The organism is Acinetobacter sp. GQ146, from assembly GCF_059758585.1.
Map to the genome: position 1 here is coordinate 115,344 of NZ_JCAXDV010000007.1, position 57,671 is coordinate 173,014.

Sequence of the window (57,671 nt, forward strand, 5' to 3'; positions counted from 1 at the left end):
CGCATAAAACGATCGAAATATAGCATTTGCTTAAACAAGAGCGCGAAATCACGCGGGAAGCGGATACCATGACGTTCACCAACGGCAACCATATCCATCATCACGTCATTTAGATCCGCAGGATTTGAACTTAAAATTTCTTGTGGATCAGCCAGTAATACACCGCTAAATAAGCGTTCCAGATCAGCTGCCAAAACCTTGGTATCAACAGCGACATCGGTCATGCCCATTTTCAGCATATTTTCAGCCATGAGGGTATAATCTGTGCGCTGCAAAGCATCCATAAATGCCATACAGGCTGTCCAAACTTCAGGATTCAATTGCCCCACAATTCCAAAGTCGATAAAACCAATGCGACCATCTTCTAGCAGCATTAAATTTCCGGCATGCAAATCGGCATGGAAACTCTTACACATCATCAAGCTACCAAACCATGTATTCATGGCCGTGATCAACACCTGTGACGGGTCTTTGGCATATTTTTTTACAACTTCAAAGTCGGTTAATGGCACACCAAACAGTCGCTGCATGGTAAGCACACGGCGCGTCGAATATTGATGATAGACTTTCGGCGCTGTTGCAGCCTTATTTTGCGTAATATTTAAATAATTTACAAAATCATCAATATTTTGCGCCTCTTCAATAAAATCAACTTCACGCACCATACGCGTTTTAATTTCATCTACAATATCAGCCAAAGAAGCAAACTTCACTTTGGGTACTGCTTTTTCCAAAATTTTGGTGGCCCAGTGCAATACATTCAAGTCGGTATAGAGAATGGTTTCTACACCAGGTTTCTGAATTTTCAGCACAACGTCTTCACCCGTGACCAGTTTCGCAGCATGGACTTGCGCAATGGATGCAGAAGCTAAAGGCTTTTCCTCAATAGACGCAAAGATTTCATCTAAATTCCGTCCTGCAAATTCAGAGGCTAAAACTTGTTGTACATAGGTAAAGGGTAATGACGGAGTCTGATCTAGACACCCCTGAAACTCTTCAACAAATTCACGCGGAAATAAGGACGGCGTGCTGGCAATAAACTGCCCCAATTTAATATAAGTTGAGCCTAAATCCTCAAAAGTTTCACGCATTAACTTGGCATTACTCGGCTTTTCAGTCGCGTATTTAAAACCTGCTTTTGCAGCAACGACTGCTGTTTCACCCATACGGGCAACTGAACGCAGTCCATCCAGCCAGATATTATTTTTCATCATATTTGAAGGTGGTCAAAAGAGCATATTCAGAGTTTAGCAAATAATTAAGGGGTTAAGGTTGATCTTGCCTGACAGTCTGGACAATTTAGGTCTTGCTCAAAGGATAAAATCCGCTGTTTCATGCTTAAACCATCCCACAACAACAGTTTTTGTAGCAGTGGGGTCCGATTCAGCCCTAAATATAGTAATGCATGATGTGCCTGCAAACTTGCCATGACATTCGGAGTCGTCGAAAGGACACCTGAATCCGCACATCGCAGACTTTCATTAACATGCTGCTCTTTCGGAAACAGACATTGATAGCAAGCAGAATCGGCTTCCACCATAAATAGCTGGCCTTGAAAACCTATGGCCGATGCACTAATTAAAGTAATATTGAACTGTTTGCACACCTGATTGACCAAATAACGCGTGCTAAAATTATCACAGCCATCCAAAACCAAGTCCTGTGCTGCAATCAGTTGTTGAGCGTTATTTTCATCCAATTTGGCTATATGGTATTCAACAGCAATATAAGGATTAATTTGACTCAGTCGTTTCGCCAAAATTTCGGCTTTATAACACCCTAAATCGGCTTGAGTAAAAGCAATTTGACGCTGTAAATTACTCACCTCAATGAGGTCTGCATCGATCAGCGTAATTTTTCCCACCCCTGCACGTGCTAACAATTCAGCCGTCGCACAACCAATTCCACCGCACCCCACAATCAAGACATTGGCTAATTTTAATTTTTCTTGTGCAGTAATATCCCAACCTTCGAGTAAAATCTGTCGGCTATATAAATGCATTTCATCGTCTGTTAATTCCAGATCACTTTCATTGACTGCGTTCACTGCTATTCCGTTGTGAGTGTAAATATGGTCAGTGAAATATTATATAGGATAATACTTTTGCACAGGCATAGCATTTAGTGCCCGAGCATAACTCGCATCGATAAAATAAATTATTAATCTATTAGAATTTGAACAATCATTAAATTTAGGAAAAGAATCGTTCATAAAAATCAGGTATGCTGAACTAAAACTAAGAGTCATAAACACCTAAACACTTCATGAAATTATATTATTCGGTACTTTTTGCGGGTTCATTAATGGCAGCGTCGTTTATCGTCTATGCTGCCCAGCAAGATTCAACCTCGTTTAATGTTAGCATTACCATTAAAGAGATGTGCAACATCACCACTGCCGATGGTACAGCTCTTGATTTTGGTACAGTGAATCGCTCAGCTAAAGCAAGTATGCAGAATACTCAGCTTGCTATTACCTGCACGCAAGGCACACCTTATAATATTGCCTTGCAAAGCCAAAGAAAAATGATGGCAGCCGACAGCAGTACGGTTAGTATTCCCTATGTTTTATATCAAGATGCTAGCCGCACAAACCCTTGGGGCAGTGACAACCAAAACAGCTACCGCGATACTGGTACAGGAAAAATCCAGAAAGTTCCTGTTTGGGGAAGCATTGATCAAAGGGATACCAATGTCCCGGCAGGAACCTATACCGACAAAGTCACGGCTGTTATTACCTATTAATAGGTTAAGGTAATGGTAATCGTATCTTGGTATTCCCCAGGTGGAACGACAACTGCGCTTTGGGGTACTTTGCCATAGATCTGAATAATTTGAGTACCATTCGTACCTGTACCCTGAGAGGCATCGGTAGTGTTCCAAGGCTGACGATAGCCTGCATCTTGATAAAGCTCATAGCCGATATAGTCAGCTCCATTGCGCATACGACGTGTAGTTCCGTCATAATTTAAACCTTGATCTAACCCAACCTTCCAGTTTGTATTAAGTGGGCAAGACAAAGTGACACGTGTACTACTGGTTACCGCTTTAGAAAAATCATTGATTTGACCAAAATTTAAATCCGATGCAGAAATCAGGTTACAGCTATTCTCATAATTACTCACCACTCGGAAACTATTCGTGGCTGGATACCTAGAATTAGCCAGCACATCTTCTGCTGTTGGTTTTTTTTCATCATCAAAAGCATAAAGTAAAACAATTTGGGTATTGCCACGATTATCAAAAAAACCTGCCGTTACATTCTGTGCAGCATAAACAAACCCATAAATAGGAAGATTGAATGTTTTATTATTATCTTTAGGTCCTATTGTTTCATAGCTACATTTTAACGATGCTATATCTGCCTTTGTATCAATTTTCTGGGTCAATGCAGGATCATAAAATAAATTATAAGATAAATAGCTGGGTGGCCAAGTTGATTCGTTAATCATCCATCGACGATTATTCACATTGCCCAAACTTCCAGCTGTAATATAAGGACATAAGGCTACATTCACCGTTTGCTTGATACCGCTTAAATGGCAAGTGACCTGCCAATTGATATAGCTTGTTTTCCCTGTAGTCGAAACAGAACCAAAATTAAGATCTGGACCAGATAACTCACAACTTCTATTCCCTAATGCTTGAGCTGACTGACTCCAGAATAACGCACCAATAATAATGATTTGCGCTATGCTGAAATACAGCGTCAATAAATACATAGATTTTCTCTTCAAACATATGACTAACGACACTGCAGACTCCCTAAATCGAGAAAACCGTATTGATGTTGAAAATCTGGCAACTTGAGCTGACAAATAGCACCATCCTGCTCTACATAAAGTTGGTTTGAAGTCGGATTCTCTAGATAAATCATCCCTTCACGTCCCACAATTGTTGTTTCAACATGCTCTAAATCTGGTGGTGAATCTTGCACCCATACCCGACTCCCCATTTTCAATGCTTTTGCCGATGAGTCCAGTGCAATCAACTGAATGGATCTGATTTTATAAACTGGAAAATTAATCACAACACCACTGGCGTTATAAGGGACGGCATCAATACGGGTGGTTTCAATCTTGTATTCTAAAGGCAAATCTAGAGTATCAATTGAAATATCATTATGCTGATAAGGATTTAAAGCATCAATCAATAATAATCCTCTGCGATTGGTTTTACCCACCACTCGATTTTCCAAGCGAACAGGAATATCTGCCACACCTTCGGTTGACACTACAGCAAATGAGTTTAAGGACTGACGCATTGGAAAAATTGATTTTTCCATCATCACTACACTGCCGCGTGCTGAGCCGACCAAGGTGGTATAGTCTTCGGCATTAATTTTTGCCGTTTGAAAACCTGCATCCCACTCACCCACTTGAGTTTCGCGCTGAATCTGACCTTGTAAGCTGTAATTCTCATCATCACTATATTCAATATTACTTTGCCAGCCCCAATCATCCTGATCTTGCAAAGCTGACTTCCGGATATTGGCGGATAACTTATTTCGCTCGGTATCTTTTTGTGCATTCAATGTTGCATTACGCTGACGATCCAGTGGAATATTCAAAGACAAAAAGAACGTGTTTTCTTGATCATTCAAGTTACGGGTGGTATTAAAAGTTAGATATTTTTTTGAAGGAAAATAATAGGACCAATTAAAGACCAAGTATTCATTTTCGGTATTTTGATATTTTTGCGCAATATAGCTACCACCGAATTGACCAAAATCGGTATTAACCCCCAAAAAAGCATGATCAGAACGTTTGATATAATCATAACCCTGTGCGCTGGCCAAATCACCAAAAGCTCCATCGGTTTGCTGGTGACGCAATGAAATATTAAAAATGGGATTATTCCACTCATACCCAATCGAAAAAGATTGCCCAGCTTGTTGTTCAAGTTCGCTGTAACTATAAGAACCATTTAATAATCCCCACGTATTCGGTAAACGATGCACCCAGCCTAAACCAGCCAAAGCCACGTCACTAGAGTATTCAGCATGGCTTTCTAAAGTTGTATTATTGCTTAAGCCAAATCTATAGGTTGCGTTAGCCACAGGTTCATTACCATAACTAAATGACTTTACAGCATAATCGAGTTTATTGACGCCTAAATTTAGCTCCCAGTCAGTCAGTCCTTGCTGCAATAATTGTGTAGTACCAAATAAAGAAAAATTCACCACACGTTGCTGACCGTTTAAATCAGTAATTACAAGCTGAGCATTGCCTGCCCCTGAAATGGATGGTGCCGCTTGTATATCAAACTGTCCAGGTAAAACTTCACTGCTACTCTGCTGAATCCCGTTAATTAATAAATCGACCGTTGATGGTACAAGGACAGAACCTTTAAACGATGCGAGTGGTGACGTGACCTGATAAGGTTGCAAATTAAAATTTTTGGCAATCTTTAACCCAGAGATCCGAGTAGAACGAGTCCAGTCCAAGGCGCGTGACTGACTATCCCCAACAATGAGACTAATGCTTCGATCTGCAAAATCTTTTTGCCAATAGCTATCTAAAATTTGACTTGAAAGGTCATCTGCAGCTTGACTCTTGGTATAGGCATGATTGGCTGAAATACTCAAAATATTTCCAGTCCCCACACCGAACAGGCGCAACTCATTCCAGCCACTTAAAGACCAGAGATCTTCAGTCGCCTGTGTATAAAGATCATAATTAAATAGCAGTCCGGGTTTGATCTGTTCTGGATTCACTTTTGCTGCGGGAATCTGAATAAAACCCGAGGTCGTCTGCGTCTGGAGAATTTCGGCAGGAACACTGAGTTCAATTTGTTGTTCCGCAGCATGATAGTGATAAGTCAAACCCTGAATATCGCTTAATGCAACAAAGCCTGAATGATCAACCGCATCCGGTACATTCACCTTGAGATTTAATTCTTGTAGCGTTTCACGCGAAATCAGCAAGGATGGCTTGGTTTGTATAAAATGACCAAATACGGAACTCACTGATTGATTCAGGACCACACTTAAGTACAGTTCTTGCTCATGAACAATAGGATTCGGTAGCCCCTCTTCATTTGCCCAAGCAACTGGCAGATATAAAGTAAAACTACAGGAGCAAAATAACACCTGAGCCAATGTGTTCCGGTAAACCAACTTCCCCATCATAATTTATTGGATAGGCAAGGTTTGTGCTAATCCATCTGTATTAATACGTGCAGAAAATTTGCCGTTGGGCTGCATTTGTGGTGTAAAAGGAACGCTCCACTTCATGGTCTGGCCATTATGGATATAACCCACCAATCCATTAATCAGTGGAATTGTTTCACCATTCGGATTGATATAAGTGAGTTCACTCAGTCGAATGTGACTCTTGTTATGATTGGTCACTATTAATTGCTGTTGTTGGTATTTGAAAACTACTTGATCTAAGGAAGTTAAACCATTTTTAGCAGCAATTGATTCTGCTGGTTGAATAAATACAGGAATTGAATATTGCAGCAACAATTGCAAACCCACTTGTTGCGTGCTCTGTGCTGAGCTTGGTAACTCATCGATCAGTAGTCGGTAGGTTTGTTCTACCCCAGTATTTTTTGGATTAATCCGTAACACACGAATAAGCTGACGATCACCTGCTTTAATTTCAGTAATCGATGGGCTTGCCACTAAATCACGTGAAGGATCGAGTTGTTCCTGAGCATTGCTTTGAACCCAGCTCAATACCCGAGTTTGCGCACGAATGGGCTGATCACTGGTATTGGTTAACCAAATTTCTTTGGCTTTTTCTTGCGGAGCAAAACTAACCGAGATAGGTGAAACCTGCAAACTCGCAGCATACACAGGCGTGGAAAGGAGTGAAACAAGAGCAGTACAAATACAGGAAATAGATGTGTTGATATATTGCTTCACTCGCTTGACCCTTGAATAAAAATTAATAAGTTACCGTCGCAATAACTGTATCAACGTAGTTACCAGCTTCCACATTGGTATCGCCAGCTAATTTCGCATAGACTGGAATGGCTTGATCTTTACCATTACCTGTTTTAGAAAGTAAATTGCTTGCATCCCACTCTGCAGTACGAGCCGCATCTTGATATAATTTATATGGAACTTTGCTTGCAGATGAAAGATTAGTATTGCTCATAGCACCCGTACCCTCAAGAGCAATTTTATATGGGGTATTTTTGGTACAAGTTACATTCAATTGACCTTTAGCAGTGCTGCCTGCTTTGGTAGAGCGATCTACAGCATTAAACTCAACATGCTGTGCAGATGAAAATTTGCAAGATTCATTCACGGTAATTTTTACTTGAAACTCGGCTGAATCTGTACCTGCCGCATGCGTCACAATAGCTGAACATGCAGAAGTTGCAAAAATTGCAGAAAGAATGATTTTTTTCATAAACAACCCCAAATAAAGTGAATTGCAACACATTTAAATTAATGGTTTTGGATTATATCGGTGAAAAAATATCTGTAAAGGCTTTTTACAAAAATTTAAATTACATAAAAAACAGAGCTTTTACTCTAAAAAAAGCCTGAATTTTGTACAAAAAAAAGCACCCTTTCGGGTGCAAGAGCAAGAGTTTATCAATTCACAAAAAGCTTAGCCTGCCTTATGGATTTGCTGTAAAGCAATTTCCTGTTGTTTAAGCAAATTACGCTGTATTTTGCCACTCGATGTTTTCGGCAAGCTCAATACAAATTCAATTTCTTTAGGATAGGCATGTTTAGATAATCGTGAACGCACATACTGTTGCAGTTGGTTCTTCAAATTCTCACTCGCAGAATATTGCGACTTTAAGACCACAAAAGCTTTAACGATTTCAGTGCGCTCTGGATCAGGCTTACCAATAACGGCAGACTCCAACACTTCTTCACACTCTAATAAGGTACTCTCCACATCAAAGGGTCCAACTCGATATCCTGACGTTGTAATGACATCGTCAGCACGACCAATAAAATCAATCCCGCCAAATTCATTTAACTGAACGGTATCACCCGTTAAATAATATTGACCCACAAATGATTTTCGGTTTTTTCCTTCATAACCTTTAAACCAGAACAAAGGCGATTGCGAGCAATCAATGGCTAAAGTTCCAGCCTCACCTTCGGCCAGCTCTTGATGCTCAGAATTAAGGACTGCGAAGCGATGCCCAGGGATTGCAAAGCCCGCAGAACCAACTTTTTTAGGGTGGGCTAATGCATGATGATTCGCAATAACCATACCTAATTCGGTCTGACCATATTGGTCATAAATATTGACATTTAAATCATGATTAAACCAATGAATCACTTCAGGAGTGAGCGGTTCACCCGCACTGCTGACCACACGGAGGTGCTGTTGAATAGATTGATCAAATTTTTCTTTAAACCCAAAAAACATACGGAATGCCGTTGGTGAACCCGTTAGATTGGAAACCTGATACTTTTTTAAAATTTCGATGGCCTGATCCACACTAAATGGTCGCTCATCCATAATAATACTGTGCCCTAAACTGAGTGGGCCTGTTATGCCGTAGTACAAACCATAAGCCCAGCCTGGATCCGCCAAGTTCCAGAAGGAATCTTCCTCACGCAAATCGACTGCATGCGTCATATAGCCTTTAAAAGCTAAAATCGCACGCAACGGTACAGGGACAGATTTTGCCAACCCCGTCGTACCTGAGGTAAACATCATCAGAAAGTCATCATCAAAATGACGCATCACTGCAGCACAGTTCGAGTGCTGTGCCGCAAGTTCTTGCCAAAAATCTGGATCTGTCTGAATCCCATCTTGACCGGCATGAACGGTTAAAATATGTGGAATTTCAACTTGATTGAGTTTGATGCGTTGCTCACTGTTGGTCACAATAAGCTGCGTTTTGGCAACATCTATTCGATGTTCAATCGCTTTAGATTCAAAAGCCGTGAACAAAGGTTGATAAACTGCACCAATACGCCAAGTCGCCAGTACCGTGATTAACAATTCTGGAGTTCTTGGTAGCAACCCGGCCACACAATCGCCAGCCTGAATGCCAATTTGAAGCAAATAATTGGCTAATTGACCTGAAGCTTCCGCCAGTTGCTCAAAACTCCAAGACTGCGATTCACCCTGTTTACCTTCCCAAAGCAGTGCTGTTTTGTGCTGACCCAAATAGCGTTCGCAACATTCAACATAGGCATTGATTGCCTGTGGATGTCCTAGCAATTGTTCTTGAATAGCCTGTTCCAGATTAAATTCTTCATGGGCTTGTACCAATGTCTTCATGACCACAACCTCGTTCCCTTTTGCAAAGCCTCTCGCTTTGTCTTTTCCTCTTTTATTGTTTTCCCCAATCCATGCTCAGATTGGGTGGTATGGTCTAAGCTAATCATGTCTTAGCCATTGCAGCAATTTCCAAATCCATCAATGTGTTTGCTGTTTTGTGCACATTGAAAACATACGCTTTCAATGTGCAATTTTCTTTAAACTTGGGTAATCTCTCGGGCAATCAAGAGTCGCTGAATGTCCGATGCACCCTCATATATCTGACTGACACGCACATCACGATAGATGCGTTCCACTGGGAAATCATTGACATAGCCATACCCCCCGTGAATCTGAATCGCATCAGAACACACTTTTTCAGCCATGGTGGATGCAAATAATTTCGCCATAGAAGCCTCCTTCAAACAAGGAAGCCCAGCATCTTTTAAACTCGCAGCATGCAAGATCAGTTGTCTTGCCGCTTCGATTTGTGTCGCCATATCGGCCAAACGAAATGCCACCGCCTGATGTTGTACCAGCTCAATCCCAAAAGTTTTACGCTGATTGGCATATTCTAAGGCTGCATCCAAGGCTGCTCGTGCCATCCCGACGGATTGAGCCGCAATACCAATACGCCCCGATTCCAAATTAGACAAGGCAATTTTATAACCCTGTCCTTCCTCACCCAGTATATTTTCAGCAGGTATACGGCAGTTCTCAAACACAATGGTGGCTGTATCCGAACAGTGTTGCCCCATCTTTTCTTCAATGCGTGAAACAATATAACCCGGTGTATCCGTAGGAACTAAGAAACAGGAAATGCCTTTTTTACCCGCTTGCTTATCGGTCACTGCGAAGACAATCGCCAATTGCGCATGTTTACCCGTGGTAATAAATTGTTTGGTGCCATTTAGCACCCACGTATCACCATCTCGTTCTGCACGGCATAGTAATGCTCCCGCATCTGAACCTGCTTGTGGTTCAGTCAGGCAAAAGCAACCTAACCATTCCCCCGAAGCGAGTTTCGGCAGATATTTTTGCTTTTGCTGCTCTGTTCCATATTTATAGGTAATGCCACAGGGTAAAGAGTTTTGTACACTCACAATGGTCGAGATGGCTCCATCACCCGCAGCAATTTCTTCCAAGGCCAAAACCAGTGATACATAATCCATGCCTGCACCACCCCATTCTTGAGGAATGGTCATTCCTAATGCGCCTAACTCACCCAGCTGCTTTAACTCTGCTGCTGGAAATTGAGCTGTTTTATCTCGTTCTGCGGCAGTCGGCTTAAGTTGAGTCTGGGCAAAATCGCGCAGCATATCCTGCACCATTTTTTGGTCATCATTTAATATCATGCTGATTCTCAATTCTTTGATTATTTAAGGTTGCACTTCCCATTTGTGCTGTTAGGTTTACGCCATGCGTCTTAAAACGATCAAACCTACTTGGCAGCCATACGGATGGCACCATCTAAACGAATGACTTCACCATTTAAATAATTATTTTCCAGAATATGTCCCACTAAACTGGCAAATTCCTCTGGTTTCGCCAAACGTGGCGGGAAAGGCACCATTTGCCCCAAAGCATCTTGTACATTTTGTGGCATACCTTTCAGCATCGGGGTTTCCATAATGCCCGGGGCAATGGTCATCACTCGAATTGCATTACGCGCCAGCTCTCGAGCCAGTGGTAACGTCATCGCGACAATTGCACCTTTAGATGCAGAATATGCGGCTTGACCAATTTGACCATCATAAGCAGCAACCGAAGCGGTATTAATAATCACACCGCGGTCTTCTTCATCATTTTGCAGTTCATATTTCGACATTAACTCTGCTGCAAAACGAATCATGTTAAAACTGCCCGTCACATTCACATCCAGCACTTTCTGAAACAGCGCTAAGTCGTGTAAACCTTCTCGACCTAAAACTTTTGCTGAAGGTGCAATCCCTGCGCAATTAACCAAGCCATTCAGTTGACCAAAATCCTGCTCCACATTCAGAAAAAACGATTTCACCGCCTGTTCATTGGTGACATCGAGAGGATAGAATTTTGAGTTATCACCCAAATGTTGTTTTAATGCATAGCCCAGTTCCTGATTCATATCGACAAAAGCAACACGTGCACCAGCATGGACTAAGAATTTCACTGTTGCTGCACCTAAACCTGATGCACCGCCTGTAACCACAAATACTTTATTTTGAATTTTCATTTCCCTGTCCTATCTTTTTGCAAGTTCATACTCGACTTTAGCTGCAGAGTAAACACTGTCAAGCTTGAGTACAATTTCCAAATATTGCATTCTTCATGATGGATTTGGACAGTTTTATGTCAGGCAATTTGGAACAGCATGTGAACGAACAACAATTAACCTATGACAAAAGCAGTATTTCAATTAGTCTGGTACATGAAGCCATTCTTGCGGCACATCATCAGGGCATGAATATTCAGGAAATTCTGCACCGAGCAGGCATTCAGCCCGAACTAATGCTGTCGAGTAAAGCCCGGGTCTCAATTTCACAATACGCGCAGCTGTGGATTGAGCTGGCCAATAGTATGAATGATGAATTCTTTGGCATGGATCAGCACGCCATGCGCCGCGGGAGTTATCAATTTATTTCTAAAGCAGTAATGCAATGTGAAACCTTAGAAAATGCACTCAAAGATATTCTAAAATTTTTAAATTTCATATTAGATGATTTTCAGAGTGAGCTTTGTCTGGAAGACAAGCTTGCTCGTATTGTCATTCACGACAAAAAACAGCCCAAGCGCATGTTCAGTTATGCCACCTATCTCATGTTGGTACACACCTTAATTTGTTGGCTAAGTGGGCAACGCATTGTTTTAAATCAAATTCAACTCAAATGTGAAAAACCTTTAGATGATGAAGATTATCGTGTCCGATTCTGCTCCAACATTCATTATCTTGCCACGCAAAATAGTGTCGAATTTGACCGTGAATATTTAGACATCAAAATTAAACAGGACAAAAAATCGTGGTATGCCTTTATCTCTCAAACACCACATAATCTACTGGTTCGCTTTAAAAATCCCAATGCACTGAGCACCCAAATTCGCAAATACCTTTTACAAGTTCCACCTGCGCAATGGATTGAACTGAATGCTTTGGCACAACAACTCAACATGTCAGAAGCCACCATTCAACGCCGCCTAAAAAGTGAAGGTTGTAGTTACCAACAATTAAAAAATGATATCCGCCGCGACACTGCAATTGAACTATTAAGCAAAACCGATAAACCCTTACATGACATTAGTGACGAGCTGAATTTTCATGACCCGAGTGCATTTCATCGTGCCTTCAAAAAGTGGACGGGACTCAGCCCTGGCACTTACCGTCATTTAAAGGACTAAACCCGTCTCATCATTTCAAGCCATGACTGCGAAGTTTTGCTCGACTCCGCAGTCATCCGCTTTCATTGCATCTTTTCGCGATTTAGTATATTTTTCAATCAATTTAAAGCATGCATTCATGCTTATTTCGGCTGTACTCCTCCTGTTTTATCACCTTTATATCAAGGTCAATGTTATGTTCAAGATGATTGATGTACTCGATCAAAATCTAGTCCAAAATTTCACAACCTCCCTAAACTCTGCAACTGAATTAGATGAATTATTCGGACAAAGTCTTTTAGACTTATCTGAGATTGAATTGCAAAATGTGATTGCACAATTTTTTGCACAAAAAGATGCACTGGCCAAGGCCAAGGCTCTCGATATCAGTGATGAAGCGATTGCTCAGTTGCAAACAGGCGAACACCTGACTCAAGCAACGTCGCTCACTCAAGCCTCTAAAATTATCGCGTTATGCTTGGCAGAAGAAATTGATGCCTTTGCTCAGGTCGAAGTTTCAGACATTTCTGTCGACTATTTTGTCTAATGTTCATCCCACCATTCAAGTTTAAAAAAAGACGACAACCCTGTCGTCTTTTTTAATAGGGATGCCAAACGCACCTCTTGCATCGCCACATTACCCTATGAAACACTGTCTCTGTTTTACAAACGGTAAATGAAAATGATTGTTCGGGATAAAAATAATAGCTTTACTCTACTTTTTGCTTGGTCGGGTACAATTTTACCTACGGTATTACCTGCACTTTTAATTGTCGTATTGATTTCGGCAGTTCTGGTTTATCTATCTTCCCAGCATTTTTTTACCGTCCCTGCTGTGCCGGCCATTGGTTTTACCATTTTTGGCGTGATTCTTTCCATTTTTTTGAGCTTCCGCAACAATGCCTGTTATGAACGTTGGTGGGAAGGTCGCAAACTCTGGGGAGCGCTCATCGCCAATTCACGTCATATTTCCAGAGATACGCATATCTTGAATGATGTGCAACGTAACACCTTAATGTATCGGGTCATACTATTTACCCACTTACTCCGTGACCGCCTAAGAGCACAACAGCAGAATTTCGATTTTTATCGGGATAAAGTCGGCTACACTCCTGAACAATTTCAACAGTTAACTCAAAAAATTAATGCTTCACAATTTGTCTTAGAAAGCATTCAAAAAGACTTGGTGCAAGCCCTTCGTCAGGGACAAATTTCAGATATTCTCTATAACGGGCTGAATCAGCACATTGTCGATTTAGGCAATATTCAAGCTGGTTGTGATCGTATTCTCAGCACGCCCTTACCCTTTTCTTATTCGGTGTTGTTGCATCGTACCGTCTATTGTTTTTGTCTAATTTTACCCTTTAGTCTCGAAGCCAGTTTGGGAATTTGGACCCCGATTTTAGTGGGACTGATTGCCTACCTATTTTTAGGTTTAGATGCGCTTAGTGCACAAATTGAAGAACCATTTGGCCTACAAGACAATGATTTACCACTCGATTCAATTGTCCGTTTAATTGAACGTGAAATGTCGGAATCCCTCGGTGTGGAACTCCCACCTGTCATCCAACTAGTGAAAAGCAACTTAACCTAATCTCAAGGCAAATTGGCAGCATTTTTAGGGTGACAAGTCCGCCTAAATAAAAAAAGCACAACCTAAAAGTTGTGCTTTTTTTATGATTCGTTCAAGGGTCAATGCAAGACCTGTTAAAACTTGCCTGATGACTCAAGCAGTTGAGCCAAGGTCACGCGATCATTGCCGCCATAGTCCTTAATGGTACGAATATGGCTAAATCCTGCATCGGTAAATATTTGCTGAACAGCACAGGCTTGCTCATAACCATGCTCAAGGGCGATCCAACCTTGAGGCAGCAACCAATCTTTACCTTCGCGAATAATCACGTCAATATCTGCTAAACCTTGCTGTGCAGCAACCAAAGCACGTTCTGGTTCTCTGGCCAATGCAGCCATATGTGTATCATCTGCCGCAATATAAGGTGGATTAGACACAATTAAATTAAAGCGTTTATCTGCACAAGAGGACAACGCCGCATACCAAGCGCCATATGCAAACTGCACATGCTCCAAGCCATGCGCTATAGCATTTTCTTGTGCCACAGCTAAAGTAGGTGGGTAAATATCCGTTGCTATGACTGACCAAAGTGGTCGTTCACTCGCCAAAGACAAGGCGATTGCACCCGTGCCTGTGCCTAAGTCAATCACTGTAGCATGTGCAGGCAGATCTAGATTCAAACAAGTTTCCACCAAAATTTCGGTGTCAGGACGGGGCACTAAGGTATCGGGTGTCACTTTCAGATCGAGTGTCCAAAATGGCTGAGAACCTAAGACATAAGCCAGCGGCTCACCATTTTCAATGCGCTTCAAACCCTCAAGATAAGCCTGCTCTTGTTCGACCAGTAACTCCTGATTCAAACGAAAGCGTAATTCTAAAGCTGACATCTTAAGCAAATGCTCAAGTAACCATGCATTCTCCTGACGTTCGTAGCTATCAACTTCACCACGAACCGCCAACGCCTCAGCAATATTCATTAACCACCATTCTGCTGTGCAAGCAACGCCAATTGATCAGCTTGATATTCACGATGCAGACTGTCGAGTAATTCCGTTAAATCCCCTTCCATTACAGCATCCAACTTATATAAAGTTAAGTTAATACGGTGATCCGTCATACGTCCTTGAGGATAGTTATAGGTACGAATCCGCTCAGAACGATCACCAGAACCAACCAAGTCACGACGCATTTCTGAAGTCGCGGCATCTGCTGCGGCACGTTTAGCATTTTCTAAACGTGAAGCCAGTAACGCCATCGCTTTAGCCTTGTTCTTATGCTGTGAACGCTCTTCCTGACATTCAACCACTGTGCCTGTTGGAATATGCGTAATACGTACAGCAGAATCGGTTTTGTTGACGTGCTGACCACCCGCACCCGATGCACGATAAGTATCAATACGCAAATCTGATGGATTAATGTCTACGGTCGTATCCACATCAATTTCTGGCAAAATTGCGACAGTACAAGCGGAGGTATGCACACGACCTTGAGATTCAGTTGCAGGTACGCGTTGAACACGATGCGCACCACTCTCGAATTTCAAGCGACCATAAACGCCTTCACCATTGACTAAACAGATTACTTCTTTAAAGCCGCCATGCTCTCCCTCATTTTCAGAGAGGATTTCAATGCGCCAGCCCTGTGACTCGGCGTATTTACTATACATCCGGAATAAATCACCCGAGAAAATTGCCGCCTCATCACCACCTGTTCCGGCACGGATTTCCAAATAAGCGGAGTTTGCATCATTTGGATCTTTCGGAATCATCAGAATATTTAAATCAGCCTCAAGCTGCTCAATAATCGATTTGTTTTCCTTAATCTCTTCTTGTGCCATTTCTTTAAAGTCTGGGTCAGACAACATCGCTTCAGCAGTTTCAATATCTTCCTCTGCCTGTTTATATTTCGCCCACACTTCTGTAATTTCAGTTAAATCATTATGTTCACGTGATAATTGACGAAAACGTTTGTTATCTGAAATAACTTCAATATCAGCCAACAAAGCTGTTAATTCTTCATGACGGTCAGAAAGTTGATCTAATCGTAAGCGCAACGATTCTTTCATTGTTTAATCAATCTCAATAGCTAAAGCAGTCCCAAATCAGGCTGCACAATTTCAAAATTGCGCATAGTTTACCGATTCCGCTATTGAAAAGACATCTTTATTATAGATGCCAAATCAGCTCACAATCATTTTCAACTGGCACACTCGAGAATCCATAAAGTGTAGAAACAATAGTGGTTACAGAATAACCACTCAGCGCAAAATAACTCATTAAATCGCCAATTTTAATCAAACTTATACAAAGCACTCACCGAACCGCACAACATTCAGTGCTGCTCTCCATATTTGCGAAGATGCCTTTTGTTACATTTGCCGCATCAAAAATATATTACGTCCGTAGTTTGGACATGGAGAACACCATGAAACTAAATGTTGTTTTATTAAGTACGGCATTGGCTGCCTCATCAATGATGACCATCAACGCACATGCAGACAGCACTACACGCGTTGCCGCGGCAAGTGCACTCGGCAGTGTTGCAGGTACAGCTGTAGGTAAAAGCATGGGTGGAAACACAGGTGCAACCATTGGTGCAGCACTCGGTGGTGCAGGTGGTGCGGCTGTTGCAAGCGATAAACGTAACCGTACAGAATCAGCAATTGGTGGTGCTTTAGGCGGTGGTACAGGCTATACCGTCGGTAAAAGCATGGGGGGTACAAGTGGTGGCTATATCGGTTCAGCTCTTGGTGCCGCAGGTGGTGCCGCATTAGGTAATAAAATTTCCAAAGATAAAGCTGAAGAAAAAGCCAAATCTTCTCGCAAATGGAAAAAACGCCACCGTCATTACCATTAATGCTGCAAAGCATCAATCAATTCAAGCACCTTAAGGTGCTTGTTTTGTGCTGATCTCACAGACGGCCGTAACCAAAATTCGGTAAGACTCTCCTACTTTTAATGATGAATAATTAATGAAGACAACATACAAAGTCATTACACAATCATCATTCATCAACACACAGTCTTGCGTTTTCAGTCACTGCAATTGTTTTAAATAAGCCTTAAGCACAAAACGAAATCAAGAATGGAGTTTGTCATGAAATTAAATCATTTTATTTATGCCACGTGTATCGCAACTACCTTAATTGGAACCGCACATGCGGACAATGGTACTCGTGTAGCAGCGACCTCAGCTTTAGGCAGTGTGGCGGGTACCGCTATTGGTAAACAACTTGGCGGCACAACGGGTGCAATGATTGGTGCTGCTGTCGGTGGTGCTGGCGGTGCAGCAGCGGCAAGTGACCGACACAATAGAACTGCAGCCGCAATCGGTGGGGGCTTAGGTGGTGCTGGCGGTTATACCGTGGGTAAAAACATGGCAGGAACCAATGGTGGTTACATCGGTGCAGCTGTCGGTGCAGCAGGTGGTTCAGCACTGGGTCGTAAAGTTTCAGAAGATCGTCGTGATGATGAGCGTTATGATAATCGCGGTTACCGTTCTGATCGTAATTACCGCTACAGTAATGCACGTTATAATGATCGCAATTACCGCCATGATAATGGCCGTCATCTGGGTCATTACAAGAAAAAACGTTGGGATGATTAATCCTGTATGAGAGCATCTTCGGATGCTTTTCTTTTCACTGATGCCAATATATCGAATATTAACGATATACAAAGCTCAACTTATATCGTATTATTTCGATATATGATTTTTGAGTTCAGTTAATGAAAACACTTCAAGAAACTAAATTTTCCATTCTGGAGCTTGCTCCAGTCCGTGATGATAAAACCATTGCCTTTTCACTCCATCACGCACTCGAATTGGCTCAGCATGCAGAAAAACTAGGTTTTGAACGGTTTTGGTTGGCTGAGCATCACAATATGGATGGCATTGCCAGTTCAGCCACCGCTGTGCTGTTAGGATACATACTGGCCAACACGCAAACACTTAAAGTCGGTTCAGGCGGCATTATGCTACCCAATCATGCCCCTTTGGTTGTGGCAGAACAATTTGGTACATTGGCAACACTCTACCCTGAGCGCATTGAACTAGGCTTAGGACGTGCGCCAGGAACAGACCAAGTCACCATGCGTGCCTTACGTCGAGGTCGCCAAGAAACTGAGGACCAATTTCCTCAAGATGTTGCTGAAATTTTGCAATACTTCAAAGCACCAGAACCACAGCAGAAAATTGTCGCCACACCAGGACAATCAACACATGTTCCAGTATGGCTTTTAGGTTCAAGTTTATTTAGCGCACAATTGGCTGCACGCTTAGGTCTTCCCTATTCTTTTGCCTCACACTTTGCACCAAGAATGCTTGGCCAAGCGATTCAACTGTATCGAGATAACTTCCAGCCATCCGAGTACTTGGAAAAACCTTATGTCTCAATGGGTGTTCCTACGGTCATCGCAGAGACTGATGAAGAAGCACAATATCTAGCAACCAGTGCTTTTCAACGAGTATTGGCATTAATGCGCGGTCAAAGTTTAAAATTAAAAGCACCCGTAACCAGTATGCAAGAGCTGTGGTCGCCTGTAGAAAAGATGTCGGTGAATAATTTCTTTGCTCTGGCTCAAATTGGATCTGCTGAAACCGTAAGACATGGTCTAGAAGATTTACTGAAAACCTATGAAGTCGATGAATTTATCTTTACCTGTGATATTTACGACACAGAAAAACGCTTAGACAATTTCAGCTATTTAATGCAAATCAAAAATAACGGATAAACCATCCTTAGTTGCAAGCGTCAAAGTACCTCACGTATTTTGGCGCAAACTTAAATTACCTCCACCCAATTGAAAAAAATAAGATGACTCTCGAGTAGCTGAATCAACTTTACGCCTTAGACAAATTCCGATTCAATTTAAGCCAACCATATACTGACAAAATCCTGACAATAAAAATGATTAAGGAACAATCATGCGATCTTCCAATAGGCTGAACATAAGCAGCTATATTTTTCAAAATCGTACTCAAGACTATGCGGCCTTTCATGGTCATATTATTTCATCCCAACAACTTGAGCTGAATATTTGCGCAATGCAAAACATTGCAATTATTGGTCTAGATCAACATATCGCTTCAAAACTGGAAAAAATAAGACAACAGGCTCATTTAGTCCAAGTTTTTCAAATTCAGCCAAGCTTTGTACTGCCACAAAATGAACAGAAATTTCATCGAAATGTGCAGCATCCTTTGCTGATTCGGAACAAACGTCAAATCAATACAAGAGTCAAAAGTATATTGGCACTGCGCTTTTTAGATACCCAAATTCAAGACACATGGCTCAAACGGCAACTGATGCCCAATCTGGCCAGTGACAAAAAACAGTTCCTGAAATCGGATGATTATTATTACGCGCTACAGCAAAGCAACTGCCAGTTAATCACTTGGCCCATTAAAAAGATCACACAAGATAGTATTGAGTGTGTAGATGGCTCGATTTATCGCGTAGATCTGATTATCCGCATGTGGACTGACGATTAATTTTTCTGTGAATATAATTCAAAAAAAACACTCAATCAGACGCATCTCATTGAGTGTTTTCTTTTTTACCTTATTACATTATCTTCTTTGAATTATCCAATACGACGCTTTAATCCAGTCATTTGTAATACCCGCGTAGAAATTTCCTCAATCGACATTTCTGAAACATTCAGATATTTAATCCCTTCAGAAATATAAATTCCTTCAATCGCACGTAATTCCATTTGGCACTGGCTAAAACTGGCATAACGACTATTGGCTTTACGCTCCGAACGAATTGCCACCAAACGTTCAGCATCAATCATTAAACCAAACAGCTTATGCTTATGCGCTTTAAGCACTGTAGGTAATCGGTTGTCATCCAAATCCTCTTCAGTGAGTGGATAGTTCGCAACCCGAATACCGAATTGTAATGACAAATAAATCGAGGTCGGTGTTTTACCTGAACGCGACACACCAATCAAAATTAAATCTGCTTTGTCATAATGACGTGTACGCGCACCATCATCATTGTCTAAGGCAAAATGTACTGCATCAATACGCGCCTTATAGGACTCAGAATCAGTAACGGCATGCGTCTGTCCGACCAATGTCGTAGGTGGTGTACCCAGCACTTCAGACAGCTTGCTAATTAAGCCTTCAAATACATCTAAGTTCACCGCATTGGCGGTATTAATAATGTCACGCACATAAGGGTCGACTAAAGTATCAAATACCAAAGGCTGTTGACCATCCCGTTCAGCACGTTGATTAATTTCAGCAACTACATTCATTGCAGCTTCTTCAGAGCTAATATAAGGAATAATGTGAATGTCAAAATCTACATTTGGAAACTGAGCCAGCAAAGAGTGTCCCAAAGTTTCTGCTGTAATCGCAGTTCCATCCGAGATAAAAAACACACTTCGCTTTATTTGTTTACCTTCTGACATTAAAATTCCCCTCGAATATTTGTCTAAGTGCTATATAATCATTATAGTAAACTGATCTTACATGACTGTCGCTTGGTAAAATTAAAATACTGAGTAGATTTGTCTTAAATTCATGCCAAGATAGTGATTAATACTGCAAAAGTGGAGTAACAACTTTGGAAGCGCGCGTAATTGGTCTAGAAAAATTAGGGAAACACGACGTTGAGCTCGTGGGTGGAAAAAACTCATCTCTAGGCGAGATGATTAGCCACCTAGCAAATGCAGGTGTATCAGTACCTGGGGGCTTTGCTACTACAGCTGCTGCATATCGTGAATTTCTCGAGCAAAGTGGCCTTAACGCTAAAATTAACGCGGAACTTGCAGCATTAAATGTTGATGATGTAATTGCACTTGCTGAAACTGGTGCAAAAATCCGTAAATGGATCGTAGATACCCCGCTCACAGCGGAATTGGAAAAAGAAGTTCGCGACGCTTTCGCTACTCTTTCAAACGGCAACCCTGATATCGCGGTTGCCGTTCGCTCATCTGCGACAGCAGAAGATTTACCAGATGCTTCTTTTGCAGGGCAACAGGAAACCTTCCTCAATATTCGCGGCATCGACAATGTATTGATCGCTATCAAGGAAGTATTTGCTTCACTTTATAATGACCGCGCAATTGCTTACCGTGTACACCAAAACTTTGCCCATGACATCGTTGCATTATCTGCGGGTATTCAACGTATGGTTCGCTCTGAAACGGGTGCGGCAGGTGTAATGTTTACGCTAGATACAGAATCAGGCTTCCGTGACGCTGTATTTATTACTGCTTCTTACGGTTTAGGTGAAATGGTCGTTCAAGGTGCAGTAAACCCTGACGAATTCTATATTTCTAAGCCATTACTTAAAGCTGGCAAACACGCGATCTTACGTCGTAACCTTGGTTCTAAACACCAAAAAATGATTTATGGTGAAGAAGGCGCTGCAGGTAAATCTGTTGTTGTTGTAGACGTTGAAAAAACTGAACGCCAACAATTTGCATTAAATGACCACGAGCTTCAAGAATTAGCTAAACAAGCGCTTATTATTGAAGAACATTACCAAGCACCAATGGATATTGAATGGGCGAAAGATGGTGACGACGGTCAAATCTACATCGTTCAAGCGCGTCCTGAAACTGTAAAAAGCCGTGAAAATGTCGGCACAATGGAACGCTACTTGCTCAAGCAAAAAGGCACTGTTGTGTGCGAAGGCCGTTCAATTGGTCAACGTATTGGCTCAGGTAAAGTTCGTATTGTTACGTCTATTAAAGAAATGGACAAAGTACAAGAAGGCGACGTACTTGTTTCAGACATGACTGACCCGGATTGGGAACCAGTTATGAAGCGTGCTGCAGCGATTGTGACTAACCGCGGTGGCCGTACTTGCCATGCTGCAATTATTGCACGTGAGCTTGGTGTTCCGGCAATTGTGGGTTGTGGCAATGCAACTGAAGTATTAACTGATGGTCAAGAAGTGACAGTTTCTTGTGCAGAAGGTGATACTGGCTTTATCTATGAAGGTGCGTTAGATTTCGAAATTCAACGCAATTCAATTAACTCTATGCCAAAACTTCCGTTCAAAATCATGATGAACGTAGGTAACCCTGACCGTGCATTTGACTTTGCTCAAATTCCAAATGAAGGTATTGGTCTTGCACGTTTAGAGTTCATCATCAACCGTATGATTGGTGTACACCCTAAAGCATTATTGAACATTGATAGTTTACCGCGTGAGACGCGTGCTGCAGTTCTTGCACGTACCTCTGGCTATGCTTCCCCTATTGAGTTCTACGTTGAGAAGTTAGTTGAGGGTATTTCAACTCTTGCTGCTGCATTTGCAGACAAACCAGTTATTGTGCGTATGTCTGACTTCAAATCAAACGAATATGCAAACTTGATTGGCGGTAAGCTTTACGAGCCAGAAGAAGAAAACCCGATGTTAGGTTTCCGCGGCGCAAGCCGTTACGTATCTGAAAACTTCCGTGACTGCTTCGAATTAGAATGCCGTGCATTGAAAAAAGTTCGTGATGAAATGGGCTTAACCAACGTCCAAATTATGATTCCGTTTGTACGTACTGTCGCTGAAGCGAAACGCGTTATTGAATTACTTGGACAAAACGGTCTTAAGCGTGGTGAAAATGGCCTGAAAGTCATCATGATGTGTGAATTACCAACTAACGCTTTGTTAGCTGAACAATTCCTTGAACATTTTGATGGTTTCTCAATCGGTTCTAATGACTTAACTCAGTTAACTTTAGGTCTAGACCGTGACTCAGGTATTGTTTCTCACCTGTTTGATGAGCGTGATGCTGCGGTTAAAGCATTACTTTCTATGGCAATTCATGCATGCCGCAAAGCGGGTAAATATGTGGGTATCTGTGGTCAAGGACCATCAGACCATCCAGACCTAGCAAAATGGCTCATGGAGCAAGGTATCGAGTCTGTTTCACTTAATCCAGATTCAGTTTTAGACACTTGGTTCTTCCTTGCAGAAGAAAAAGCTCAACAAGCTTAAGAAAACATGTTAAAAAAAGACCCATTAGTTGGGTCTTTTTTTCTCTTACCTTTTTTGAGATATTATTTTTATGCAAATTTACTTGGCACGTAATAATCAACAAGCTGGTCCATATACTTTAGAACAGTTGAATCAAATGCTTGCCAGCCAACAAGTTTTACTAACCGATTTGGCTTGGCATGAAGGTATGACCGAATGGAAAGCTTTAGGTGAATTAACCCAAGGGAAACTTGTATACATGCCGACTGGCTATGTAGCTCCTACTCATGCTCCGTTATCTAACCCTACCATTAGCCAAATTAAAGTAGAAACCAAAACAGCGAATCCAGAACTGGCTTCAGTCAATATTCGTGGCTTAGCTAAAGTTATTGACTTACTACTTTGGTTGCCTGCTGCGGCAATTCCTTCTTTTTTCCTGAATGCTGATCAAGTTAATGAACTTGCAAGCATTCAAGAAAAAATGCAAACCGCAGACTCATCCACTCAAGCCATGCAATTACAGCAACAACTTTTTGCACTGATCCCGCTAGAAGCTTGGCAGACCATGTTTGCATACATCATTATTATGCTTGCCATTCAGGCCTTCTTTTTAGCAAAATCAGGGCAGAGCATTGGCAAAAAGTTAACCCGTATTAAAATTGTCGATGCAGACAATGGCGAAAAAGTAAACTTGACTCGTATCTTCCTGCTTCGCAGCATTGTCTTCATTATATTAAATATGTTGTTCATGCCCTTTATTACAATTGCAGATTATTTATTCGCATTTGGAAAAAAACGCCAAACATTGCACGATAAACTCGCAAAAACCATTGTGGTAAAACAATAGTAGAGACCAAAAACAAGGGATGAACGCTTCATCCCTTTTTTCATACATAAGTTTGATATTTCAATAAAAAAAAAGTAAAAACTTAGAATTCCGACCTTCAAAATCAGGTTTTATAACAGTCATTTAAAGCAACTTTATATATAGCTTAGTTTAACGATATCAGGCATAATGCCCTACAACGTAGCGGTGCCAGATGCTTGAGAAGTTTTTTTGCGTAAAAAATCAAAATTCTCAAACATGCGGCACTTTAATCGCTATCCCATATTATATAGGGAATGGGACTCTTCACCGAGGTTGTAAAATGAGACAAACGATTTTAGCTGTATTGTCTTTATCAACGATTGCTGCACTCTTAACTGGGTGTGGTGGTGATATGGTACTTCTAAACTCTAAAGGTCCAGTTGCACAAGGTCAAAGTGACTTGATGATGACTGCGATCTATTTAATGTTATTGGTCGTTATTCCTTCGATCTTAATGGCATTATGGTTTGGTTGGAAATATCGCTCGTCGAATAAAGATGCAGACTATAAACCTACATGGGCACATTCAACTGCAATTGAAATTGTAGTATGGGGTGTTCCTGTTATTATTATTGGTATTCTAGCTTGGTTAACTTGGTGGGGTTCACACAAGTATGACCCGTACCGCCCAATCGAATCTGATAAAGCACCTGTAACTGTTCAAGTTATTGCTGAACAATTCAAATGGATCTTTATTTATCCAGAGCAAAACATTGCGACTGTTAACGAAATTCGCTTCCCAGAGAAAACTCCGGTGAACTTGCGTTTAACGTCTAACTTCACAATGAACTCGTTCTTCATTCCTGCACTTTCTGGCCAGATTTATACCATGGCTGGTATGCAAACTCACCTGCACTTATTAGCAGATGAAACTAGCCCAGCCGAAGGCTACCGCGGTTTCTCTTCTAACTATTCAGGTTATGGCTTCTCGCAAATGCGTTTCCGTGCGCACTCTGTGACTGAAGCTCAGTTTGCTGACTGGGTAGCAGCTGTGAAAGCAGGCAACGGTACTTCTATTAACCCTGAAGCAATTCAAAAAGGTATTTTAGACCAAGCTGAATTTGCAACCTTGCGTGATGGCAACCGTTCGCATCATCAGATCGAAGTTCTTATCGCTAAAGCGACAACTCCAGAAGAAAAGGCTGCTGCTGAAGCTATGAAGCCTTATCCAACTAAGCCACATCCAGTGACTTACTACTCTTCTGTAGAGAAAGGCTTATTTGAATCAGTGATCAACAAATACATGAGTAACTATCACGGTGCTGATCATTCAGCTACTGCGGGTGCTCACGGGGCTGCTGCTGACGCACATGCCGCAGTTGAAACTGCTTCATCGGCTGTAGGGGAATAAGACATGAGCTTCTTAGGTAAGTTAGGTCCAGACTCGATTCCACACGATCCTATCGTGTTGGTAACGGTCGCACTAATGATTTTAGGCGGTATCGTTGCTGTAGCAGGTATCACCTACTTCAAAAAATGGGGCTACCTGTGGAACGAATGGTTCACATCGGTAGACCATAAAAAAATTGGTATCATGTACATCTTGGTATCTGTAGTCATGTTACTTCGTGGCTTCGCAGATGCGATCATGATGCGTTTACAACTTTTCCTCGCTCGTGGTGGCGGTGAAGGTTATTTACACCCAGAACACTATGACCAGATCTTCACCGCACACGGTGTAATCATGATCTTCTTCGTAGCGATGGGTCTTGTTGTAGGCTTAATGAACATCTCTGTACCTTTACAGATTGGTGCTCGTGACGTTGCCTTCCCATTATTAAACTCACTCAGTTTCTGGTTATTTGCTGGTGCTGCAGGCTTAATGATGGTTTCACTTGCTTTAGGTGAATTCGCTGCTACAGGTTGGATGGCTTACCCTCCTCTTTCTGGCATTGAATACTCTCCTGGTGTTGGTGTTGACTACTATATCTGGGCACTTCAGGTTTCAGGTCTTGGTACGCTTTTAACGGGTGTTAACTTCTTTGTTACCATCATCAAAATGCGTGCGCCTGGCATGAAACTTATGGATATGCCAATTTTCACTTGGACTGCACTTTGTACAGCGGTTCTGATTATTGCTGCGTTCCCAGTGTTAACAGCTACAATTGCAATGTTGTCGCTAGATCGTTACTTCGGTTTCCACTTCTTTACCAATGAGCTTGGCGGTAGCCCAATGCTTTACGTAAACTTGATTTGGACTTGGGGTCACCCAGAAGTATATATCTTGGTATTACCAGCATTTGGTATTTACTCAGAAGTTGTATCAACTTTTGCTCGCAAAACGTTGTTCGGCTACAAATCAATGGTGTATGCAACAGTCGCAATCACAGTATTGTCATTCGTTGTATGGCTTCACCACTTCTTTACCATGGGTGCAGGTGCCAACGTTAACGCGTTCTTCGGTATCATGACTATGGTTATTGCGATCCCGACTGGTGTGAAAATCTTCTCTTGGTTATTCACCATGTACAAAGGTCGCATTACGTACACGACTCCAATGCTATGGACACTTGGCTTCCTTGTGACTTTCGGTATCGGTGGTTTGACTGGTGTATTAATGGCGGTTCCACCTGCGGACTTCCTTGTACACAACTCTTTATTCCTTATCGCTCACTTCCATAACGTAATTATTGGTGGTGTAGTATTCGCAATGTTTGCGGGTATCATTTTCTACTGGCCAAAAATGTTTGGCTGGAAGCTAAATGAAGCTTGGGGTAAAGCAGCATTCTGGTTCTGGTTCTTCGGTTTCTACTTTGCATTCATGCCGCTTTATATCCTTGGTTTCATGGGTATGACTCGTCGTTTGAATACATATGACAACCCAGAATGGGATCCGTACATCACAATCGCATTGTTTGGTGCTGTATTAATCGCAATTGGTATTGCATGTTTCTTAATGCAAATCATCGTTGGTTTCTTACAACGTCATGACAACATGGACCTTACAGGCGATCCATGGGATGGTCGTGTACTTGAATGGTCTACGTCTTCACCTGCTCCGTTCTATAACTTTGCTCACCTTCCAAAAATCAGCGGTATCGATACTTTCTGGAATGACAAAGAGAATGGTGTTGCTTATGCACGTCCAACGTCTTATGAAGATATTCATATGCCGACAAACCGTGCTGCTGGCTTTGTAATCGCAATGTTCATCACTGTTATGGGCTTCGGTTTAATCTGGCACATTTGGTGGTTAGTTGTCGTAAGCTTTGTTGCTGCAATCATCAGCTTCATCGTAAGCTCTTTCACTAAGGAAGTTGATTACTATGTTCCAGCTGCTGAAGTTGAGCGCATTGAAAACGAACGCTATGCGATTCTTGAAAAACACTTGAAGAAGGACTAGGACAATGGCTGAAGTACTTCATCACGATAACCACGGACACGATGAACATCATCATCACGATGATACAGACATCACTGTCTTTGGTTTCTGGTCATACTTGATGAGTGACTTGATCCTATTCGGTACACTCTTCATTGCTTTCGTTGTATTAAGTGGTCACGTTCCACCAGGTACGCCAAGTGCAAAAGATCTTTTCAGTGAGTCTTTAGGTTTCGTATTAACAGAAACTTTTGCTCTCTTGATTTCTTCTGTGACTTTTGGTTTTGCTGTTCTTGCATCATACAAAAAGAATGTTAGCCAAGTATTATTTTGGTTAGCTATTACTTGGGTATTTGGTGCTGCCTTCATTGGCATGGAACTGTACGAGTTTAATCACCTTGTACACGCTGGTCATGGTCCAAGCACAAGTGCGTTCTTATCTGCGTTCTTTACTTTAGTTGGTACGCACGGTATTCACGTAACTTCAGGTTTGGTATGGATGATCGTGTTAATGGTTCAAATCAAGAAAAATGGTTTGACATTACCGAATACACGTCGTCTTGCTTGCTTGAGCTTGTTCTGGCACTTCCTTGACATCGTTTGGATCTGTGTATTCAGCGTAGTTTATTTGGCGGGAGTTCTCTAATGGGTCATGATAATCATGCTTCTGATGCAGCTCACGGTACCGTGAAGCAATATACCATCGGTTTTATTGTTTCTGTGTTATTAACCATTGTTCCATTCTATATGGCAATGAACCCAGAAAACTTTGGCCGTGGTGCAACGCTTGCAGTAATTGGTATTACTGCTGTTGCTCAGGTTCTTGTACAGTTGATTTTCTTCTTGCACATGAACTCTTCTGCAGAGCAACGTTGGAACGTAATTGCATTCATTTATACAATTCTTACAATTGCCGTTCTTTTGATCGGTTCTGTATGGGTTATGAATTACCTTCACTTCAACATGATGCTCTAAACTGGTTGTCATGTTGAAAAAGTATTTATTCCTGACTAAGCCAGGAATTCTCTTTGGTAACTTCGTTACCACTTTGGGCGGCTTCTTCTTAGCCGCCCAAGGTTCTGTAGATTTCCTTTTACTTCTGATTACGCTTCTGGCTACAACTTTGGTTGTTGCATCAGGATGTGTAGTTAACAATGTCATCGATCAAGACATTGACCAGAAGATGCAACGTACGCAAAACCGTGCACTTGTTAAAAAAACCATTAGTCCAACTGTTGCACTTCTCTTTGCAACTGTCTTGGGTCTTTTAGGTTTTGGCATGCTGTGGTTCTTTGTGAATGCTTATGCTTTTGGTTTCGCTGTTCTTGGTTTTGTTGTTTATGTCGGGTTTTATAGTCTTTGGAGCAAACGTACCACCATTCACCAAACGGTGATTGGCAGTATCTCAGGTGCTAGTCCTCCTGTGATTGGGTATACCGCTGTTTCGAATGAATTTGATGTCGCTGCCTTGCTGATTTTTTTAGCATATGCACTATGGCAAATGCCTCATTCTTGGGGAATTGCAATTTATCGTTTCGATGACTATAAAAATGCAGGTATTCCTATTTTACCGGTTGCACGTTCAATTTTACGTACCAAGGTCGAAAGCCTCATTTACGTACTATTATTTGCAGCAGTATTAAATGGTTTATATTGCTTTGGTTATACAAACTTATTCTTCTTAGTCACTTTTAATGCTTTATGTGCTTATTGGGTGTATTTATCCATTATTGGTTTTAAAGCTGAAAATGACCAAGTTTGGGCAAAACGCTATTTCTTATATTCAGTGATTCTGATTACTGCTTTGAGTTTTAGTTTTAGTTTTAGCTATGTAAGCCCTGCCCCACATTTACCCCTGTTTTAAAAGATAGAGACCTCCTCTCTATCTTTTAAAGCTGGTCTACTTTCCATACAAAGTAAGTAACTTTCCGTAAGTTCATATCTATTCCCCATCTTATCAAATCCACATATTTTCTTATCTCTAAGCATAAATTCGATATTGCTTGAATTTTGTTGCTAAACCCTCTAAAATTCACACCTCGCATCTAATGCGACACAACCTTGGTTGTGACTCCTTGCTTCTAGCAATTACGTTAGGGGCTGTATAATCCGTAAGGAGCTGACAATGCGTCACTACGAAATCGTACTTCTGGTACACCCAGATCAAAGCGATCAAGTTGTGGGTATGGTAGAACGTTACCTCACTCACATCAAAGAAGCTGAAGGTCAAATCCACCGTCTTGAAGACTGGGGTCGTCGTCAATTGGCTTACCCAATCAACAAGATCCACAAAGCTCACTACATTCTTATGAATGTTGAGTGTGGTCAAACTACTCTTGATGAGTTAGAAGAATTGTTCCGTTACAACGACGCGATCCTTCGTAACTTAATCATCCGTCGTGAAAACGCAATCACTGAAGAGTCTTTATTGGCTAAGAGTGCTGAAGAAAAGCGTGCGCGTAAAGCTCAACGTGAAGAAGCACAACTTGCTGCTCAAGACTCTGCTGAAGCATAAGGAGAACATCAATGGCACGTTTTTACCGTCGTCGCAAGTTCTGCCGCTTTACAGCTGAGAACGTTACGTACATCGACTACAAAGATATCGACACTTTAAAACAGTACATCACTGAAAACGGCAAGATTGTTCCTAGCCGTATTACAGGTACTAAAGCTCGTTACCAACGTCAATTAGCGCTTGCTATTAAACAAGCTCGCTACTTGTCTTTGATCCCTTACACTGACAATCATAAGTGAGGTTGAGCTGTGGATATTATCTTATTACAACGCATTAAAAACCTTGGTAAATTAGGCGACAAAGTATCAGTTAAAGCTGGTTACGGTCGTAACTTCTTGATCCCTCAAGGTAAAGCTGTAGCTGCAACTGAAGCAAACACTGCTGCTTTTGAAGCTCGTCGTGCTGAACTTGAGAAACAAGAAGCTGAAGTATTAGGCGCTGCTACTGCTCGTGCTGACCAATTGAACGAAGTTAACATCGTGATCACTGCTAAAGCTGGTGACGAAGGTAAACTTTTCGGTTCTATCGGTACTCGTGACATCGCTGATGCTTTAACTAATGCTGGTCTTGTTGTTGACCGTGCAGAAGTTCGTTTACCGAACGGTGCACTTCGTCACACTGGCGAATTCAACATCGCAATCCAATTGCATCATGATGTTGTTGCTGAAGTTCTCGTTACTATCGTATCTGAGTAATTTCTTGCAAGAAAAAGGGCATGCTCACGCATGCTCTTTTTTTATGACTAAAAAATATAAATTGATTAAGTATCAATCATTAACGTTATAATGATTTGTCTTAGACTCATGATGCTAAAAAAATCGTTTAATTGCTTGAACACTCGCCCTGTTTTTAGGACCCTTCGGCTTTGATCGTCTCTACCTTAGAAAAAAAGCTAGTTTTTTCAACTGTTTACTCTTAGTGGCTTAGACATTTGGTGATTCATTGATTCAGCCCTACTTCTCATAGAGGCTTTACTTTATTCTTTAGGTAAAAATGTTGGCTTTATTAAAGATGCAAAGAAAAATAATCTTCGCTATGGGCTTTCTGCTTAGCGTTTAAAAAATGGTAAATTCGTAACAGACGGGTTCGTAAAGTCTTAAGCATTGTTCTAGGTTCTATTCAGCATAAGCTACACACAATCTGATGCAATAGCAGCAATACTATCGATTATGCGATTGCATCACCTCTACAATTTTCCAGAATTAAATTATCCAGAACGGCTTCATTTGGATTAAGATAGTCAACCGGTTATGTTTTATCTTTTTATTAGGTCTTGTTATGTCACAGGCGAATGCCAATTTTACAAAAAATTCTCCCAATACAGAGAGTAAAGTGAGTGACTCAGGTCAGCTAAAAGAATTTCGTACACCACCGCATAATTTAGCACTGGAACAGGCCGTGCTTGCTGCACTGATGACTGTTGCTGAATCATTTGAACAAGTCAGTGATGTACTAAATGAACAAGATTTTTATGCAACTCGGCATAAATATATTTACCGTGCCATTGAGAAACTGGCACAAGATAACTCACCCTATGATGCAGTCTTGGTGAATGACTGGTTAATTAAGCAAAATCTACTCGAAGCAATTGGTGGCGAAGAATATTTAATGCAGCTGATGGCTGATTCCCCTTCGAGTTTCTATAACCTAGAAACTTATGCCAATAAAATTAAGGAGTTTTCTACCTTACGAAATATGATTAAAGTCAGTTCGGAAATTCTCCAGAATGCCTATGACACCAAAGGGCGGAGTGTCAGTGAAATTTTGGATTTAGCCGAGACCAATATTTTCTCGATTGCCGAGCAGCACAATAACAATAAGAAAAATGCTGGCCCGAAAGCCATTAATACCGTTGTGGCAGATGTATTTGATAAATTAAACGAGCTTTCGCAACTGGATGGCAATATTACCGGTTTAACCACGGGTTTTGTCGAGTTAGATAATAAAACCTCTGGGATGCAAGCAGGCGATATGATTATTGTTGCAGCGCGTCCGTCCATGGGGAAAACCACCTTCGCAATGAACTTGGTTGAAAGTGTGCTGTTTAATTGTGATTTGCCCGCACTGGTGTTCTCTATGGAAATGCCCGCTGACTCGATTGCGATGCGTTTAATTTCTGCCTACGGCAAAGTGCATCAAGGCCATTTACGTTCAGGTAAATTGGATGGGGATGAATGGTCAAAAGTCACAGGTACGATTTTACAGCTACAAGAAAAACATCTGTATATTGATGACTCTTCTGCCCTGCCGCCAACTGAATTACGTGCTCGTGCCCGTCGTATTGCCAAACAGCATGGGGGTAAACTGGGCTGTATCATGGTCGACTACTTACAGTTAATGAAAGTCCCTGGCATGGGCGATAACCGTGTTGGTGAAATTGGTGAAATTTCCCGTAGCTTAAAAGCATTGGCCAAAGAAATGCAGTGTCCCGTCATTGCCTTATCACAGCTCAACCGTTCTCTAGAGAACCGTCCGAATAAACGTCCTGTAATGTCTGACTTGCGTGAATCGGGTGCCATCGAGCAGGATGCCGACTTAATTATGTTTATTTACCGGGATGAGGTTTATAACAAAGAGTCGAAAGAAGCTGGTACTGCCGAAATTATTATTGGTAAGCAACGTAACGGACCAATTGGTACTGTACGACTGGCTTTTGAAGGTCAATATACCCGTTTTAGTAATTTGTCTCCTGAATACTACAGTCAATACGATGACGAAGAATAAAAAACGGGCTTGATGCCCGTTTTTTATTTGTGTGCTTGGGGTTATCTGCCGTTATACAGTTGACCCTTTGGCCTGTTTAAACCTTAGGCTTAATCGAACAAATCCTAGGAATAATCTTTTTAAATAGAATAAAGCCATGAAATTAGATGAGTATTTGAATTTTATCGGTCTACAATAATTGACACATTTTGTGAATGTGCTGCTTAAGCATCTTCACATCACCTCTCTTTCATTCTATGACATGAAATAAAGCAATCGTTTTAATCTTGCCATTCTCTGTTCCCAAAGGAGTCATTCGGGTGCGCCAAGCAACAGTTTATATTGATCAATCAGCACTTCAATATAATTTAAACCGTGTCAAACAACTTGCCCCTACGGCAAAAGTCGTCAGTATGGTCAAAGCCAATGCTTATGGACACGGCATCAAAGACTGTCTCGCAGCCTTAAATGAGAGCGATGCTTTTGGTGTCGCCTGCCTACAAGAAGCACTGGAAATTCGTGCCTTAGGCTATCAGCAGCCGATTACCCTAATTGAAGGTATTTTTTCTGCGGATGAAATGCAGGCGGTCATTGAACATCAACTCGAATGTATTGTTCATCATCAACAGCAAGTCGACTGGTTACTCGAGCACAAAACTCAATACAATGCATTAGGCTTAAAAGTTTGGGTTAAACTCAACAGCGGCATGAACCGCTTAGGCTTTAAAGTCAATGAAATTATTGATGTAATTCAAAAGCTTAAATCTGAAGGTTTTACCTGCGTGCTGTCTATGCATTTTGCCAATGCCGATGCAGACCATCCGTTAAATGATCAACAAATCGCACAGTTTTTACACGTGAAAGAAAGCTGTACGCCTATTTTGGCATCGTGCTGTAATTCTGCTGCGATTTATCGTTGGCCTGAATTACATTTTGACTATGTCCGCCCTGGTATTATGTTATATGGGGCAAGCCCTTTTGCAGACCGAACTGTTCATGACTTAGCGCTGCAACCTGTCATGACCTTCAGTGCTGAAATTATTGCGCTCAATCAGATTCGACAAGGGGAGCACGTGGGCTATGGCTCAACATTTACCGCCCAGCACGACATGGAATTAGCCATTGTTTCGATTGGTTATGGGGATGGCTATCCACGTGCCTATATCCAACAAAACTACGTAGCAATTCATGATCATACCGTGCCTGTTGTGGGACGTGTCGCGATGGATATGATTGCGATTGATGTCACCCAGTTAAACTGTAGCATTGGCACTCGCGTAGAACTTTGGGGTAAACAGCGTTTGGTTGATGATGTCGCAGCAGCGAATGGAACTATCGGCTATGAATTGTTATGCCGTTTAAGTCAGCGTCCAACACGTAAATTAGTTTAAACGCCTAAATTTTAGATGACGACTTAAGTAAAATATTGAGTCGTCTTCTGAATATCAATGATTCAATCAAACTCAACGGATTGCTCTGGAATACGATACAACAGTTGCAAAAATTGTTTTAATGTCTCTGGCTCTAGCTTTTCTGGTGCAAACTGAGCCAACCCCAGTTGCGCAAAAAACTGGTGTATGTCCGAATGTCGTCCGATATATTTCATACTCCAATCCTGAAAATGCACTTCCGCAGAGACATGCTGTTGAAACAAGATGCTGACCGCAGCATGGCGCGGATCTCTTTTGATTTTCTCTAACAAGTTGGTTACTACTGCTTGATCGCCTTCTAGACATTGGAAAAAATGACCATCGGCATAGCACAGTACCCCATTTACTTGTTGCCTGACATTAAAGTCTCTGGCTTCAGACAAAATATCGCGGAGGTCTTGTAAGAGCAGATTGGCATCTGATGTAGAGCGACTGGCATAACAAATTTGATAAATCACCACTACCCCCATTATTTTATTATTCTGATTATGCATGCATAAAAAGAATAGCGCGAATTTTCGCGCTATTGATAAAATTTATACCTAAATTTTACTTAAAATAATCTTCAGAAGGTTTTGGCAATGCCTGTAAACCGCTACGGAGTGTATCAGACCATTGTTTACTAATGCTTTGGAAATAAGGATCTTCTTCCGTGATTCGCTTCCCTGCGGGGATGCTTAAACTATCTTTATGATAGATTAACGCATCGAGTGGCATGCCCACTGATACATTGGAACGTAAGGTCGAATCAAAAGAAATTAAGCTACAACGCAAGGCTTCACTCAGTGGCATATCATAAGTCAGTGCGCGATCTAAAATCGGTTTACCATACTTGCTTTCTCCGATTTGGAAATACGGCGTATCGCTGGTGGCACAAATGAAATTGCCTTGCGGGTAAATATTGTAGAGCTGCATTTCAGCTGCACCAATTTGCCCCCCTACCAACAGACTACAGTAATAATTGCTCTGTTCCTGCGTATTTTCGGTCACATCCGAAATGACTTTCTGCAAAGTATGTCCAACCAATTCGGCAACTTCAAACATCGAGTCTACACTGAGCAGATTCGGTTCACGTTTTAAATCAATCTGATTCTGCAGGTAGCCAATTACCGCTTGTGTTGTGGCTAAATTCCCCGATGTTTGAATGGTAATAAAACGTTCGCCTTCAATCCCGAAAGTATAGAGTTTTCGAAATACCGAAATATGGTCCACGCCCGCATTGGTACGCGTGTCACTAATAAAGACGAGTCCATCCTTTAATCGTAGCGCACAACAATAAGTCATCTTTTCCCCTTAAAGCTTACATTAACATGCAAGCACCTGAACAATAGAGTGCATCGATTCAATACCCCCTTTTTCGCGCACTCCACGAATTGGGGCAACATCCCAGTAATCACGACCCACCGCGACATAGACATGTGCATTGGGGCTATAAATCTGATTGCTAATATCGAAACAATACCACGTGTTTTCTAGATATACCTCAGCCCAAGCGTGACTGGCAAGGTGTGATGTATTTGGCACAAATAAATAACCTGAAACATAGCGTGCTGGCAAGCCTAAAGCCTTACACATCGCAATAAATACATGACTATGATCCTGACAAACCCCTTGACGATCTTGAAATGCATCGATGGCTGAGGTCCGTACTGAGGTGAGATTGGGTAGATACGGAATATAGTCTAAGATCGCTTCGGAGAGTCTGACTAAATTGCTATGGGTCAACTCGGGTACAAAACGATGCGCAAACTCCTTCATTTCTGCATTGCATAAGGTGGTGGGCGTCGGTTGTAAGAACAAATTGGGGTTGAGATGATCGGTCAATGACAGCGCAAAGGGCTTTTCACTCAGTTCGACAATGCCTTGCGCCATGATGGTCATTTGCGCATAGGCATTGCGCTGAGTACTGGTAATCCAGACATTGTGAAAAGCATCCTGCTTAATACAACGTTCACCCGGCACGCTAACATCCCAATAATGGACTTTTTGGTGCAGATTATTCAGCGGTGTCATTTTAATATACTGAATGCTATTGCAAGCTTGCTCAGTATATTGGTAATGCGTCTGGTGGTTAATCATGAGTTTCATGCATTCACCTCAAACATGAACTGAATTTGATCACTAAAGTGGTAAAAATTCATTTGATCGGGCTGTTGTTTCAGCTGCTGCCAAGCGTCATCAATACTTTCCCAGCCCATGTCCTGCAAAATCTGCATGAGTCCGGTAATTTGCGCTAAAGTCTGTGCATGATCGTGCTTTAAACGGAGCTGAGCATCTAATTGTTCTATACACTGTCCTAAGGAATAAAATAAAAAGATATCTTCAGGCTCCGATTCCAGCACTTCACAACAATCTGCAATCACATCACAAATACAGGTCGAATTTTCACAGCCATTACGAATAAATTGATTTAATTCGGCATAGGTTTTTGCAGAAAACACTCCTCTTAATTCCTGAATATTATCTTTTGCATATTGGAACTGCTGAATAAATGAATAAGGCTGCTCTGGGTCCAAAATCAGTTCATTTAGAGAACTGGCATCAAAAGCAGGCAAACAAAAGGCATGGGCATAGGTCAGTGCTTTTTGATCGTCTGTAAATGGAAACTGTTGGCATAAATATTCAATACGCGTTAAATAACGACCTAACCAAAAAATTTGTTGTGCATTGCTGTTTAATAAAATCATGTAATCGCTCCTTATTTCTTTTCAGTACTGTTCTTATGAATGAAGATGATCGACTACCCATGTATCTTTAATTCCGCCACCTTGAGAAGAATTGACAACCAAAGAGCCCTCTTGCATGGCCATGCGGGTTAAGCCACCTGGCACAATTTCGGTACGGTAAGGGGAACTTAATACGAATGGACGCAAATCAATATGGCGTTCTGAAAGCCCAGTACCTGTGAGCATCGGACATACCGACAAATCCAAGGTGGGTTGAGCAATATATAAATGTGGCGTGGCCAAGATTTTGTCTTTGAATGTTGCAATTTGCTGTGCAGAAGCATGTGGACCAATCAACATCCCATATCCCCCTGAACCTTGCGCCTCTTTCACCACGAGCTGAGATAAATGATCCAGCACATATTCAAGTGCTTGAGGTTCGCGGCACTGGTACGTTGGAACATTTTTAAGTACAGGTTGTTCTGCCAAATAGAATTGAATCATTTTATCTACATAAGGATAAATCGATTTATCGTCGGCAACCCCTGTACCTGGGGCATTGGCAATCACGACATTTTTTTGTAGATAGGCAGACATGAGTCCTGCCACACCAAGGCTGCTGTTGGGCATAAAACACAAAGGATCTAAATAATCATCATCAATACGACGATAAATTACATCAACCCGTTGTTTACCCCGCACAGTTTTGACAAAAACCTGATCATTTTCGACGTAAAGGTCACGCGATGTTACTAAAGGTACACCCATCTCTCTTGCCAAGAAGGCATGTTCATAAAATGCACTGTTAAAGCGACCCGGGGTTAAAATCACAATAAATGGATGATCACAGAAGGCATTCTCTGCCAAAATTTCTTTCAATAATAATGGGTAATGTTCAATGCCTTGTAAGTTATTTTGCTGACACAGTTCAGGCATTAATTCTTGACTAATTTTCCGGCTTTCCAACATATAAGACACACCCGATGGGGTCCGTAAATTGTCTTCGAGCACATAAAACTCGCCATGTCGGTCACGTACAATATCAATACCGCTAATTTGGCTATAAATTTTTCCTTTTAAACTGTGATGACACATGTGCGGTTGGTAAGCTTCGTGTTTAAGTACTTGCAACTCAGGCACAATGCCAGATTTTAAAATATCTTGCTGATGGTAAATGTCGTGTAAGAATAAATTCAGGGCTTTAACCCGCTGCGCACAGCCAAGTGATATTTTATTCCATTGCTTTCTGGCAATGACTCTGGGAATCAGGTCATACGGAATTGTGCGTTCTGTTCCCTCTGCTTCGCCATAGACCGTAAATGTAATGCCTTCATATAAGAAATGCTCTTTAGCGCGTTGATTTAATGCTTGTAATTCATCCAGACTATATTGAGATAACCATTGCTCAATTTTGGCACAGGCAGTTTCAGAAACTGTCGAATCATCGAGCATTTCATTAAAGAAAACTGACTCAGTTCGCTCAAAAAGCAGCTGTGTATTCTCCTGCGGGCTTGCTGTAACCTCCACTTTTGTCGTCAATTGCTTATTATTCACTTCAAGTGAAAAACCGTTGGTATCTACAATCTCTTTTTCTTTAAGCATATGACCCTCTTTATAGTTATCACCAAGCATATTTTTATCTAGCAATAAGGATGCCATTCCTTGCATCGCTTATGCTGTGTCGCTATTTATTCATGTATTTGTGTTGTACTCAATGTCATTTCTGCTTGATCTTCTGTTTAAATAGATTGGACTTTCTTTGCCCTATTGTTTGAGAAATGCTTGCCAATCTGGCTGGGTTTTTTTATTGTGTTGGACACTGTCTTGTAAATTCCAACTTATCTATTTTTATCTGAATTATGTCTGCACAAGAAAAAGAAACATCGAATAGTCTTTATCGACAATGGCAAATCCTGTCTCGCCTTTCTACGGGCAAATGGATGGGCACGCGAGAATTACAAGAGCTCTTACAACGGGAAGGCATTGATATCAGTTTGCGTACCATTCAGCGTGATTTGAATCAAATTTCTCAGCGATTTCCCATCGAAAGTAACAAGACCGTACCGCAAGGCTGGCGTTGGCGTTCTGATGCACCAATTCAAAGTTTACCGCATATGACCAGCTCACAAGCGGTTACGTTTATGATGGTAGAGGAACATTTGAAGCATCTTCTTCCACCCAGTTTACTTGAGGAAATGAATCCGTGGTTTGATCTGGCACGTCGCAGTTTATCGACTCAAAATAATGTGCGCCAATGGATTAATCGGGTACGGATTGTCCCTGCCAATCAGCCTTTAATTCCACCTGTGGTTGATCGTGCAGCGCAACAAGCCATTTATGAAGGCTTATTACAAGACAAACAGTTGGAGTGTGTGTATCAGAAACGTCCGCAGGCGGAAGAAAGCATTTATACATTAAACCCGCTGGCATTGGTGCAAAAGGGTGCAACGATTTACCTGATTTGCACCCGACACGATAAAACTGATATCCAAACCTTTGCGCTGCACCGTTTTAAGTCAGCCAAAGTGCTCGACTCACGTGCACTCCATCCGGTGAATTTCGATATTGATGCATATATTGATTCGGGCGCACTCGGTTTTCGGGTCGACTACAACCGACCGACCGATAATGTTGCATTAAAGCTCACCATTCCTGAATGTGAAGCACATTATTTTGAAGAAAGTCAGCTGAGTAAAGACCAAGTCGTGACCCCTTTGGCAGACAATCTTGTGCAAATTTCGGCAACCGTACCCTTTACCTCGCAACTTACGTGGTGGTTACGTAGCTTTGGCAATAAAATCCAGAAAATCGAACCCGAAGAAGTGGAACGCGCGGTACAGCAACGTGACTAAGCTTTATTGCTTTATCCAAACATAAAAAAAGTCCCAACACTTGGGACTTGATAAATTTATTCTGTTTATCTGTTCTAATTTATAATCTAGCGAGTGAATTGGATTAGACGCTATGCTTTTTTCGCTCCCCATCGCATATTGTCTAAATGAATTGCTTGGTACGCTGCACATGGGAGGGATCAGCAAGCGAGTTCTCCTCGGTTATAACGGATCGATTTAATGGTCATTGTTCAATACTCCAAGTGTGTTTAAGTTCATTCAATATACTGAATCTTTTTCGTCACCTGAAATAAGCAATTATGCCGATCTAAGCATATTTTCTGCTTAAATGAATTTCTGCAAAGCACTTTAAGTCTGCTGAGAGATTGCCTCTAAGAGTCCATGCTGCATGGCTGCCTTGATTTAAAAATAAGAATTTTGTTGTTTTTCAATCCAAAGCTGCAAGCCTTGAAAAGACTTAAACTCATCCACGGCTCTGACGCTACAGTTCGGTTGTCGTTCCAATAACATTTTACTTAATGCCGTTCCCGGGCCTATTTCCAATACGACATCTGGCTGATTTTCTTGGATGGCCGTTAAACACGAATCCCAGTCTATAGCATGATTCATTTGCTCAATCAGGGCATCGACTGCTTCACGCGATTTAAAGTATTTTTGCCCACCTGAACCACTAATGATAGGGATATGCAAACGATTGAAGCTCTGTTGATGTAAAACCTGCTGATATGGTGCTACAGCAGCATTCATTAAAACAGTATGCGAAGGAATGGTGACATTCAGGCGCTTCATAGAGCGAGTCCCCAACTGTTCAAGCTGTTGTGCCAGTTGTTTTAGATTTGCATCATTACCACCGATAATAAAGCTGCTATCACTGATTTTTATAGATAATTCGGTCGCTGTGCTGTGTAAAAGTGGTTCCAGCGTTTTCCAGTTGATTCCCTGAATAGCCATGAGACCACTCGGGATTTTTGCTGCTGCCGACATCAACAGCGCGCGCTGCTGTGCCAAAGATAAACCTTGCGCCAAACTAATTTCAGTTGAACAAATGAGTGCGCTCAACTCCCCCAATGAATAACCTGAAAAACTCATGATTTCATCCAGCATGGGCTTTAACTTTTGCCAACGACACCACTGTAAGGCAAAAATAAAGGGTTGTGCGAAGTCATTGGGATATAAGTCGGCTTCGGTTAAATCAGGATCAAATAATTTCGGTAAATGCTGCTGCAGTTGCTGCGTGACATTTAATTCTGCCGCCATGTCCAATAATTGCTGGACATGCGATAAATTCTGCAAGCCCTGTCCACTAAATATGATTGCGAAATTCATGTTCCACCTTCTGCAAAAACAAGGTCACACCGAGTAAGTCAGCACTCCCCCCCGGGCTAAGACGGTGTTGCACAAAATAATCTTCAATTTTCTGCACATCTTCAATCCAGTTTGTTTGCAATACCCCACCTCGTGCCAGAAATTGTTTTGCCATATCTTGCACAATATATAAAGCGGATAAACCGCCACGCCAAACAATATTGGTATCTTGCAAATGGGCCATCAAAGCAAACAAGGTTTGAATAGAGGCTTTGTTTTGATCGGCTGTTTTTTCATAAATGGTTAAATAATGTGGAAGTGCAACATCCATAACGGTTTTGAAGCCTGAAGCAACTTCTTCAATGGCGCCTGTAATACCATATTGACTGCGCATACGCTGCCCATGACTATTTGGATTACGTTCTAAATGATGCAGTAACTCATCTTGCCATGTTTTTTTGAGCATCTTACTGACGGCATCGGCATGAATTGGCAAATCAGCCGCCAAACATTTACCCACTGCGGCACTGGCAAAACCTAAATTAAAAATTGCGCCTTTGTGGGTATTGATCCGATTTGTGGCGAGCATCATCTTCTGCTCAGCCTGAATACCGCATTGTCGAATACTGTCAAAACTGACTTCATGATAGCCATTTAAACATTGTTCTTGAAAATAATGAGTGAGTGACTGGATGCTGCGCTCAAACAAGCTAAAATCCATATCTTGATGGCTACCCTGTGACGTTGGGCAAACTAAACCGGGTTTATGTGCCAAACTGACTTCTTCATACAGTGCAGTCCGCGCAAGCAGATCTAATCGCTTCGCATACTGCGAAATATCGAATAATAAATGGTCATGCTTCTGTACAATTTGCATCTTCTAGATTCCATTCTAAGAGTTGTTTTAATTTCAGCATGTCCACACGCTGAATCCCCTTAGCAATAATGCTCTGCTGAACATCAGGGTAAATCATCAGCAATTCATTAAATGACACATGCCATTCAGGATGGATTTGAATTTCTCCATCTAAAGGAATTTGGCTCAAAAGCCGCGTCTTCTGTATAAGCTGTAAAATGTCGGCAAGTCGTGAATGATCCTGTGGATATAAAACCAAGTCCAAATCAGAACTCGCACGAATATAAGTTTCTTTGGTCAGATATTGGTAAGCATAAGAACCATAGACATAGACTTCACAGTTCAGTGCTAATAAAGCTTCTGCAAAACTGCTTAGTGCCGCATCTTGGATTAAATGAGCAGCTTCTTTAAGCAAGGTGTGTAAGCTCAGTGGTCGTGTGATTAACTGAATTTCATCAGCATCGACTAAACAAGCCACACGATATTTTTGCCCTTCGATTAAGCAATTGATCGCTAACTTAACTTGATCTGCATCGATATGCTCCTGCCGACAAATGGTCATAGGCACATGCTGTTGCAGTAATTGATACACTTTTTGTCTAGGAGGTTCAGGTAAGGAACTATCCAAAAACTGTAAGACTGCTTCGGGATGCAGATAAGCTAAGTCATGACGATCCATATGCTTCCTCCTTAACTGTGTGCAACTTTCTCAATCACTTGATTACATAACTGACGACCTTGGCGTTGCTGGCCGACAACACGGCGTTGGTCTGTCATGTAACTTTCGAGATGCTGTTGCTGATTTAAAAGGGCTCGGCTAATCCAGTCAGACTCTAAATCTGGCCAAATAGCATTGATGGCACCCATTTTGTAGAAATTTTCTACACCCGGAGCAAAGATGGCTGAACTTTGCGACAGGTCTTTCAATTTCTCGACTGGAATTTTAGTTACCCGTGCCATCGCATTCAGATCCATGACTTTCACTTGTGAATCACTGAGTGCATAAACTTCATTGGCCATGAGTCCATAAGACAGGAATCCGCCACTCACGGCTTGACCAAAGATGATGGCTAAATTGGCATGGCCACTACGACGCAATAAATCGACACAAGAGGCCAAATGGGCAAAGGTTCGGTTTAAGCACAGCAGTTCATCGGCACGGGAAAGGTCTTGTCCTTGAGTATCAACAATAAATACCACAGGGGTTTTCTGCTGTTGCTGAATCAATTTCAGAATTTCACCTGCAAGTTCAATCGCAATTTCCTGATTGATAGGGGCTGCATTGACCGTACCCAATATGCGCACTGGACCTGCTTCAGTTTCAGCATTGCCTTTAATCACATAACCCTTAATTTGGTAGTCCAATTGCTTGGGAAATAATTGTTTTAAAAGTAATTCTGTATTCATGAGCTTATCCTTGCTTTAACAACGTGACTTCATGCGCAGAGAGCATTGGGATTTGTTCTGGCTGAGCGATGCCCATTTCATGCCAAATTTGCAAGCCATCATTTTTGCCAAACCAGCGCTGCTGTTGCTGTTCCAGTTGTTGTTGCTGTTGTAGCAATTGCTGCAAATCTAGACTTGGCGCGGCTTGATGCAATTGTGCTGCAATCGCATCACGAATATCGGCCACGTCATCTTCAACCAAGACTTGCACATGATTGAGCAAGTAACGATGCTTGCCACCAGTCACACGCCACACTAAAGCACGGTCTTTCGAGTCAAACTCCTCGACACCTTTGACTGTTTCAATCACTTCTGGACCTGATAAGGCCAAACGCCCCTCTTCCGTCATAATAATGGTACTGCTTAAGCAAGCACTGATGCCCATACCACCGAAAGCACCACAAGTACCCCCAATGACGGTAATAATTGGAATACCTGCATGTCGTACTTGCAACATGGCACGCATAATTTCTGAAATGGCGATGAGACCTGCATTGGCTTCATGTAAGCGCACACCACCAGAATCCACAAAAAACACCACGGCATGTGATTGATCCTGAATCGCCTTATGCAACAACCCAACAATCTTTGCCCCGTGAATTTCGCCTACAGAACCGCCCATGAATTGTCCCTCTTGGGCAATGATATGAATTGGCGTTTGACCGATAGATGCTGTACCAATAATCACACCATCATCGAAACTGCCCGGAATATCCAAAGCGGCTAGATGTGGACTGGCTTCGATTTCTGTCGGCTTAAGGATTTCTTTAAAGCTGTGCTCATCCACCACGGCTTGAATACGCGCACGTGCAGTTTTTTCATAAAAACTGTTTTTCAACATCACTAAATCCATGCTTTATTCCCCCTTAAACATAGAGACGGCTTGGCTTAGGCGTAAATTCACCACCGCTGGGGTCGCGCCCATATCATTTAACTGAAACTTCAACCCCGCCACAGCATGACGTTGTGCAAATTCATTCAAGACCGATTGCCATACGTGTTGGAAACCCACTGCTGAGGTCGTGACTTCCACTTGGCACACATTGGCTTGATCATGTTGAGACACCAGCACTTCTAAATTTCCAGAACCGACCACACCGCAAATGACCGGGGCTTTTTCAAGTGTCAAAGGTGCAGACTGTATTTCAAATTTTAACTTTTCCATGTAAATCACCAATTTCTGAAGCGACTTGGAGGACTGTATAAACCGCCCGACCATTTAACTAAATCTTTGACCGATTTTGCTGCGAGCAAATCACGGCTGACCTGTGTCGGGTCAATCCCTAAATCTTCTGGGCGTTGAATAATGCCGCGTTGGCGTAATTCTTCGACCTTGTCAGCATCACGCTTCATACCCACTGGGGTATAACCTGCGACACCACGAATGGCTTGTTCACGTTCTTCTGCTGTACGGCAGAGCAGTAAATTGGCAATCCCTTCTTCCGTGACAATATGCGTGACATCTTCACCATAGATCATGATTGGCGGCAGATCACTTTCCATTTTGTCTTGAAGTTGCCATGCATCTAGCTCTTCAACAAATACAGGATGCATATGCTCACGGTAGGTTTCGACGGTTTGCACCACCAACTTACGCCCTTTAATCAGCTTGCCATCGGTCGCTTCACGACCTGCCTTGGTATAGGCATAACTGGCATGACGACGACCATGCGGATCGGAACCCATATTTGGCGCACCACCAAAACCAGAGATACGATCGACCGTAGCCGTTGAACTGTTGCCTTGTAAATCAATCTGTAACGTCGAACCAATGAACAAGTCACAGGCATATAGACCCGCAGTTTGGCTAAAGGCACGGTTGGAACGCATGCTGCCATCACTACCGGTAAAGAATATATCTGGACGTTCTTTAATATAGTCTTCCATACCAACTTCTGAGCCGAAGCTATGTACAGAATCGACAAAGCCACTTTCAATTGCAGGAATCAGGGTTGGGTGCGGATTCAATGCCCAGTTGGTACAAATCTGCCCCTTTAGCCCTAAAGATTCGCCATAGGTTGGTAATAACAATTCAATCGCGGCTGTATCAAAACCAATCCCGTGATTCAAGCGCTTAATTTGATACGGCGCATAGATCCCTTTAATGACCATCATCGCCATTAAAATTTGCACTTCAGTAATTTGTGCAGGATCACGGGTAAACAGCGGTTCTATATAGTTGTGCTTGGGACTTTCGATATAGAAGTCGACCCAATCCGCAGGCACATCGACACGTGGTAACTTATCGACAATTTCATTGACCTGTGCAATGACAATCCCACTCTTGAATGCAGTCGCTTCAACAATTGCAGGGGTATCTTCCGTATTCGCACCGGTATAAAGGTTACCTTCACGGTCTGCTGCATGCGCAGTAATCAAGCAAACATTTGGGGTCAGATCGATAAAGTAACGACCATACAACTCTAAATAGGTATGAATTGAACCAATACTGATTTTTTGCTGCTGAACCAACTGTGCTAAGCGCAAACTTTGTGGGCCTGCAAAAGAAAAATCGACTTTAGAGGCAATGCCCTTTTCAAATACATCAATATGGCTTGGCAAAGCCAAAACCGATTGCACGATGTGTAAGTCATTCACCTGATCTGGATTACATTGACTTAAGCATTTTGAAAGGAAATCCGCTTGTTTCTGGTTATTCCCTTCTAAACAAACTCGGTCACCACTGGCAATCACCGTTTCTAAAAGTTCAATTACACGCGCATGTTCAACTTGTTTGCTAAAACCTTTTTGTTGTGCAAGATCTAGCTTCGCTTGTCTGCGTGTGCGCTGCTTATCCCATAAGCGCTTCTTAACCATTTGGTTCATGTTGACACCTTTATGCTTTGATTAACCGAAAATGGCATTGATCGTAAGGAAAAACACCGATGGAGCGAGCAAACACCCCAAACCTGTATAGAATGTTGCAACTAAGGCACCATAAGGCACTAGGCGTACATCTGTACCCGCTAAACCTGCTGCTGTACCACTGGTTGTGCCCGCCAAACCACCAAATACCATGGCAGAACGCGGACTTTTTAAATACATGAATTTTGCGAATATTGGTGTGCCAACCATAAAGAACACTGATTTGATAAGACCAATTGCAATTGATAAAGCAATCACTTCTGAGCTTGCACCCACCGCTGTGCCAGTTACCGGACCTACGATATAAGTCATTGCACCAGCTCCAATTGTGGTCATAGATGCTGGATCTTTATAGCCCATGAACCAAGCCACCATGGCACCAATCACAAAGGGAATCACACAACCCAACATCAATGCGATCATGCCGACTTTGCCCGCTTTCTTCACTTCTTTAACATCAACTTCAAATGCGGTAGATGCAATCGCCAAGTCACGCAACATGGCGCCACCAAGCAAGGCAAATCCACCAAAAATTGCGATGTCTGAAATACCTTTTTCGCCTTGGGTATACACCCCTGCAAAGTACGCCAACACCAAGCCCATCGTAATGGCAATAGCTGAACTTTGAAGTTTGCCTTTGGTGAAATATTTAGAAAGGAGATGCGAGACATACATCATCAACCCTGTTACCGCCAACGCTGTAACCAGCGCGTTTTTCGTCAATACTGTGACTATTTCTTCCATTACGTTTCTTCCTTGTAACCCGACCAACCGTTTTTATTCTTTATCCATGCCTGACTGGCTGTTAGACCGCTTTTTCTGCTGTTTCAGTTGGCCATTCATAGGTTGCATAATCACCGCTAGATTTGTTTAACCAGCGAATGACTAAAACCGTACCAATGAGTGAAGCGACAGAGACAATCAGTCCCAACATACCGCCAGATAAAGCAGCAACCACGTTCTGTCCTGCGGACATGGCAACCACAATCGGAATGTACATACCTGACCAATACAACACACCAAACTGAGTGACTTGTGGCAGGTGTCCACGTTTTGCTAATAGCTCCTTAGAAATAATCAATAAAATCATGGCAATGGCTACACCACCGACATTGGCTTTAACGCCGAGTGCCATACCTAGAATATTGCCTAGATAAACACCGAGTAGATGGCAGACTGCCAGTATGGCTGTTCCGTAGATAATCATCGCTGAATCCTCCCTGGATCATGCTGTGCTTCTAATAATCTGACTTATAATTTGCTATAGTTATAGCTTATATGTATTCAGTGTACAATATTTTGTACTCAAATAAACATAAATTGTATACAATTTTTTTTGGTGATGTATGACTTCAATTGCGGAACTACCTTTATCCCTACAAATTAGTAAAAAACTAGAGGACGATATTATCTATGGTTTCTTCTTGCCAGGAACCAAACTGGATGAACAGGAGTTATGTGATCGTTATGGCGCTTCACGTACCCCAATTCGTGAGGCACTCAAGCTATTGGCCGCAGAAGGTTTAGTCGAAATTCGCCCGCGTCGTGGGGCGATTATTCCAACCATTAACCCACTGACGTTATGTGAAATGTTTGAAGTGATGGCTGAATTAGAAGCTATGTGTGGCAGACTGGCCGCTCGACGTATTCAGCTGGAAGAAAAACAAGAATTACAGCGTTTACATCAACTGTGTCAGGATTATTTAAATCAAAATGACTCAGAAAATTACTACGAAGCGAATCGTTTATTTCACTTCGCGATCTATCACGCCAGTCATAATACTTTTTTAATTGAGCAAGCCTGCACCTTGCATAAACGCCTGCATCCATATCGTCGTTTGCAACTTCGCGTGAATAACCGTATGAACAATTCTTTTTCAGAGCATAATGCGATTTTAGAAGCCATTTTTGCTGGCGATGAACAGCAAGCAGAAGCCCTACTCAAAGCACATGTGGTGATTCAAGGGCAGAAATTTACCGACTTTATTTCCACTATTGAAAACCTTCAGCCTAAATCTTGATGGATTTGAGCACTCGGGCATCTTCGGATGTCCTAGGGCTGCCTTTATCTGAAGTATTCTCAGGGTTCGTATTGAAATGTTTGAATTTCCGTATGATTTTTTGGTCTTTTAAGCTAGCTGGCAGCCACACCCTAATGCTGCCCCGTTTATACATCTGCTGTAATCTGTACTATGCATTTATAACCGATTGAAACTTTACAGCGAACAAGGCAGCTCGCCATAAAAAAGTTGACCAAAGCCTTGAAAGTAGAAGAAAAGTTAAGACAACTGTGCCGTTATCTTAACGTCTCTAAGCTCTGAACAGCTAAATGACAATAAAAAGGATGAGGCCTGCTAGGAAACCGTCGTGATTTTCGGATGATTGAGTTCGGCAAAACGCTGAATTTTATCAATGTCTTTTTGAATCGAATTCGACACGACATTTGGAAGTACCTGATTCACTTTAACAAAGATTTTTTCAGGATAGCCCACCTGATAATACAACTTGTCGTTTTGCATAAATTGATACAGCTCTGCTGCCACATATTCGGGACTGTCCATTTTCACGCCCAATTTGGCATTCATTTCAACCACGACTGGACTGTTCATAGCAGTATCGGTTGCACGTGGCGAGAAATACTTAAACTGAATTGGGGAGTTGGAATATTCACGCGACAAAGCTTCAGTCGCCCCGCGCAGTGCAAATTTGCTGGCGCAGTAACTCACATAACCCGGATACCCAATACTGCCAAAAGTCGATCCCATATTCACAATCTGGCTTGGTGCAGTGGCTGACATCAATGGAATAATTTTTTGAATTAATTCGAGTGGATAAACCACGTTAATCAGCATCATTTGCTCAATGGCTTCGGCAGATTGATGACTGAACAAAGAAAAATCATTCACCCCAGCATTGTTAATATAATAATTAATGCGAATATTGCGCTGTTTGAGGGTCTGAATAAACTGTGCTCGGCTACTAGGTTCACTCAGATCACAACAAATCGCTTGTAACTTTAACTGTGGGTACTTCGCGGCAAGTTCAGTTTGCATACGCGTCAAGGATTCCTGATTACGCGCAACTAAAACCACATTGATGTGATGCTGACATAAGTTTTCAACAATGGCTTTACCAATACCACCCGTTGCCCCGACAATCACTGCTGTTAAATTTGACATGGCTCTGTCCTCAATATTGTTTGAATAATTGACATTTAAAAGGATTCATTTAGCCCTAAACCCATACTGATATAGAGTTTACGGTGCTCAAGTGGAACTAAAATTTCACGTCGTCCATGCATAAAGCGCTTGTTATCAATAATGGCTATATCACCATCTTGCCACTGAATTTCCTGTGTATAGCGCTCACAAAGTTCAGCCAGATCGGCAATCAATGTTTCACTCATCACACTGCCATCTGCAAAGGTAAATTTAGGTTTTTGATAGTTATAAGAAGGTCCCAAAATAGTATTGGCAAACGCTGGAACACCCTTCAAATTGTCTAAGCGAATCATGTTCATTTGCAAATGGTATTCGACTCCGCCTTCTTGCGCAGGACTGATCGCCTGACCAGGGATCATTTGAATAAACTGGTTCAAGTCTTCCCATGTTACGGTTTCAGCTTGTTCAATATTCAATGCGGTCGCCACATATTTCTGCCAAATCTGTTTGGGTAAATAGCGACTAATGGTCATCGGGGCCGCGAACTTCTGCTTCAGTGATTCAGACATGTTGTTCCAGACTTCATGCCCGTCACAGACGGTTGTTTGCGAGCCTTGAGCAGCACTAACTTCACTAAAAAAAGCAATAATATCGGGTGGTAACGGCGTGGTTCCATTTTCGATATGCAGACCGACTGCCTGTGTACCAGCATCGACTTTTTGCGATTGTTGGGTAATATTTTCACGCGCAGGATCATAGGTCAGTTTTTGGCACAAAGCTGTCATCAGCTGACTAAAGCTATGCACATCATACTGTTGTTGTCTGAGTAGAATCCAACCTTGCTCACGCAAGGTCTGCTTGATTTCAGCATGCGTCGACTGCTGATAACTTTGACTTGTTTTAATATCAAACATCGATGGTTCAATTTTCATATGTACTACTCACTATTTCGCGTGGTCTCGGCTGAGCCGCTACATCCAACACTTCAGTTATCTGGCTAATATCTACGGGTCAGATTAATTGAAGCTTAATTCAGCGTTAAAACATGACCAAATTGCTTTTTAATTTCATTGCGTCTGAGTTTGCCGTTATCTGTAAGCATCTGATTGGTCATTGAAAAGGGTTCAATCGCTCTGCACCACTGTTTAATTTGAGCGTAGTCAGGCATACGGTGATTGGCTTTCTCTATTGCCTGCGCTAACATGCTGTCACTGATTTCAGCGCGGGCATAAATTACTGCCGATAAATATGGTTGTGCTTCACCAAAAATGGCAATTTGATTAATTTCAGGCTCGCTGGCGCCATTGGATTCCACCCATTCAGGGGAGATATTGCGCCCAAAACTACTGACAATAATTTGCTTAATCCGCCCGGTAATAAATAAAAAACCATCTTCGTCAAAAAAGCCTGCATCACCTGTATGAATTAACGGATCAAAAACCGCTTCATTCAAATAACCCTGCATGGCATTACCACGTACCACCACTTCACCATTGGCGGCAATTTGCACATCCACGTGTGGCAAAGGTTTACCTACACTCCCGATTTTGATGGCTTCGGGTAAATTCAGGCTGACCACCGAAGCACATTCGGACAAGCCATAGCCTTCATAAACAGGCAGTCCCAGTTGTTCAGATTGCCTTAATAAATCCAGCGAGACCTTACCACCACCCACAGCAATAAATTTCAGTATTTTCAAGGCAGTTGTGCCAGATGTATGAATATATTCCACAATGGCTTTTAGCATCTGTGGCAGTAAAATCACACTTTCAATCTGATCGTGTTGCACCGTCTGGGCAAAGCGCTCGACATTAAACTCATGGTTCGAGATGAGTCCAAACGCACTCACATTACCGACAACAATGGAGCGTCCCATGTTTAATGCCACATAAATCCCTGCAATATTTTCCAGTAAGGTGGCAAACGGAATCAGGCATAAATGTCGCCCCAAATGACTCGATGCTAAAGCCGAACTCAGGGACTCAGTAATAGATTGAATCGTTTCCTCAGCCAGACAGACTCCTTTGGGCGTACCCGTACTGCCAGAGGTATAAGTAATTTTTGCAGGCGCGATCTGTGCGCTATGTTCAACCACCTTGGTTTTTAATTGAACAAAACTTCCATCCACCACATCCGCCTGAATCACATTCACAATCTGCTGTTGTTCCTGCAATGACTTCAGCCAAGCAACATTGGAGAAAATGCTGGCTTGATTATCATGCATAAATCCCTGCGCCATAAAAATGCTATCAATCTGACTGTCTTGAATGAGGTGTAATGTTTGTTGTGCCGTAAAAAATAAGGGAATGGGTATCACCGTAATTCCCAATTTTGTTGCGGCCAGATCAACGCAAACCCAGTCAATGCTGTTCATGCCCCAAATCGCGAGCTTTTTGGTGTTTAGACGCAATAACTCCTGCGCTAACTGCGCAATCGTTTGATTCAGTTCTACATAACTCAGGACAGCAGCATCGCTAACTATCGCTTCGCGTTCAGGTGTCAATCTTGCCTGCTGTGCGATTGCATCAAAAAGCTTATTCATCTGCTTAGCCCACCTGTTTTACTGAACATTTTTGCTTAAACGTAAAGTGCGGTAGCGTAGCTGCCAAAGCATGTGCCACGTTAATGGCTAAAACCAAAGGTTTCTGCTGGTAATAATTCCCCCACTGCTTTTTCGCTTCCCCCAATACGTCTGGGTCGGCTTTTTCCAAGACTTGAAAATGCAGTCCCATTTGCTGAAGCACATAACGTACCGCGATTGTGCCTGTACACACCGCCCATTCCACTTCTTCAAGGGTTAAATAGAACACCAAAAAAGCCACGATCATTTTGGCGTATTCCATGTTTTGCGATGCCAGATTCCCAATTTCCACAATCTTGTTTCGTGCTACATCTTGCTGGGTTATTTTTTTTAAGGTCTGTTCAATCGGTTGCTCAAGGTATTGTTCCAAAAAAGCTTGATGCGATTGTAGCTGTTCAATGCCAATTGCCACCTGCGTTTGCTGGTTTGCTGTACCAACAAATAACGTCGAGGAGAAATGCGATAATGTAGCTTTGTGCATTTCACGATATTTTAAGCTGATATATTCCTCAACCTGCTGGCGTTCCGGCTCACGTGAACAAACGTCATGTACCGTGAGCTGCATATTCTTTTTCAGCGACACAAGCTCATAGGTTTTTTTAGTCGGTTGAGCCAATAAATCTTCAGGTTTTAAAGCATAGTTTTTATAGATTGGATGATTTATAAAATAATTTAGACGATTAAATTCAGTCGTAAAATTTTTCCCAAAGATGAATGTCGTCATAGTCATCTCGCCATAAATAGATTAGTTAAAAAATAAGTTTTGAAACTTAAAAATTACTTAAATTATTTATGACAATTACATTACACCATGCTGCATACAATTATTTTAATGATTTAAAATCAATAGATTAAACAAGAAACAATAACTTCTAAAGCTTAAGTACAGTTACAATAATATGACTTAAATACGAGGCACAACCAGCGTATTGAAAACTATTATCTTTCGTACTTTAAATACATCTAATATATCGTTTTAAAAATACGTTTGCATGAGCAGACTCGAAATGATGGCTGCAACAAAAAACAGTTAAAATAGTGATTAATTATAAAAATATATAAGGTTTTAAATATGAAGTCATGGTGCTGTAGCCTGTTTTAGCCATTGAACTGAACTAGGGCATATTTGTCTACTGCAATTTGTGATTGATCTTATAAAGAACCCTAACACGAGCAATCCATTACTGCCCCAGCAATAATGGATCATCTCTGTTTCAGCTTAAACGCGACTTAAAGCCGATGCTAAATCGCCAGTACCATCCAGTGCAGAGACTTGCCCTGCCAATGGCTGACTAAACTGAATTCGTTTAATTTTAGCCGCACGTTCTTCAGAAAAAACGGGAATTTGACTCATGGCGAATTCAGAAAGTGCCGTAATGGTCAATGAAGGATTCACCCCTAAGTTACCAGGCACAATAGAACCGTCGATAACCCGTAAATTCTTATAACCAAAAACTTCACCGGTAAAATCCACTACGCCATTCGTGCTGTCACTGCCCATGGGTACACCACTCATAATATGCGCTGTGGTCGGTGTGCCGAGTAAAATCTCCGTCAATGCCGAACCAGGTTCTCCACCCAATTTTTCTGCGATCATTTTCGTGGCTTTTTCTGCAGCAGGAAAGGAGACTGTCAGTGGTGTATCCTCGGGTTTTTGTACCGCAGTAATACTGTTTTTAAACAGTCGATACCACTTACGCCGCCATTCCAAATGAATGAATGCCTCTGACTTTTGCATCACCAACAAAATGATTGAGTTTTTGGCTTTGCCCTTATAACGCAACACTTTATAGGTTTTCCATGGATGCATGAGCGTATTCAACAAGAACTTCATAAAGCGGATCACACCCTGTCCTGTCACCATTGGCACATAGGGAATATAAATCCATGAAGCATCTGCACCTTCGGGAAAGCGAGTCACTTCAATATTGGTATCCGCATCGACCGAAATAAACGAACTGATTGCGACGCCATCGTCCAGTCTTTCGCGCGTGTTATTGGCTGTCGTGAGCGTTTCGGAGTTTGTCCGAATCTCCTGTCCGAGTAATGATGAGATTTTAGGCAAGGTCTTGTATTGATCCCGCATTTTCAACAGCATAGGAACTGTGCCCATTACGCCTGCCGATAATACGATGCCACGACTACGTAAGCTGTACTGGCGAACATTTTTGCCAAGGGTTTCTTTCACAAGAATCTCATAGCCCTCACTGCCATCTGCACTGAGCGGAGTAATTTTAATAACTTCTGAACTTGGGCGAATTTCCACCCCATTGCGTTCTGCGAAATACAGATAGTTTTTCATGAGGGTATTTTTGGCGTTTTTGCGGCAACCCAACATGCAAGCACCACAATACATACACGTTTTACGCTCTGGCCCATCACCATTGAAATAAGGGTCTGAAAAAGCTTTCCCTTGTTGTCCATCGGCTTGTGGGAAAAATACCCCTGTCGTTACCGTTTTAAAGGAATTGGCGTAGCCCATTTCACCCGCCACTGCTTTTAAGGTCTCGTCTGCCACATTGGTATAGGTATTGGTAGCCGTACCCAACATACGCTGTGCCAAACCATAAAATGGCTTGAGGGTTTCTTTCCAGTCCTTACGAATTTTAGTCCAAGCCTCGGACTCAAACACGGCATCAGCTGGGATTAAATGTACATTGGCATAAATTTGCGAACCACCCCCTACGCCTACGCCATGCAGAATGGTGGTTTTACTGGTGAAGGTAAATTGCATGGTGCCTTTGAATCCCAATTCAGGTAACCACAAATAATTTTTGGTATCTAAATTCGTGGTCGGAAAATCCTGATCTTCACGGCGCAAGCCTTTTTCAAGAATTAAAACCTTATAGCCTTTTTCGCTTAAACGTAAGGCACTCACCGATCCACCAAAACCTGAACCAATCACAATTTGATCATAATCAAAATGTTTATTGTCCATACTATTACTCCTTTAATAGTTGTTATTTGTCCCTGTGTAGCAAGACTATTGCTTAAGCCTCAAAGCAACCTGTTTGAGGCGCTACAGTTCTCTTCAAGTTTAACAATCTGACGATTAAGATTTTAACCGGATTAAAAAATTCAATACCCATGTCGCGAACTTGCCATATGGCGGTGCCAAGAATTTCAAGCTGGAAAAACCGGCCTGATAAAATACTGGGCGCATTTTAGAGAAGGTTAAAAAACCTTCATAACCATGATAATGCCCCATACCACTCGCCCCCACGCCACCAAAAGGCAAATCGTGCTGCCCGACATGGAATAAAGCATCATTCACAGATACCCCACCCGACATAACACGATTGATATAGTACTCAACCAAAGTTTTGTTATGGCTAAATGGATAAAATGCCAATGGTCGATCACGCTGCACAATATAGTCCACCACTTGTTCAGGCGTTTGATAGGTTTTCACCATCAAAATCGGACCAAAGGTTTCCCGCGTATCAATTTCCATCTGATCATGACTATCTAAAACCAACGTCAGCGGAATTTTTCGTGAAGCAGCATCAGGCTCTTGCTGATTCAGGTTAATCAGCTCGGCCCCTTTTGCTTCAGCATCTGCCAAACTTTGAATCAAGCGATGATAGGCACGATCATCAATGACCGACGTATAGTCTTTACTATGAATATCAGGCACATGTGCTTGAACCCAAGCTGTCGCTGCTTGAATAAAGGCTTGCAACTTCGACTCATGTACAAATAAATAGTCGACATTGGTACAGATTTGACCCGCATTAAACTGTTTCACAAACATAATCCGTTCCACAGCTTTTTCTATAGGGTAGTCAGGATCGATTACCGCAGGTGATTTCCCGCCCAACTCCAAAGTGACTGGCGTCAAATTCTGCGCAGCGGCAGCCATCACTTTACGCCCCGTCGCACCAGAACCTGTAAACATTAAATGATCAAATGGAATTTTTGAGAAGGCAATTCCGACCTCACCAGTTTCATCAAAAATCTGTAATTTTTCAGGTTTGAAATATTTCGGGATAATTTCAATCAACAGTTTTGCCAAATGACGTGAATTTTCAGAAAGCTTCACCATAGCCCTATTACCCGCAGCAAATACGGCGGAAAGCTGAGAAAACATCAGATTAACCGGAAAATTCCACGGCACAATAATGCCGACTACGCCTAAAGGTTGCGGAATCACAAGGTTTTTTGCACCAAAATACATACTATGATCAACTTTACGTTTCTGCACTTTGGTCCATTGTTTTAAATGCTTAATGCTACTGTTAATGTCATCTGTAGCAATAATAATTTCTGCCAATAGGGTTTCATGCCGTGAACGATTACCATAATCCTGATTTAAGGCTTCAATGATGTCTTCACGGTGCTGATTGATGAGTGCTTTTAAATTCAATAAATGTTGCTTTCGTTCTGCGTTTGTTTCTATACCCTGCTGTCTAAAGCTGGTTTGTTGTAATTGAAAGCAGTCGTGTAATGTCTGTTCAATAACTGTTTGCTCGATATGAGACTGAACTGTAAGTTGCATAGACTTTCCTTATAACGGCCTAAACGATGATTCAATCGTTCTTTGATGCCTTGCTGGAGCTTATCTCTCATTCTACTTTATCAAATTACTTGAAATTAGCTTGATTTTTTAGGACACTAGATTGATCTTTTAGGACAATTGGAGCATCAGCATGGCAAGCTATATTCGTGCAGCCAATCTCGGTGGATTTGAAGAACTGGTCCGTAGTTACGGGCTTAATCCAATTGAAATCTTAAAAGATGTCGGCATATTGCCCTCATTACTCCGTGATCCAGATGCTTTTATTCATTATGAGCATTATTTAACTTTATTAGAAATTGCTGCTTTACGCTGCCAAGATGATTGTTTTGGGGTAAAACTTGGCGCATTACAAAATATTAGCACCATTGGCCTGATTGGTGTCTATATGTCCCGACAGACAACCATCTTAGAAGCCTTAACGGTGGCACAAAAATATATCTATCTGCATGCCGATGGCGTTGCTTTTCAAGTGACTGCCGTAAATGCTCAACTGTGTAAACTCACATTCGTGCGCTTAAGTGAATACAATATGAATGTGCCACAAAAATCTCAATTGGCAATTTCACTGGTGGCCAATATTCTGAAGGATTTAATTGGTCCGGTTTGGCATGCGGAGAAAATCCAGCTTAAACAGCATGCCCCTAAAAATAATGCAGAAATTTTTAATCAGCTTTTTGCTTGCGAGATTGAATTTGATGCCAATGAAGACTCACTGTATTTCCCTGCCAGCTTCTTAACGCATAGGCCCTATTTATTTAATGAAGCTTTCGTCAATCAATTAATTGTGCAGCAACTTGAAACACAGACCAGCACCAAAACATTTGACAATACGTCACTGATTGAAAGTTCAGTTCGCATGCTGTTAGCCACAGGTGACTGTAGCATTGAAAATATTGCCTTATGCATGGGGATGCATCGCAAAAAACTGCAACGACTGCTCAAAACCCAAGGTACAACCTATCGGGATTTACTTGAAAATGTCCGCAAAAAAGAAGCCCTGCGTATGATTGATACGAGCAATCTCAGTCTGACCGATCTGGCCTTACAGTTAGGCTATGCCGAACTGTCAATTTTTAGTCGTAATTTTAAGCATTGGTTTGGCATGAGTCCTTCAGAATGGCGTGAAAAACATAAACAGGCGTTGGCGCATTAATGGCTGCTTGCTCATCCCCGATTTACTGTGTGGCAAAGCACTACGATTGGTTTCATTTTAAATGTTGCTTGATAAAGCAACATGCCTGAATCGGCACAAAACAAATAGTAAAATTATATAAAACAATAAATTAAAACACCAACTCCAACCCCAAAATTAATATACAAACTTATAATATATAGAGTAAAAAATGTGCTAATTTAAAGCTATAAAGTCATAAAAAAAGTAGGTGAATCACCATGCGTTATACTGAAATTACCCAAGAAATTTCTGCCAATATTAAAACTATGCGGGAACAATCACCCGATCTGATTAAAAGCTTTAATGCCCTGTCTCAAGTTGCCATGAAAGACGGTATTTTGGATGCCAAAACCAAAGA

56 protein-coding genes and 1 pseudogene (2 of these 57 cut by a window edge) are annotated in these 57,671 nt (G+C 41.8%); 25 read left to right on the forward strand and 32 right to left on the reverse strand.

Annotated elements, in window-relative coordinates; all coding sequences use genetic code 11:
- Both AC6CHI_RS12220 and AC6CHI_RS12225 read right to left on the reverse strand, forming a co-directional pair.
- Nucleotides 1–1,211, reverse strand: the 5' portion of a protein-coding gene (locus AC6CHI_RS12220) for an ABC1 kinase family protein (RefSeq protein WP_498121648.1). The gene continues 88 nt to the left of window position 1, outside the view; 1,211 of the gene's 1,299 nt are visible here — the first part of the coding sequence; its start codon is at nucleotides 1,209–1,211; its stop codon lies beyond the left edge, outside the window.
- A gap of 47 nt (nucleotides 1,212–1,258) precedes the next feature.
- Nucleotides 1,259–2,002 carry a HesA/MoeB/ThiF family protein gene (locus tag AC6CHI_RS12225; protein ID WP_498121649.1) on the reverse strand — a complete coding sequence of 248 codons (744 nt, stop codon included), beginning with the start codon at nucleotides 2,000–2,002 and terminating at the stop codon, nucleotides 1,259–1,261.
- 263 nt (nucleotides 2,003–2,265) lie between these two features.
- Between AC6CHI_RS12225 and AC6CHI_RS12230 the strand changes: the two genes are divergently transcribed.
- On the forward strand, nucleotides 2,266–2,745 hold the full coding sequence (locus AC6CHI_RS12230; RefSeq protein ID WP_498121558.1) for a Csu type fimbrial protein: 480 nt from the start codon (nucleotides 2,266–2,268) through the stop codon (nucleotides 2,743–2,745).
- Here the strand turns inward: AC6CHI_RS12230 and AC6CHI_RS12235 are convergent.
- The 7 genes from AC6CHI_RS12235 to AC6CHI_RS12265 form a co-directional block, all read right to left on the reverse strand.
- On the reverse strand, nucleotides 2,742–3,722 hold the full coding sequence (locus tag AC6CHI_RS12235) for a Csu type fimbrial protein (RefSeq protein ID WP_498121560.1): 981 nt from the start codon (nucleotides 3,720–3,722) through the stop codon (nucleotides 2,742–2,744). The genes AC6CHI_RS12230 and AC6CHI_RS12235 overlap by 4 nt on opposite strands.
- 23 nt (nucleotides 3,723–3,745) lie before the next feature.
- Entirely contained in the window at nucleotides 3,746–6,118 is a 2,373-nt protein-coding gene (locus AC6CHI_RS12240; protein WP_498121562.1) for a fimbria/pilus outer membrane usher protein, read from the reverse strand.
- Nucleotides 6,119–6,133: 15 nt separating this feature from the next.
- Nucleotides 6,134–6,871 (reverse strand): fimbrial biogenesis chaperone, encoded by a 738-nt coding sequence (locus tag AC6CHI_RS12245; RefSeq protein ID WP_498121563.1) that lies wholly within the window; start codon nucleotides 6,869–6,871, stop codon nucleotides 6,134–6,136.
- 22 nt (nucleotides 6,872–6,893) lie between these two features.
- A complete protein-coding gene (locus tag AC6CHI_RS12250; protein ID WP_498121565.1) occupies nucleotides 6,894–7,364 on the reverse strand; it encodes a Csu type fimbrial protein in 471 nt (156 codons plus the stop codon).
- A 204-nt stretch (nucleotides 7,365–7,568) separates the two neighbouring features.
- Nucleotides 7,569–9,212 (reverse strand): AMP-binding protein, encoded by a 1,644-nt coding sequence (locus AC6CHI_RS12255; protein ID WP_498121566.1) that lies wholly within the window; start codon nucleotides 9,210–9,212, stop codon nucleotides 7,569–7,571.
- 197 nt (nucleotides 9,213–9,409) lie between these two features.
- A complete protein-coding gene (locus AC6CHI_RS12260; protein ID WP_498121568.1) occupies nucleotides 9,410–10,546 on the reverse strand; it encodes an acyl-CoA dehydrogenase in 1,137 nt (378 codons plus the stop codon).
- A gap of 86 nt (nucleotides 10,547–10,632) precedes the next feature.
- A complete protein-coding gene (locus AC6CHI_RS12265; protein WP_498121569.1) occupies nucleotides 10,633–11,403 on the reverse strand; it encodes a 3-hydroxyacyl-CoA dehydrogenase in 771 nt (256 codons plus the stop codon).
- Between the two features lie 116 nt (nucleotides 11,404–11,519).
- Between AC6CHI_RS12265 and AC6CHI_RS12270 the strand changes: the two genes are divergently transcribed.
- From AC6CHI_RS12270 to AC6CHI_RS12280, 3 genes are all read left to right on the forward strand, one after another.
- Nucleotides 11,520–12,563, forward strand: coding sequence for an AraC family transcriptional regulator (locus AC6CHI_RS12270; RefSeq protein WP_498121571.1), 1,044 nt, complete (start codon nucleotides 11,520–11,522; stop codon nucleotides 12,561–12,563).
- Nucleotides 12,564–12,738: 175 nt separating this feature from the next.
- Nucleotides 12,739–13,089, forward strand: a complete 351-nt coding sequence (locus tag AC6CHI_RS12275; protein ID WP_458892803.1) for a hypothetical protein — start codon at nucleotides 12,739–12,741, stop codon at nucleotides 13,087–13,089.
- 135 nt (nucleotides 13,090–13,224) lie between these two features.
- Nucleotides 13,225–14,136, forward strand: coding sequence for a bestrophin family protein (locus AC6CHI_RS12280; protein WP_498121650.1), 912 nt, complete (start codon nucleotides 13,225–13,227; stop codon nucleotides 14,134–14,136).
- Between the two features lie 113 nt (nucleotides 14,137–14,249).
- On the opposite strand, the gene prmC is transcribed toward AC6CHI_RS12280, so the two are convergent.
- Together prmC and prfA are read right to left on the reverse strand one after the other, a co-directional pair.
- Complete coding sequence (prmC, locus tag AC6CHI_RS12285; protein WP_498121573.1) at nucleotides 14,250–15,092, reverse strand: peptide chain release factor N(5)-glutamine methyltransferase; 843 nt, start codon at nucleotides 15,090–15,092, stop codon at nucleotides 14,250–14,252.
- Entirely contained in the window at nucleotides 15,092–16,180 is a 1,089-nt protein-coding gene (prfA, locus tag AC6CHI_RS12290; protein ID WP_458892805.1) for a peptide chain release factor 1, read from the reverse strand. Before prfA ends, prmC begins: the two co-directional genes overlap by 1 nt.
- A gap of 359 nt (nucleotides 16,181–16,539) precedes the next feature.
- On the opposite strand from prfA, the gene AC6CHI_RS12295 reads away from it, so the two are divergent.
- The 4 genes from AC6CHI_RS12295 to AC6CHI_RS12310 all read left to right on the forward strand — a co-directional run bounded on the left by AC6CHI_RS12295 (nucleotide 16,540) and on the right by AC6CHI_RS12310 (nucleotide 19,608).
- The gene (locus tag AC6CHI_RS12295; protein ID WP_458892806.1) at nucleotides 16,540–16,971 is read left to right on the forward strand and encodes a glycine zipper domain-containing protein; all 432 of its coding nucleotides are present in this window, start codon (nucleotides 16,540–16,542) and stop codon (nucleotides 16,969–16,971) included.
- 240 nt (nucleotides 16,972–17,211) lie between these two features.
- The gene (locus AC6CHI_RS12300; RefSeq protein ID WP_498121575.1) at nucleotides 17,212–17,721 is read left to right on the forward strand and encodes a hypothetical protein; all 510 of its coding nucleotides are present in this window, start codon (nucleotides 17,212–17,214) and stop codon (nucleotides 17,719–17,721) included.
- A gap of 122 nt (nucleotides 17,722–17,843) precedes the next feature.
- A complete protein-coding gene (locus AC6CHI_RS12305; protein ID WP_498121577.1) occupies nucleotides 17,844–18,848 on the forward strand; it encodes an LLM class flavin-dependent oxidoreductase in 1,005 nt (334 codons plus the stop codon).
- 193 nt (nucleotides 18,849–19,041) lie between these two features.
- On the forward strand, nucleotides 19,042–19,608 hold the full coding sequence (locus AC6CHI_RS12310; RefSeq protein WP_498121579.1) for a flavoprotein: 567 nt from the start codon (nucleotides 19,042–19,044) through the stop codon (nucleotides 19,606–19,608).
- Between the two features lie 92 nt (nucleotides 19,609–19,700).
- Here AC6CHI_RS12310 and ppsR read toward each other — a convergent pair whose 3' ends face one another.
- The gene (ppsR, locus tag AC6CHI_RS12315) at nucleotides 19,701–20,537 is read right to left on the reverse strand and encodes a posphoenolpyruvate synthetase regulatory kinase/phosphorylase PpsR (protein WP_498121581.1); all 837 of its coding nucleotides are present in this window, start codon (nucleotides 20,535–20,537) and stop codon (nucleotides 19,701–19,703) included.
- Between the two features lie 155 nt (nucleotides 20,538–20,692).
- Between ppsR and ppsA the strand changes: the two genes are divergently transcribed.
- From ppsA to alr, 13 genes and pseudogenes are all read left to right on the forward strand, one after another.
- On the forward strand, nucleotides 20,693–23,071 hold the full coding sequence (ppsA, locus tag AC6CHI_RS12320; RefSeq protein ID WP_458892811.1) for a phosphoenolpyruvate synthase: 2,379 nt from the start codon (nucleotides 20,693–20,695) through the stop codon (nucleotides 23,069–23,071).
- A 70-nt stretch (nucleotides 23,072–23,141) separates the two neighbouring features.
- Nucleotides 23,142–23,897, forward strand: coding sequence for an RDD family protein (locus AC6CHI_RS12325; protein WP_498121582.1), 756 nt, complete (start codon nucleotides 23,142–23,144; stop codon nucleotides 23,895–23,897).
- 301 nt (nucleotides 23,898–24,198) lie between these two features.
- Nucleotides 24,199–25,269, forward strand: a complete 1,071-nt coding sequence (gene cyoA, locus AC6CHI_RS12330; protein WP_498121583.1) for a ubiquinol oxidase subunit II — start codon at nucleotides 24,199–24,201, stop codon at nucleotides 25,267–25,269.
- 3 nt (nucleotides 25,270–25,272) lie between these two features.
- A complete protein-coding gene (cyoB, locus tag AC6CHI_RS12335) occupies nucleotides 25,273–27,261 on the forward strand; it encodes a cytochrome o ubiquinol oxidase subunit I (RefSeq protein ID WP_458892814.1) in 1,989 nt (662 codons plus the stop codon).
- A gap of 4 nt (nucleotides 27,262–27,265) precedes the next feature.
- Nucleotides 27,266–27,886, forward strand: a complete 621-nt coding sequence (gene cyoC, locus AC6CHI_RS12340; protein ID WP_458892815.1) for a cytochrome o ubiquinol oxidase subunit III — start codon at nucleotides 27,266–27,268, stop codon at nucleotides 27,884–27,886.
- On the forward strand, nucleotides 27,886–28,215 hold the full coding sequence (gene cyoD / locus AC6CHI_RS12345; RefSeq protein WP_100241763.1) for a cytochrome o ubiquinol oxidase subunit IV: 330 nt from the start codon (nucleotides 27,886–27,888) through the stop codon (nucleotides 28,213–28,215). The genes cyoC and cyoD overlap by 1 nt, the downstream gene beginning before the upstream one ends.
- 10 nt (nucleotides 28,216–28,225) lie before the next feature.
- Entirely contained in the window at nucleotides 28,226–29,104 is an 879-nt protein-coding gene (gene cyoE, locus AC6CHI_RS12350) for a heme o synthase (protein WP_498121586.1), read from the forward strand.
- Between the two features lie 261 nt (nucleotides 29,105–29,365).
- Nucleotides 29,366–29,755, forward strand: a complete 390-nt coding sequence (gene rpsF / locus AC6CHI_RS12355; protein ID WP_116759542.1) for a 30S ribosomal protein S6 — start codon at nucleotides 29,366–29,368, stop codon at nucleotides 29,753–29,755.
- An 11-nt stretch (nucleotides 29,756–29,766) separates the two neighbouring features.
- Entirely contained in the window at nucleotides 29,767–29,994 is a 228-nt protein-coding gene (rpsR, locus tag AC6CHI_RS12360; protein ID WP_004278792.1) for a 30S ribosomal protein S18, read from the forward strand.
- A gap of 9 nt (nucleotides 29,995–30,003) precedes the next feature.
- Complete coding sequence (rplI, locus tag AC6CHI_RS12365; protein ID WP_016166409.1) at nucleotides 30,004–30,450, forward strand: 50S ribosomal protein L9; 447 nt, start codon at nucleotides 30,004–30,006, stop codon at nucleotides 30,448–30,450.
- A 148-nt stretch (nucleotides 30,451–30,598) separates the two neighbouring features.
- Nucleotides 30,599–30,807, forward strand: a pseudogene (locus AC6CHI_RS12370) (hypothetical protein).
- A 226-nt stretch (nucleotides 30,808–31,033) separates the two neighbouring features.
- Nucleotides 31,034–32,479, forward strand: a complete 1,446-nt coding sequence (gene dnaB / locus AC6CHI_RS12375) for a replicative DNA helicase (protein ID WP_458892818.1) — start codon at nucleotides 31,034–31,036, stop codon at nucleotides 32,477–32,479.
- Between the two features lie 299 nt (nucleotides 32,480–32,778).
- A complete protein-coding gene (gene alr, locus AC6CHI_RS12380) occupies nucleotides 32,779–33,849 on the forward strand; it encodes an alanine racemase (RefSeq protein WP_498121589.1) in 1,071 nt (356 codons plus the stop codon).
- A gap of 62 nt (nucleotides 33,850–33,911) precedes the next feature.
- On the opposite strand, the gene AC6CHI_RS12385 is transcribed toward alr, so the two are convergent.
- The 5 genes from AC6CHI_RS12385 to AC6CHI_RS12405 form a co-directional block, all read right to left on the reverse strand.
- Nucleotides 33,912–34,346, reverse strand: a complete 435-nt coding sequence (locus tag AC6CHI_RS12385; protein ID WP_498121591.1) for a BLUF domain-containing protein — start codon at nucleotides 34,344–34,346, stop codon at nucleotides 33,912–33,914.
- A gap of 91 nt (nucleotides 34,347–34,437) precedes the next feature.
- Nucleotides 34,438–35,172, reverse strand: a complete 735-nt coding sequence (locus tag AC6CHI_RS12390) for a proteasome-type protease (protein ID WP_498121592.1) — start codon at nucleotides 35,170–35,172, stop codon at nucleotides 34,438–34,440.
- 21 nt (nucleotides 35,173–35,193) lie between these two features.
- Nucleotides 35,194–35,976, reverse strand: coding sequence for a transglutaminase family protein (locus tag AC6CHI_RS12395; RefSeq protein ID WP_498121594.1), 783 nt, complete (start codon nucleotides 35,974–35,976; stop codon nucleotides 35,194–35,196).
- Nucleotides 35,973–36,575: an alpha-E domain-containing protein gene (locus AC6CHI_RS12400; RefSeq protein ID WP_458892823.1), complete on the reverse strand. Its 603-nt coding sequence runs from the start codon at nucleotides 36,573–36,575 to the stop codon at nucleotides 35,973–35,975. The genes AC6CHI_RS12395 and AC6CHI_RS12400 overlap by 4 nt, the downstream gene beginning before the upstream one ends.
- Before the next feature lie 33 nt (nucleotides 36,576–36,608).
- Entirely contained in the window at nucleotides 36,609–38,156 is a 1,548-nt protein-coding gene (locus AC6CHI_RS12405) for a circularly permuted type 2 ATP-grasp protein (RefSeq protein WP_458892824.1), read from the reverse strand.
- A gap of 257 nt (nucleotides 38,157–38,413) precedes the next feature.
- Here AC6CHI_RS12405 and AC6CHI_RS12410 point away from each other — a divergent pair, with 257 nt between their 5' ends.
- Nucleotides 38,414–39,406, forward strand: coding sequence for a helix-turn-helix transcriptional regulator (locus AC6CHI_RS12410; protein WP_458892825.1), 993 nt, complete (start codon nucleotides 38,414–38,416; stop codon nucleotides 39,404–39,406).
- Nucleotides 39,407–39,808: 402 nt separating this feature from the next.
- Here AC6CHI_RS12410 and AC6CHI_RS12415 read toward each other — a convergent pair whose 3' ends face one another.
- From AC6CHI_RS12415 to madL, 9 genes are all read right to left on the reverse strand, one after another.
- Nucleotides 39,809–40,732, reverse strand: a complete 924-nt coding sequence (locus tag AC6CHI_RS12415) for an acyltransferase domain-containing protein (protein WP_498121596.1) — start codon at nucleotides 40,730–40,732, stop codon at nucleotides 39,809–39,811.
- Nucleotides 40,710–41,588: a triphosphoribosyl-dephospho-CoA synthase MdcB gene (gene mdcB, locus AC6CHI_RS12420; RefSeq protein ID WP_498121597.1), complete on the reverse strand. Its 879-nt coding sequence runs from the start codon at nucleotides 41,586–41,588 to the stop codon at nucleotides 40,710–40,712. Before mdcB ends, AC6CHI_RS12415 begins: the two co-directional genes overlap by 23 nt.
- A complete protein-coding gene (mdcG, locus tag AC6CHI_RS12425; RefSeq protein WP_498121599.1) occupies nucleotides 41,566–42,246 on the reverse strand; it encodes a malonate decarboxylase holo-[acyl-carrier-protein] synthase in 681 nt (226 codons plus the stop codon). The genes mdcB and mdcG overlap by 23 nt, the downstream gene beginning before the upstream one ends.
- An 11-nt stretch (nucleotides 42,247–42,257) precedes the next feature.
- Nucleotides 42,258–42,974 carry a biotin-independent malonate decarboxylase subunit gamma gene (mdcE, locus tag AC6CHI_RS12430; protein WP_498121600.1) on the reverse strand — a complete coding sequence of 239 codons (717 nt, stop codon included), beginning with the start codon at nucleotides 42,972–42,974 and terminating at the stop codon, nucleotides 42,258–42,260.
- Nucleotides 42,975–42,978: 4 nt separating this feature from the next.
- Nucleotides 42,979–43,866: a biotin-independent malonate decarboxylase subunit beta gene (locus tag AC6CHI_RS12435; protein ID WP_498121601.1), complete on the reverse strand. Its 888-nt coding sequence runs from the start codon at nucleotides 43,864–43,866 to the stop codon at nucleotides 42,979–42,981.
- Between the two features lie 3 nt (nucleotides 43,867–43,869).
- Nucleotides 43,870–44,178, reverse strand: coding sequence for a malonate decarboxylase acyl carrier protein (gene mdcC, locus AC6CHI_RS12440; RefSeq protein WP_458892831.1), 309 nt, complete (start codon nucleotides 44,176–44,178; stop codon nucleotides 43,870–43,872).
- A 5-nt stretch (nucleotides 44,179–44,183) separates the two neighbouring features.
- Nucleotides 44,184–45,839: a malonate decarboxylase subunit alpha gene (mdcA, locus tag AC6CHI_RS12445; RefSeq protein ID WP_498121603.1), complete on the reverse strand. Its 1,656-nt coding sequence runs from the start codon at nucleotides 45,837–45,839 to the stop codon at nucleotides 44,184–44,186.
- 21 nt (nucleotides 45,840–45,860) lie between these two features.
- Nucleotides 45,861–46,622 carry a malonate transporter subunit MadM gene (madM, locus tag AC6CHI_RS12450; RefSeq protein ID WP_458892833.1) on the reverse strand — a complete coding sequence of 254 codons (762 nt, stop codon included), beginning with the start codon at nucleotides 46,620–46,622 and terminating at the stop codon, nucleotides 45,861–45,863.
- A 61-nt stretch (nucleotides 46,623–46,683) separates the two neighbouring features.
- Nucleotides 46,684–47,085, reverse strand: a complete 402-nt coding sequence (gene madL / locus AC6CHI_RS12455) for a malonate transporter subunit MadL (protein WP_458892834.1) — start codon at nucleotides 47,083–47,085, stop codon at nucleotides 46,684–46,686.
- Nucleotides 47,086–47,224: 139 nt separating this feature from the next.
- Between madL and AC6CHI_RS12460 the strand changes: the two genes are divergently transcribed.
- The gene (locus tag AC6CHI_RS12460) at nucleotides 47,225–47,899 is read left to right on the forward strand and encodes a GntR family transcriptional regulator (protein WP_498121604.1); all 675 of its coding nucleotides are present in this window, start codon (nucleotides 47,225–47,227) and stop codon (nucleotides 47,897–47,899) included.
- A 333-nt stretch (nucleotides 47,900–48,232) separates the two neighbouring features.
- Here AC6CHI_RS12460 and AC6CHI_RS12465 read toward each other — a convergent pair whose 3' ends face one another.
- The 6 genes from AC6CHI_RS12465 to AC6CHI_RS12490 form a co-directional block, all read right to left on the reverse strand.
- Nucleotides 48,233–49,057: an SDR family oxidoreductase gene (locus tag AC6CHI_RS12465; RefSeq protein WP_498121605.1), complete on the reverse strand. Its 825-nt coding sequence runs from the start codon at nucleotides 49,055–49,057 to the stop codon at nucleotides 48,233–48,235.
- A 35-nt stretch (nucleotides 49,058–49,092) separates the two neighbouring features.
- The gene (locus tag AC6CHI_RS12470) at nucleotides 49,093–49,971 is read right to left on the reverse strand and encodes a TauD/TfdA family dioxygenase (protein WP_498121607.1); all 879 of its coding nucleotides are present in this window, start codon (nucleotides 49,969–49,971) and stop codon (nucleotides 49,093–49,095) included.
- Nucleotides 49,972–50,066: 95 nt separating this feature from the next.
- Nucleotides 50,067–51,581 carry an AMP-binding protein gene (locus AC6CHI_RS12475; protein WP_498121609.1) on the reverse strand — a complete coding sequence of 505 codons (1,515 nt, stop codon included), beginning with the start codon at nucleotides 51,579–51,581 and terminating at the stop codon, nucleotides 50,067–50,069.
- A gap of 4 nt (nucleotides 51,582–51,585) precedes the next feature.
- Entirely contained in the window at nucleotides 51,586–52,344 is a 759-nt protein-coding gene (locus AC6CHI_RS12480; RefSeq protein ID WP_498121610.1) for a thermostable hemolysin, read from the reverse strand.
- 495 nt (nucleotides 52,345–52,839) lie between these two features.
- Nucleotides 52,840–54,558, reverse strand: a complete 1,719-nt coding sequence (locus tag AC6CHI_RS12485; protein ID WP_458892840.1) for a GMC oxidoreductase — start codon at nucleotides 54,556–54,558, stop codon at nucleotides 52,840–52,842.
- Nucleotides 54,559–54,672: 114 nt separating this feature from the next.
- Nucleotides 54,673–56,118 carry a coniferyl aldehyde dehydrogenase gene (locus AC6CHI_RS12490; protein ID WP_498121611.1) on the reverse strand — a complete coding sequence of 482 codons (1,446 nt, stop codon included), beginning with the start codon at nucleotides 56,116–56,118 and terminating at the stop codon, nucleotides 54,673–54,675.
- Nucleotides 56,119–56,269: 151 nt separating this feature from the next.
- Here AC6CHI_RS12490 and AC6CHI_RS12495 point away from each other — a divergent pair, with 151 nt between their 5' ends.
- Together AC6CHI_RS12495 and AC6CHI_RS12500 are read left to right on the forward strand one after the other, a co-directional pair.
- A complete protein-coding gene (locus AC6CHI_RS12495) occupies nucleotides 56,270–57,292 on the forward strand; it encodes an AraC family transcriptional regulator (RefSeq protein ID WP_498121612.1) in 1,023 nt (340 codons plus the stop codon).
- Nucleotides 57,293–57,531: 239 nt separating this feature from the next.
- On the forward strand, nucleotides 57,532–57,671 hold the 5' portion of the coding sequence (locus AC6CHI_RS12500) for a carboxymuconolactone decarboxylase family protein (RefSeq protein WP_498121613.1). 202 nt of this gene lie beyond the right edge of the window; only the first 140 of its 342 coding nucleotides appear in the window; it begins with the start codon at nucleotides 57,532–57,534; its stop codon lies beyond the right edge, outside the window.

What these genes read in the sequence shown, in the direction of transcription:
- AC6CHI_RS12225 (WP_498121649.1), bottom strand. Translation starts at nt 2,002, where the DNA reads ATGCATTTATATAGCCGACAGATTTTACTCGAAGGTTGGGATATTACT.
- AC6CHI_RS12230 (WP_498121558.1), top strand. Translation starts at nt 2,266, where the DNA reads ATGAAATTATATTATTCGGTACTTTTTGCGGGTTCATTAATGGCAGCG.
- AC6CHI_RS12235 (WP_498121560.1), bottom strand. Translation starts at nt 3,722, where the DNA reads ATGTATTTATTGACGCTGTATTTCAGCATAGCGCAAATCATTATTATT.
- AC6CHI_RS12250 (WP_498121565.1), bottom strand. Translation starts at nt 7,364, where the DNA reads ATGAAAAAAATCATTCTTTCTGCAATTTTTGCAACTTCTGCATGTTCA.
- AC6CHI_RS12255 (WP_498121566.1), bottom strand. Translation starts at nt 9,212, where the DNA reads ATGAAGACATTGGTACAAGCCCATGAAGAATTTAATCTGGAACAGGCT.
- AC6CHI_RS12260 (WP_498121568.1), bottom strand. Translation starts at nt 10,546, where the DNA reads ATGATATTAAATGATGACCAAAAAATGGTGCAGGATATGCTGCGCGAT.
- AC6CHI_RS12265 (WP_498121569.1), bottom strand. Translation starts at nt 11,403, where the DNA reads ATGAAAATTCAAAATAAAGTATTTGTGGTTACAGGCGGTGCATCAGGT.
- AC6CHI_RS12270 (WP_498121571.1), top strand. Translation starts at nt 11,520, where the DNA reads ATGTCAGGCAATTTGGAACAGCATGTGAACGAACAACAATTAACCTAT.
- AC6CHI_RS12275 (WP_458892803.1), top strand. Translation starts at nt 12,739, where the DNA reads ATGTTCAAGATGATTGATGTACTCGATCAAAATCTAGTCCAAAATTTC.
- AC6CHI_RS12280 (WP_498121650.1), top strand. Translation starts at nt 13,225, where the DNA reads ATGATTGTTCGGGATAAAAATAATAGCTTTACTCTACTTTTTGCTTGG.
- prmC (WP_498121573.1), bottom strand. Translation starts at nt 15,092, where the DNA reads ATGAATATTGCTGAGGCGTTGGCGGTTCGTGGTGAAGTTGATAGCTAC.
- prfA (WP_458892805.1), bottom strand. Translation starts at nt 16,180, where the DNA reads ATGAAAGAATCGTTGCGCTTACGATTAGATCAACTTTCTGACCGTCAT.
- AC6CHI_RS12295 (WP_458892806.1), top strand. Translation starts at nt 16,540, where the DNA reads ATGAAACTAAATGTTGTTTTATTAAGTACGGCATTGGCTGCCTCATCA.
- AC6CHI_RS12300 (WP_498121575.1), top strand. Translation starts at nt 17,212, where the DNA reads ATGAAATTAAATCATTTTATTTATGCCACGTGTATCGCAACTACCTTA.
- AC6CHI_RS12305 (WP_498121577.1), top strand. Translation starts at nt 17,844, where the DNA reads ATGAAAACACTTCAAGAAACTAAATTTTCCATTCTGGAGCTTGCTCCA.
- AC6CHI_RS12310 (WP_498121579.1), top strand. Translation starts at nt 19,042, where the DNA reads ATGCGATCTTCCAATAGGCTGAACATAAGCAGCTATATTTTTCAAAAT.
- ppsR (WP_498121581.1), bottom strand. Translation starts at nt 20,537, where the DNA reads ATGTCAGAAGGTAAACAAATAAAGCGAAGTGTGTTTTTTATCTCGGAT.
- AC6CHI_RS12325 (WP_498121582.1), top strand. Translation starts at nt 23,142, where the DNA reads ATGCAAATTTACTTGGCACGTAATAATCAACAAGCTGGTCCATATACT.
- cyoA (WP_498121583.1), top strand. Translation starts at nt 24,199, where the DNA reads ATGAGACAAACGATTTTAGCTGTATTGTCTTTATCAACGATTGCTGCA.
- cyoB (WP_458892814.1), top strand. Translation starts at nt 25,273, where the DNA reads ATGAGCTTCTTAGGTAAGTTAGGTCCAGACTCGATTCCACACGATCCT.
- cyoC (WP_458892815.1), top strand. Translation starts at nt 27,266, where the DNA reads ATGGCTGAAGTACTTCATCACGATAACCACGGACACGATGAACATCAT.
- cyoD (WP_100241763.1), top strand. Translation starts at nt 27,886, where the DNA reads ATGGGTCATGATAATCATGCTTCTGATGCAGCTCACGGTACCGTGAAG.
- cyoE (WP_498121586.1), top strand. Translation starts at nt 28,226, where the DNA reads ATGTTGAAAAAGTATTTATTCCTGACTAAGCCAGGAATTCTCTTTGGT.
- rpsF (WP_116759542.1), top strand. Translation starts at nt 29,366, where the DNA reads ATGCGTCACTACGAAATCGTACTTCTGGTACACCCAGATCAAAGCGAT.
- rpsR (WP_004278792.1), top strand. Translation starts at nt 29,767, where the DNA reads ATGGCACGTTTTTACCGTCGTCGCAAGTTCTGCCGCTTTACAGCTGAG.
- dnaB (WP_458892818.1), top strand. Translation starts at nt 31,034, where the DNA reads ATGTCACAGGCGAATGCCAATTTTACAAAAAATTCTCCCAATACAGAG.
- AC6CHI_RS12390 (WP_498121592.1), bottom strand. Translation starts at nt 35,172, where the DNA reads ATGACTTATTGTTGTGCGCTACGATTAAAGGATGGACTCGTCTTTATT.
- AC6CHI_RS12395 (WP_498121594.1), bottom strand. Translation starts at nt 35,976, where the DNA reads ATGAAACTCATGATTAACCACCAGACGCATTACCAATATACTGAGCAA.
- AC6CHI_RS12400 (WP_458892823.1), bottom strand. Translation starts at nt 36,575, where the DNA reads ATGATTTTATTAAACAGCAATGCACAACAAATTTTTTGGTTAGGTCGT.
- AC6CHI_RS12405 (WP_458892824.1), bottom strand. Translation starts at nt 38,156, where the DNA reads ATGCTTAAAGAAAAAGAGATTGTAGATACCAACGGTTTTTCACTTGAA.
- AC6CHI_RS12410 (WP_458892825.1), top strand. Translation starts at nt 38,414, where the DNA reads ATGTCTGCACAAGAAAAAGAAACATCGAATAGTCTTTATCGACAATGG.
- AC6CHI_RS12415 (WP_498121596.1), bottom strand. Translation starts at nt 40,732, where the DNA reads ATGAATTTCGCAATCATATTTAGTGGACAGGGCTTGCAGAATTTATCG.
- mdcB (WP_498121597.1), bottom strand. Translation starts at nt 41,588, where the DNA reads ATGCAAATTGTACAGAAGCATGACCATTTATTATTCGATATTTCGCAG.
- mdcG (WP_498121599.1), bottom strand. Translation starts at nt 42,246, where the DNA reads ATGGATCGTCATGACTTAGCTTATCTGCATCCCGAAGCAGTCTTACAG.
- mdcE (WP_498121600.1), bottom strand. Translation starts at nt 42,974, where the DNA reads ATGAATACAGAATTACTTTTAAAACAATTATTTCCCAAGCAATTGGAC.
- AC6CHI_RS12435 (WP_498121601.1), bottom strand. Translation starts at nt 43,866, where the DNA reads ATGGATTTAGTGATGTTGAAAAACAGTTTTTATGAAAAAACTGCACGT.
- mdcC (WP_458892831.1), bottom strand. Translation starts at nt 44,178, where the DNA reads ATGGAAAAGTTAAAATTTGAAATACAGTCTGCACCTTTGACACTTGAA.
- mdcA (WP_498121603.1), bottom strand. Translation starts at nt 45,839, where the DNA reads ATGAACCAAATGGTTAAGAAGCGCTTATGGGATAAGCAGCGCACACGC.
- madM (WP_458892833.1), bottom strand. Translation starts at nt 46,622, where the DNA reads ATGGAAGAAATAGTCACAGTATTGACGAAAAACGCGCTGGTTACAGCG.
- madL (WP_458892834.1), bottom strand. Translation starts at nt 47,085, where the DNA reads ATGATTATCTACGGAACAGCCATACTGGCAGTCTGCCATCTACTCGGT.
- AC6CHI_RS12460 (WP_498121604.1), top strand. Translation starts at nt 47,225, where the DNA reads ATGACTTCAATTGCGGAACTACCTTTATCCCTACAAATTAGTAAAAAA.
- AC6CHI_RS12465 (WP_498121605.1), bottom strand. Translation starts at nt 49,057, where the DNA reads ATGTCAAATTTAACAGCAGTGATTGTCGGGGCAACGGGTGGTATTGGT.
- AC6CHI_RS12470 (WP_498121607.1), bottom strand. Translation starts at nt 49,971, where the DNA reads ATGAAAATTGAACCATCGATGTTTGATATTAAAACAAGTCAAAGTTAT.
- AC6CHI_RS12475 (WP_498121609.1), bottom strand. Translation starts at nt 51,581, where the DNA reads ATGAATAAGCTTTTTGATGCAATCGCACAGCAGGCAAGATTGACACCT.
- AC6CHI_RS12480 (WP_498121610.1), bottom strand. Translation starts at nt 52,344, where the DNA reads ATGACGACATTCATCTTTGGGAAAAATTTTACGACTGAATTTAATCGT.
- AC6CHI_RS12485 (WP_458892840.1), bottom strand. Translation starts at nt 54,558, where the DNA reads ATGGACAATAAACATTTTGATTATGATCAAATTGTGATTGGTTCAGGT.
- AC6CHI_RS12490 (WP_498121611.1), bottom strand. Translation starts at nt 56,118, where the DNA reads ATGCAACTTACAGTTCAGTCTCATATCGAGCAAACAGTTATTGAACAG.
- AC6CHI_RS12495 (WP_498121612.1), top strand. Translation starts at nt 56,270, where the DNA reads ATGGCAAGCTATATTCGTGCAGCCAATCTCGGTGGATTTGAAGAACTG.